Below are 57,671 nucleotides of genomic sequence, written 5' to 3' on the forward strand. Positions count from 1 at the left end.
CTCGATGTCGGACTGGTCGCACTGCCTCAGCCCCCGGTGGCGGGACTCGTGATCAAGCCCTGGCGCCGCGACCCCGTGATGGCCTTTGTGCCGGCGCATTGGCGCTGTCCGGCGCGCGTCACGCCTGAATGGCTCGCCGCGCAACCGCTCATTCTCAATGACGCGACCACGCGGCTCTCGCGTTTGACCGCGGAGTGGTTCGCGGCCGCGGGGCACCATCCCGTGCCGCGCATTCAGCTCAACTACAACGACGCGATCAAGAGTCTGGTGGCGGCCGGCTACGGCGCGGCGCTGTTGCCCCATGAGGCCACCACGCCGTTGCCCGACAAACGCATTGTCATGCGCCCGCTGCGGCCGGCGTTGTGGCGTCGGCTCGGCATTGCACATCGCGCGGGGTACGTCGAGCGTTCCACGCAACACGTGCTGGATGTGTTGTGGGGGCTGCGTTTGGCGTAGGGGTGCGGGTTACCGATAAGTCTTCTCGACCCGTTTCAGCCACGGTTCTATCGGCAAACGTCGATGTCTGAAACTGGCCGGTTCCATCGGCAGCGTTCAGCGTTGCCCTCGTGCCGCGCCGCTCACATCGTATAGCCGCAGCAATTCGTCAAGGCCGCGCACTTCCCAGTCCGGCGCCTGGCCCATCTCTTCGAAGACATTGCCTGCACGATTGATCCAGCACGTCGGAAATCCGAAGTAGCGGGCGCCTGTAGCATCCCACGCATTCGACGACACGAACAGGATCGACGATCGAGTCACGCCAAAAGCCTGCTCCGCAAGCCTGTAGGCGCGATCGTCGGGCTTGTAGACCCGTACCGGATCGACACTGAGCAGGTGGTCGAATTCGCCAACAAGCCCCGCATGCCCCACCACGGCGCCAATTGAATGCGGCGAACCGTTCGACAGCACCGCGAGCTTCAGTCCGCGTCGCCTGAGTTCCGGCAGTGTTTCGGGCACTTCGGGGAAGGGCAGCAGGCGCAGGTACGCATCGCAGAGCGCTTTGCACACGTCGTCATCCAGATCGAGCCCAAGGTGCTTGCAGGTGTAGCGCAATGCATCTTCTGTCGCGTGCTCGAACGTCACGTAACGGTTCATCAGGCTGCGCAGCCACGTGTATTCGAGCTGCTTCTGTCTCCACAGGTTGCTGATTTCACGCCCGCGTCCCGGGAAATGCTCGTCGCACCGGGCGACAACCGAATGCACGTCGAACAGCGTGCCGTAGAGATCGAACGCAATCGCCTTGATGTGATCCATATAGGCCTCCTGAATGAATGTCAGCGGAGCAGCGGGTTGGCTGCCACTGCCGCCATCGTGTCAGCCGTGCTCCGGTTCCTCGATCTGCTACCGGTGAGCAGCCACCTTGGTAAGCATGTCCTCATGGTAACCACTAAAAGCGTACTTGACAGGTTACATAAACCATAAGTAACCTTTAAAGCAAATCCAGAGCGGTTACATATTGGGCTCCGCCAGATCTGCCCGGCATTGGCGTGCCAGACAGGCCAACTCCGGATTCCGCGCTGGAAACACACGGCGCGTTGTCAGCATTGTCAGCAGTGCCATCAATCATCAGGAGAATCGTCATGCGTGCAATCGTGCTCGAAAAGTTCGGCGGCCTCGATAGCCTCGTCTATACGGAGTTGCCGGAACCCGAGCCACTGGAAGGTCATGTGGTCATCGAAATCAAGGCGTTTGGCCTCAACCATGCCGAGCTGCACATGCGGCGCGGCGAGTGGGCCGAAGCGGCCAAGGTCAGCGGCATCGAATGCGTGGGCGTGGTGAAGGCCTGTCCTGGCGGCGAATTTCCGGTGGGCGCGAAAGTCGCCGCGTTGATGGGCGGCCTCGGGCGGACCATCAACGGCAGCTATGCGCAATACACGCGTGCGCCGGTGGCGAACGTGGCGCTGATCGAGTCGGACTTGCCGTGGGCCGATCTGGCGGCGATTCCGGAAACGTATGCGACCGCGTGGACGTGCCTGTTCCGCAATCTCGCGATCGAAAAAGGGCAAACGGTGGTGATTCGCGGTGCGACGTCGTCGTTCGGGCAGGCGTCGGTCAACCTCGCTGTGAATGCCGGCGCAAAGGTCATCGCGACAACCCGCAGCCCGGCGCGCTTTGCGATGCTTGAAGGTCTCGGCGCCTCGCGCGCCGAGATCGAAGGCCCCGATCTGTCGAAGCGCATCGCCGAAGCAAAGCACATCGACGCGGTGCTGGACCTCGTCGGCAACAGCACGATTCTCGACTCGCTTGGCATGTTGCGGCGCGGAGGCCGGGCTTGTCTTGCGGGCTGGCTCGGCGGCCTCGCGCCGATAGCCGATTTCAACCCGCTGGCGCAAATGCCGAGCGGCGTCGACCTGACGTTCTTTGCCAGCTTCGTGTTCGGCACGCCCGGTTTTCCGCTTTCCGATGTACCGCTTCAAAAGATCGCCGAAGACGTTGCCGCCGGCCGTCTCAAGGCAAAGCCGTCCCGTGTGTTCCGCTTCGATGGGATTCGCGAAGCGCATCGCGTGATGGAAGCCAACGAAGCTGGCGGAAAGATGGTCGTCGTACTCTGACCGATCAAGTGCTTACCGGTCGACGAGAATCAACCCAGCCCAAGCGGATTCGAGATGCGCAGCCGCCACGCACCGTCACGGCCCTTTTCCATGACCTGCGTGGCGGTCCCGGATTGTTCGTGCTGCTGGCCGTCAGGTAGCGTCACGGTCAGGGTCCAGTCGAGCAGGACCAGCGCGAGGTTGCCGCTCGGCAGCACACGACGCACGGTATTGCGGATTTGCGGGCGCAGCGTCAGCAGTTGCGCAAGGGCGCTGCGCAATTCCGCCGGCCGCTGCTGCACCACCTGGCCGTCGGTCATCCGCATCGTGGCCTGATTGCTGAATAGACCTAGCACTGCGTCGAGATCGCCGGCGTTCAGCGCGGTGTCGAAAGCCACCGGAACCTGCTCGGGCGCGCTGCACACGCCGGACTTGTCCTCTAGCGCGGCGGCGAATCTCCCAATGATTCGCGCCACCTCCGCCGGCGCTTCGAGCGGCGACAGGTGTCCAACGCCGGGCAGGATATGCATGGCCGCGTGCGGAATGCGGGGCAGCAACTCGGCCTCCAGCGTGGCGACGCGATCCACCTGGTCAAGCTCGCCGGAGATGACGATGGTGGGCGCAGCGATTGACGCTGCCGCCGCGGTGATGTCTTCGCGCATGGCCACGTTTGGCCACGCCGCCTTGGCCTGGGGCGCTGCTCTCAGGCTGTCTTCGATGATCTGCTCGCGGCAGGCGGCGTCAAGCGGTTTTGCGGTGAGGACATGGTCGATGACGAATTCGACGGCCTCTCGCGATTGATACGCGCCGCTCAAGGTCGCGCGTTGCTCGTCGGAGAGCAGCATCGGTGACGGGGGGGACGGCGCGATCAGCACGAGGCCTTCGAGCCCGCTCGGCCGGCGCGAGGCGATCAGTTGCGCGACCTTGCCGCCCATCGAATGACCGACGAGCACATAGCGTTGAAGACCGAGCGCCGCGATGACGCCCTCGGCGTCGGCAGCAAGGTCGGCGATACCGTAGCCGTCGGCGGGCGCATCGGATTCGCCCCAGCCACGATGATCGGTGGCGACGATCCGATAACGTTCGGACAACTGATTGGCTACTGTATCCCACGTGCGCGACGAGCCGCCGTAGTAGTGCAAGAACACCAGCGCCAATTCCCCGCTGCCGCGCTGCGTTACGTGGATCCGCGTGCCATTCGTTTCGATGTCCATCGGGTTGCTCCGGTTAATTGTGAAGTCAGGCCATGGTAGATCCGGATACCGTGTTTGATAATTGCCTGACTGGTGGCGACAGTCGATAATGTGGTTATCGAATCGGAGGGGGCATGGACCGACTGACCAGTCTCGGCGTGTTCGTCGCCGCGGTGGAGGAGGGCAGCTTCGCCGCGGCGGCGCGGCGCTTCGGGCTATCAGCCGCGATGGCCGGCAAGCACGTGAGTGCGATCGAGTCCGAACTGAACGCGCGGCTGCTCCAGAGAACCACGCGGCGCCTGAGTTTGACCGATGCGGGCCAGATGTACTACGCGCGCTGCAAGCAGATTCTCGAGGCGTACGACGAAGCAAACCGGGAAGCGGGCGATACCCAGGTGACGGCGCGTGGCGTGCTGCGCGTGGCGGCGCCTGTCACGTTCGGTGCAATGCACCTGGGCGCGGTCGTTGCACGCTATCTCGCGGACCACCCGCACGTGAACGTGGAGGTGCTCCTCGAGGACCGCTATGTCGACCTGCTCGAAGCGGGGGTGGACGTGGCCATTCGGATTGGACGGCTGGAAGATCCCGTGCTCGTTACGCGCAGGCTCGCCCCGTGCCGAATGGTGGTGTGTGCGTCGCCCGCGTATCTCGAGCGGCATGGAACCCCGCGCAAACCTGGCGACTTGCAGCGCGCGCCGCGCCTTGCCTTCAGCGAGGCTGTCTCGACCGGCGACTGGACCTTGTTCGATGCCAGAAAGCGCGCGCACGTCATCGACGGACCTTGCCGGATGGCGGCCAACAATACGCAGATGCTGCTTGCCGCCGCGCTTGCGGGAGCCGGCATTGCGTATGGCCCGACCTTCGTATTTGGCGAGCATCTGCGGCGCGGCGCGCTTGTGGCGCTGTTGCCGGGCTACAGCGCCACCGAGTTGGTGATTCAGGCGGTCTATCCGAGCGCGCGGCGCATACCGCTCAAAGTGCGCCGGTTCGTCGATTACCTGACCGAAGCGTTTGGCGATGATCCGCCGTGGGAACGGAAAACCCGGCGTTAGAAGGGCTGCGACCGATCAGGCATTGACCACCGATTGGTGGCATGCCCATGAAACATGGCCGGGGCGTGCCCGGCCTGTCGTCACAAACGGCCAATCCGAAGCCATGCGATGGCGGGATGCGCTCCGGGAACCGCTTCCGGCGCCACTGCGTGCACCAGTCTCAGTCCTCGCGCCGAATTCGCGAACCAGACGACCGCGTCCTGCGTCACGCGATTCGCCAGCACGAGCGCCCGGAATCCCGGACTATTTCCCCAATGGAAGAAACAACCCTGGGCGGGCTCGAGTCCCCAGCCCAATCCCCACGCGATATTGGGATCGGGCGGATTCCGGCCGTGGAGGTCTTCGGCGTCGTCGCCTTGCCGGGTGTTGACGCGCGGCGCAAACCAGTGACGATAGCTCTCCGCCGCGAGGCCTCGGCTAGCCAGGACGTGCTGAACGAAACCCATATAGTCGGACGCCGTCGTCAAAAGCGACCAGGACGCCAGTGCCGTTGCTACGCGGCGCTTGGGCACCGGTTGACCTTCCCATTCGTGCCCCTGGGCATGGTTGCCTGCGAAGCGCTCCTGCCATTCGAGGCTCGAGCGCAGCATGCCCAGGGGCTCGAATACGCGTGCTCGCGCCAACGATTCCAGCGAGCGTGCGCCAACGGTTTCCATGGCGCGCTGAAGCCACGCAAACGCGCTGCTGCCGTAGCTGAATCGCTCGCCGGGGTTGAAGTACGTACGTAGCGGTGCCTCCACGCGGACGATGTTCGGAAGGCCGCTCGTGTGTGTCAGAACATGAAAGGCCGTTATCCGGCGCGAGGCCGCGTCGCCCGGCACATAGTCGCCACAGATGTCGAACAGGGGGCGTTGCAGGTCGAGCAGCCCTTCTTCGGCGAGCTGAAGCGCGATAAAGGCCACGACCGGCTTGGTGAGAGACGCGGCCTCAAACACAGTTGCGGCGTCGACAACGGCGCGGTCGTGCGCGCCACGGATGCCGGAGTAATGTTCCATGCCTTTCGTCCCAGCGCGCAGCGTGGCCAACGCCACGCCGGGAATTTTGCCGCTGGCTGTCGTTGCTGCGAGAAATCGGCTCAGGTCGGTCATTGGGTTACGCATCCGCAGTATTTGGGCGCTAGCTACCGTTGGGGTGTCCATCGGCCGACGTCTTTGCTACGGCTAAAGGATCTCCATCAGGAGCCTGCTAAAAGCCAACTGGCTAGGGAGATAGCCACTGTACTTGGGCAGTGTGTCCGTTGCGTCGGCGCATCTGCGGTCATAGAACATGTGCAATGCCACAGATGGGAGCAATTCCGTTTGAGCAAAGTTTGGCGTCGGAATGAACGCGATCCTCAACGGTCCGAAACCGCCCAGTTCGATGGCCGGCTTGCCACAACGTTTGCAAAGCCCTCGACGGATGTTCGGAGGAAGCCGATACTTTTTGAACGCAATGTTTTCGTCGCTCTTCGTCGAGACGCTTTTGGCGCGCACGATGGTCACGTCGGAGAACGGTCTGCCGGTGAAGACCTGGCATATTTTGCAATGGCAGATGAAGCGAGCGGCAGGCGCTGCACCAACCTCGAACCGGCAAGCGCCGCACTCGCACGCGGCATGCTGGGGTGATGACAAGGTCCTGCTCATTGGTTGATATTCTCCGCAGATATTAGCCGCACCGTACCTGGCGGCGCTATTCGCGTCCAGACGTCTTCGAACATCCGTGTGCGGGTGAGGCTCAATCTGGCGATTGATAGCAAACTCTGCGCACCAGCGGTAGGATCGCACAATTTTGACGCGCTACGCTCGTGGGTGAATGATTGGTGTTGGACTTAACTTGTATTCGCGGCGGGCCGCAGGCGTTGCCCCTGTGCGGGGCGGCACCTACTTTTCTTTGCCGCGGCAAAGAAAAGTAGGCAAAAGAAAGCCGCTCAAACCGCCAGTATGACGCAGTCCCCCACTGCCCTGTATATCGGAGCGGCTCCGGGGCGTCTGCCATCACGGAGCGTATAGCGGAGTGACTAAGGGCTCATCCATCCGGCGGCGCTGCGCGCGCCGTGGGGTATATCCAAAACCAGTGGGAACGCATGCGTTTTCGTAGGACTCCAGCGTATTCGATCGGAGGCTCGCTCACGCATTCGCCAACCAGCACGCCTGTGCATTCACCGATCAGCACTCCGGCGCATTTACCGGTCCGCACTTTCGCGCATTTACCGGGTGGCATCCCCAGCGCATTCGCCGGCCAGTCCACCCGGTTTTCCTTGCAAACCCTTCCGCCCGCGCGTAGCGCGTGGCGGGAAGAATGAGCCCTTTGTCACTAAGTCGGAGTGTGCGGGGAGACGGATGCCCCGGAGCCGATCCGGTGAGAAGGGCAGTGGTGGACTGCGTCACACTAGCGGTGTGAGCCGCTTTCTTTTGCCTACTTTTCTTTGCGGCTGCAAAGAAAAGTAGGTGCCGCCCCGCACAGGGGCAACACCTGCGGCCCGCCGCGAAAACAAGTTAAGGCCAATGCCAGCAAGAAGCCCCACCAAACCTGCTGAATCACGCTAAAAAGTGATTCCCCCAACCGCGAGCATAACCAGGAAGACGCCGAGCGGAGCAAGGTGAGAAAGATCACGGTGACGCATAACCGTAAAAATCGCCGCAGCGATGATGACGACACCAAGGATCAGGCCCACCCCACGGGTAGCGGGAAATGCGATCAAGGCCGCACACGTCATCTCCAGGACGCCGGTGGCGCGATGCCACCAGTGGGGATAGCCCCATCGGGCAAAGTTGTCCCGATTGGCACGCGTGCCGATCGCGTTAAACAGCCCCGCAGCGGAGAAAGCGACAACGAGAAGCCAGATAGAAACCGTATGTAACATTTAAACGACTCTCAAGACTTAGGCGAGCCCGCGAGCTCGCACGTTGCGATATAAATGCAGGAATACTGATGATGATTCATTCACTACGCGCGAATCGACGACCCTTGGGGTCGGGCAGTTGAACCGCTACCGGCAGCTCAAGCGGCCGCCGACACGCTGGAACGCAACTCCTCGACGATAGAGCGCCGCGACGGACGCCATCCAAGCTCGCGTTGTGCCTTTTCCCCGGAAACGACCTGATCGCAGGCGATCGCGTCGGCGAATACCCAGAGCGACTGGCGCGCCTCGTCGAGTGGCCATGCCGCTACGCGGCCCTCGGCGCCGGCGGCCTCGCTCGCCGCGCGCGCGATGTCGATCAGGGGCGTCGCCGCTCCGTGAACGCCGTTGAAGACCGAGCTAACCGGCGCCCGTTCAAGCATGAGCGCATAGAGGTCGGCGAGGTCGTCAGCGTGAACCGTCGACCAGCGGTTTCGCCCGTCGCCCACGAAGCGCGCCACGCCATACTCCCTGGCCGCGCCGTACATCATCATCGCGGCGCCACCCCCGTTGCCGTAAACCCAGCCTGGCCGAATTACGCTCGGGTGAACGCCCGTGGCCGCAGCCGCGAGGATCTCGTCTTCGAGCTCCTCGCGCCAGCGCACAAGCTCGAGTGGCTTGCGCGGGCTGTCTTCGGTTGCGGGGGTGTCGCCGGTCGAGCCGTAGATCAGACAACCGCTCGTATAGATAAAACGCTTGCCCGTCCCGCGCAGGGCTTCGATGATCGAGCGCGTCGCAGCTTTGTCATAAGTGGCCGTATTCTGGTCGCCCGGCGAGGCGGCATGAATAACCGCGTCGACGCCACGAGCGGCAGAAGCGACGCTCGCCGAATCGGCAAGATCGCCGTGCATCACCGCAAATCCCTCGCCGGCGAGCTTGCTCGCACTCGTTTCCGAACGCGCGAGTCCCACGACCTCATGGTCACCCGCCATCAAGCGACGCGCCACAGCGCCGCCGATCAACCCGGTTGCTCCCGTCACCAATACACGCATGTCCGTCACCTCTTCCAATGTCGATGCGGGCAATGATAGGAGGCCGCGATTTCAAAGGGAAATCGCAAGTTCTGATGGTCCGATATCGCCCGCGCCGATGACGTCAAACCGAGGCGGCGACCTCGGCGATGACGTTTTGCAGCCAGCAGGTGGCGGGGTGGGCATCCGCGCGTCGATGCCACATCATCGCAAGCGTCCAGGTCGGCAATTCGATTGGCGGTTGATGGACGCAGATGCCGACCCCGGACGCTGCGAACCGCCGGGCGACACGGGAGGCGAGCGTCGCGACGAGATCGGTCTCGGCGATCACGAAGGGCGCGACCAGGAATTGCGGCAAGCTCAGTACCACGCGCCGCCCGAGCCCCAGCTTGGCCAGCTCGCGATCGACCACACTCGAGCGGTCGCCCTCGGGAGAGACCAGCAGATGAGGCGCGGCCGCGAAGGCGTCGAGGCTGGCGCCCTGCGCGAATGCGGGGTGGTCGGGACGCGCGATGCAGGAAAAGTCCTCCTGGAGCACGGGGCGCTTGAGGATGCGTGGCGAGGCTTCGACCGGGAAGCCGATCGCGAGGCTGACTTCGCCGCTGTCGAGGAGTTCGATTGCTTCGTCCCGGCCGAACGTTCCGTGCACATGCACATCGACGTTGGGCGCCTCGGTGCCAAGGCGTGCCAGCAGCGGCGGCAGGAGCACGAAAGCGGCATAGTCGTTCATCGCGATCGTGAACGCGTCACCGGCAGTTGCCGGCTCGAAACTGTCGGCGCCTAACGCGCCCCTTACAAGCCGCAGCGCATTGGATATGGGGCCAGCAAGATCGTGAGCCCGCGGGGTCGGCTGCATGCCCGATGGCGTGCGCAAGAACAGCTCATCTTCGAAGATCTCACGCAGGCGGGTCAGGGCGCCGCTCATCGCCGACTGGCTGAGGCCGATACGCAGCCCGGCGCGCGTGACGTGACGCTCTGCATAAAGCGCGTCGAATGCCTTCAGGAGATTGAGATCGAAGCCGCCGATATCCATGGTGTCGAGCATACCTCACTGTGATCGTCGAAGACGGCGATGCTGGGGAGATTTGTGGACCCCGCGTGACATTCGTGCGACTGGCTCACGCCATCAACGGTCGCCGGCAGCATCACGCAGGGCGCATTGTGTCGCCCGTCCCAACGCCTTCGTGTCACCCCGCCACATCGTCCAATTGGATGATGCCGCTTCTGCAATTGTATGAAAAATTTTCGGCAGCTTTGCGAACGGCAAATGTTGTCAGCGAAACGTTCCAGATAAATATTTCGGAGACTAAATCGCACGCCTTCGCGTCAACCGGAAAGCGATGTCCAATGACACTGGAATGATCGAAGAGAGAACAACATTCACGCCATGCAAACCAACACAACAGGTATGTCACCCGAACGCCTGAAACGCCTCTCGGCCCGGTTGAGCGAATACGTCGAGCGCCAGGAAGTCGCTGGCGTGGTCGCAATGGTCTATCGCAAGGGCGCGCTGGCGCATTGTGACGTGCTTGGCTACCAGGACGTCGAAACACGCGAGCCGATGCGGCGCGATTCGCTATTCCGGATCGCGTCGATGACCAAGCCGATCACCAGTGTCGCGGCAATGATGTTGATCGAGGAGGGCCGCCTTCTGCTGGACGACCCCATTGCGCGCTGGATGCCGGAATTCGACAATCCACGGGTGCTGCGCGATCCGAATGGGCCGCTCGACGACGTGTATCCCGCGCCACGCGGCATCACGGTGCGGGATTTGTTGCTGCATCGCTCTGGCCTTGCGTATCCGGTCACGGCGCAAGGCGCGCTGGCCGAAGCGCTTTTCGGCTTCAATGCCGAAGTCTTGCCGAACGGCGACCCGGACGCATGGCTGAAGCAACTCGGTGCTTTGCCGTTGATGTTCGAACCGGGCGCACGCTGGCATTACGGCTTTTCCACTGATGTGCTGGGGCTCCTGGTCGGACGGGTCGCCGGCTGCTCATTCGAGGCTTTTCTCAGGGAGCGGATCTTCGAACCGCTGGGCATGCGCGATACGCGTTTCGGCGTGCGAGCGCAGGACTCCGATCGGCTGACCGTGGGGTATGTGGCTGGCGAGACACGTGGCCAGTTGATCGCTCATGATCATCCCGAACGCCGCGTCTGGAATCCGGGCGCATTCCCGTCGGGCGGCGCGGGGCTTGTATCGACCGCGGACGACTATATGAAGTTCGCATGTCTAATGATCGGGAGCGGTCGCTCAGGCGATACACGCCTTCTGTCGCGTCATTCAGTCGAGCTGATGACGACGAATTTCCTCACCCCTGAGGAGCGCGCCACGCCGTTCATGGGGATGCCTGGCTTCTGGGCGGCGCAGGGATTCGGTCTCGGCGTGTCCGTGACCGACAACGTCGCTTTTCAGGCGACGCTGGGCTCTGCCGGACGATACGGCTGGCCTGGCGCCTACGGCACGATGTGGCTGGCGGATCCGCGTGAAGACATGGCGTGCGTTCTGATGGTTCAGCTCTATTGGGCAACGCAGTGCAGGATTGCACAGCACTTTCAGTCGTTGGTCTATCAGGCGATTGATGATTGAAACCGGGGTGCCGCTGAGCGAAGGCTAGCGAGGTTGGAGTTGCGTATGCAAAGGTCATGAGCCGGCACCAGGCCAATTACTGCCAGCTCGCTGGTCGCAAAGAGCCATCATTGGAAGGGGTGGTCCGAGCCGAGAGCTGGCCGACGTCTAATGAGAGCTTTTCGGCCAAAGCCGACGGTCGCCGATCAGCCGCTGTGTAGCGGCTGAAGGGTGCTTCGCTGACAATCGCAAACCCGTGCCGACGAATGTCTCCTCTCTTTATCGACGAATGAGTCTTTCCGACCCTTAGCCGCCATTTGACCCAGTGAAGCTTCGATGGCAGATACCTGGATACAACGGCCATTCAAGTGGACATATCCACTGGAGACTGCTCAGTCTAATTGCTAACGATTCCGCGGCGCTGCACTGTAAATTAGCCAACCGGTAGCGGTCACGATGGCGAGGTTATCGCCGCAGGCTACAGGGGGGGGCATCGTTGCGGGAGAGTCGCTTGGCGCTCGCAGCGGTCGGCAGCTGACGTGGTGACTACGGCATGTCGTCGGTAGCATCGCGACTCTCCTGTCGTCAACGACCTACACCACGGTGCTGGTCGAGTGCTTACTTTCCTGGCGCATCTCGCAAGTTGCAAACGCACCTCCGAAGGCGGGGCTCCACTCCGTTTTCAGTTGGCTTGACTGTATCGCTCCGAGGTAATTCAAAGCTTTCAGTCGGCAGCGGCTTGCAACGCCCTGTCTAAGTCCTGGAGAAGGTCGCCGAGAGGCTCAATGCCGACTGAGAGTCGAATCAGACGCTCGGAAATGTCCATCTCACAGCGGCGAGTTGCGCTCAACTCATAGAATATCGTGGTGGCTACGGGTATCAATAGCGAGCGCGTGTCGCCGAGATTGCTGGAACATGCGAAACATGTAAGTCCGTCAATAAAGCGATTGACATCGACGGCCGGCGCAATCTCGAAGCTCATCAGCCCGCTGCATGCAGAGAACAGCGTGGTGGCTAGCCCGTGCTGTGGGTGATTGATTGATCCGGGGTAGTACACCTTCTCAACCAGCTTATGCCCTTCGAGAAACGCTGCTAGCTGCAAGGCGTTTGACGAGATGCGTTCCATGCGCATCTCCAGGGACTCTAATCCGAGCGCGATGAGGTTCGCTGAATCGGGGGAGAGCGTTGCCCCCATGTCGCGCAGGCCCTTTTTACGGATCTGCAGCATGCCCCACTCGCCCGGACTGACTGAACGGTAGGTTTCAAGAATATTCGAAAACCTCGACCAGTCAAACAGCCCCGTATCGGTCACGCTACCTCCGAGACATACACCATGACCCGCGATGTATTTCGACAACGAGTTCACGACCAATGAGGCCCCCACGCGTCCAGGCTTGAACAACGCAGGTGAGGTCATTGTGTTGTCCACCACGTACAGTGTGCCGAGTTTTGCGCAGAGTTCACCGATGCGGGCAAGGTCGGAAACTTGCGTACGTGGATTCGCAATCGTCTCTACGAAGACCATTCGCGTCTGCGGCGTCAGCAGGCGCTCAACATTCGAGACGTCCGTCGTGTCCGTGAATTCGACCTTTACGCCGAAGCGCTCGAAGGATTCAAAAAGGCTGCGTGTATTGCCGAAAAGATAACTTGACGCTACCACGTGATCGCCTGAACGTAGCAACGCAAACAACATGGCACTGATCGCCCCCATGCCAGTCGCGAACGCAGCGGTGTCCACGCCCTGCTCGAGCAGCGTGATCTTCTTTTCTAACGCTGCGGTGGTCGGGTTACCTTGACGCCCGTAGCTGTAGCCTTTGCGTTTGCCTTGAAACACCTGTTCAATATCGGCGCTCTTCTCATAGTGATAGGCAATGTTGCGATACACCGGGGCATGCAATTCGCCGTGAGGTCCAGCTGATTTTTGATCGAAGTGGAGAAGTTTTGTCAGATCGTTCATTGTTCGCCTTTGACTGAGTCTATCGCTAATGGTCCCACAGCCTCAGATATTCCCGCGATGTGTCTACACGGGAGTCAGAGCAAGGACCGCTTGACTTATGTTTGGTGAAGTGCGCCACTTCAATCTGCAAATTCCGCTGCACTGGCCGTCAAGGCTTCAAGTCCCTGGACAAGCAGGTTCTCTGGAATGTTCAGTGCGGGCATGATCTTCAGCACCTCATCGCGAGGACCACAGGTTTCTGCCAGAACGCCGCGCCGAAGCATCCCGAGCCGGATCCGCTCAGCGGCTTGCGGTACTTCAAACCTCAAACCGGTGAATAAGCTTTTGCCGACCACACGCGCGCGACCTTCCAAATGCTGTATACACACTTCTCGCAATACGGTTTCGATCATCGTCGCGCGCTTCGCAATTCCCAGCTCAAATTCACCCTGTGCCCAATAGTCGATCGCGGCGCTTGCACCGACGAACGCCAGGTTATTCCCACGAAAGGTGCCGTTGTGCTCGCCCGGTTCCCAGACATCGAGGTGTGGACGAATCAGCGTCAGTGCCATTGGCAATCCCGATCCACTGATCGACTTCGAAAGGCAGACCAGATCCGGAGTCACCCCCAGCTCCTCGAAGCTGAAAAACCTCCCCGCCCGGCCACAACCGGCCTGAATGTCATCAACAATCAAGAGAGCCCCCAGGTCTTTCGCCAGCCTCGCGATCGATTGGAGCCATCCGGCAGAAGCAACGTTGAGCCCACCTTCTCCCTGTACCGTCTCCACGATGAAGGCGGCAGGCGCGTCAAAGCCGCTGCTCGGGTCGTTGAACAACGTGCGTGCTAGCTCCGCTGTATCGACCGATGCGCCGAGATAGCCGTCATATGGAAGGCGGATGACGTCCCCTAGCGACACGCCCGCAGCCTTCCGTTTGGATTGATTCCCCGTCAACGCGAGCGCGCCGAGCGACACTCCGTGATAGGCGTTCGTAAACGCCACGACGGGACGGCGTGCTGTATGCTTGCGCGCCAGTTTGACTGCGGCTTCTACAGCGTTCGTGCCGGTCGGCCCCGTGAACTGCACCCGGTACTGCAACTGGCGCGGGGCAAGGATGATGTCGCGGAATTTGCGCAAAAACTCCGCCTTGGCACCGGTGGCGAAGTCCAGCGTCTGCAGAACGCCATTGCTGGTCATGTAGTCGACCAGTGACTTCTTGATGTGTGGGTCGTTGTGGCCATAGTTGACTGAGCCCGCTGCGCACAGAAAGTCGATGTAGCAGTTGCCTGATTCGTCGAACAGGCAACTGCCATTCGCCTTCTCGAACACGATGGGCGTGCCGCGGCAGTAGCTGCGCACGGCTGATTCCTGCGAGTTGATCAGCGACAGCGAGCTCTCGAGCGGGACGGCCACACTTGGGCTTTCGTGGTCCTCAGCAAAAGCGATGTTCATTCGATTCCTCGTTCATGTTGTGAGACGCGCAGTTCGTCCAGGTGATCTCTCGCCCTGTAGTAGGCCGATATGGCGGGCAGGAAGAAGGTGGCAGCCCTGGGATGCAGCGAAGGCGCCAGATGGTTGCGGAAGAATTCCGGCACCTGCGCCTGGGGATCAATGAGCAGACGCGACAGATCGTTCGCGCAGGCGATGGATGTCGGAACGCCATGACCGCAATACCCGCCCAGGAAGTAGACGTTTTCGCCCAGTTGTCCAGCGAGCGGCATCCGGTCGACCGTGAAGGACAGTTGCCCGCCCCAGCAACGATCAAACTCATAATCGAGCCCGGGTAGCACGCGTTGGAGATCGGCGAGCAACTCTGCTGCGATTCGGTCGGGTGAAGCCTGGAGAGCCAGCGAGCGGCGTCCACCAAAGAGCAGCCGACCGTCCTCGGACAGCCGAAAGTAGTTTGGGAACCGACTGCTGGTCGAAAACACGGTGCTCGCAGGTGCCAGCCTGGCGCGCTCTTCTGCTCCTAGAGGAAGCGTCGCGGCGATGAAACTGCCCACGGGGATGGCCAATCTCCTTTGACCCATGCCCAGAGCGCTCACGTCGCCTTGAGTCGCGAAAATGATCTGATTGGCTTCCACGATGCCGTCGTTATGTTGAAGCGAATAGAAGCCCTTGGTGCTCCGTGTGTAGCTGACCACCGGCGCACGCTCGAAGATGCGCGCGCCCGCAGACAGGCAGCCGCGCATCAGGGCGGCCAGCAGCCTCGCCGGGTTCACGCACGCACTGTCTTCGTCGCGGAGCGCCCCTTCGAATCGGCCGAAGCCAATGTGTTTCGGTACCTCTGGGGCAGGGACGTAGCGGACATCCCGGCCAAGTACCTGGCGCAACGTTTGGGCTTCATGGTGCAACCGATGACTGTCCGCAGGTGTTCGAGCCAACACGAGACGCGTGCTCGGCGTCCATCCGGCATCTTCATCAAGCTCCAACAAAAGATTGCGCACGGCCGAAGGCGCGTCGTAGAACCACCGCAGAATCGAAAGCCCGGCCCGGGTTCCCCATCGGCGGAGGATCGTGCTGGCATCCAACGGAGCCGACGCCGTGCAAAATCCCGCATTTCGAAGCGATGCCCCGCTTCCAACCCGGTCCGCCTCAAGAACGATGACGCTTCTCCCCGCCACGGCGAGCCGATAGGCGAGCGCCAGGCCGGTCAGGCCTGCCCCCACCACGGCAATGTCAGCACTGGCGTGGGCAGGTAGGTCAGCGTTCGAGATGGCTGTCGTAGAGTGAATTGCGTTCCATTCAGCCATCCATATCGATGGATTCGCTCCCTTTGGCATGACTCGCTCACACATGCTCAAGTTCGCACGGCGACTGGACCTGCGTGATTTCCCGCAACGCAGTTGCAATCTCGCGGGCACGCAGCGCGAGAAGACTGAAAGAGCCTGCGTCCCCGAAGCCATGACTCGACTCGCAAAGCCCGTTCAAGAACAAGGGGGGCAGTCTGGCGCCATCTCGCAGCTGGGCCGAATAGTTCCGATTGACTCCGACGCCGAGTGCGGGATCGATGGCCAAGTGCTCGGCCACCTGCAGCAGCAGCGGATGGACCAATTCCTCCTTGCCGCCACGTCCAAAGTTCTTGAACCCTGTGGCCAGCACTACCGCTTCGACCTCGATCTTGCTGGCATGCCCGCTGATGTGGTTCGTGACGTCGATCGCGAGCCGCTCGTCGTCCGGCGTCACCGCCGTGATATCGGCGTTTTGGTGCATATACAGCCGATCCCGGCCGTCAAGCCGCTGTTGGTACCGCGCCATGTACAGCTGGTGCAAAACGTCACCGTCCACGGACGAGTAGTTCGTGCTTCGCAGTTCAGCGTTCAGACGCGCCTTGCCGGACGGCGACGCGTTGAAGTAGTAGTCAACGAATTCTGGAAAGTAGATCTCGTCGCTGAATGGGCTGGTGTCCTTTAGGCGGAAACCATACGACCTGATAATCGAGTGGACTTCCGCGCGAGGAAAGCGCCGTGCCAGATCGAGAACGATTTCCACACCGCTCTGGCTCGCTCCAACCACGGCGATGGCGCCGCCCTCAGCCAGTTGCGGCCCAAGCGCTTCGATCCGGGCATTGTATTCGGTAAGGTGGAATGCGCGCGGACCGAGCAGGTGTTGGAAGGGCCGTGGGATGTTCGGGCTGCGACCAGGCGCAACAACCACGCTGCGCGCCTTGTACACGCCTGATGGCGTAGAGATGGAGAAAACTGGACCGTCGGAGCCACTCTCATCGTCCACCGACAGACTGTCTACCCGGGTGTCGTAGCGAACCCACTTCGAGAACGATTGTGCGACCCAGCGCACGTACTGGGCATACTCCTGCCGCAGGGGAAAAGTGATGCCCAGATTCAGGAACTCGAACAGCCTGTTGTTTTCGTGGAGGAAGTTGGTGAAGGAATAACGACTACGCGGATTGGCGGGGGTCACCAAATCACGCAGCGGATGGTTCTGGATGTCGGAACCTGGCAGCAGCATGTTTTCCTGCCACCCCGCACTCTGTTTGCGTTCCAGGAAAAGCCGTGTTCCACTGAAGCCACTTTCTTCAAGCGCCACTGCCAGCGCGATGTTGGCCGGGCCAAACCCTATACCGATGACGTCATAGATCATTTGGTGGTCTCTCTGTGAAGCATGCAAAACATGCATAGGGAATCGCGGTGCGTACCATCTTGCGGTACGCACCAAGTACACCCGGATTTCGATACTCGCGAATTCTTCCGGAAGTTCAGATCCGGCCGAGCAATCAGATGGCCGACTACCTATGCTTTGCGCGGAATCATTTGTTTAGAAGTCGAGCAAAGTACCAAGCGAGACCAGGCCGATTGCGTCGATCCGATCCGAGGTACTGGTTTCGCTCCAGTGCTCCACAGGCTTCAAGCCCACGCGACGCCTGATTTCGGCAGAAAAGTCAGGCATTAGCGGGGCGCTGACCACAGGGAGAATCCAGACCACCATATACACCAGCGCATGCAATTCAGCCGTCGCAGCACCAGGCGTTTGAGCGCTCAACGATTCGGCCCGAGACGCGCACCATCCCACAAGCTGGCTCAGGTGTTCGGCCACACGTTGCAGGCTGAACGCTTCAACGCTGTAGAAGCGCTGGAACCGGGATTGAGCTTCCCGATAGATGGGACTCAGATCGAAGTTCGACGGATTCAGCGCGATCTGCTGCAGGCCCTGGGTCTGCAGCAAGCCTGAGAGCGTCGAGATCAGGCTGCGCCAAGGAGCTTGCAGACGCTTGTGGGTGAGATTCTTGAAGCCGTTGAGCGTGAAGTTCATCTTCTGCCCCTCGGGATTGCTGAGGCTCAGATAAAAGCGAAGCGGGTCCGCGGGCACATCTTTCAAGATATCGCGTCCCCAGATCACGTGTCGCTTGCTCGTGGAGAACTTGAAGTTGTCGAGTTCATAGAACTCGTTCGTCACGATGTAAGCCGGCGGTGCATACTTCCCCTCGCTGGCAAAGGCCAGCGCCAAATGCACAAATGCGAAAAAGAACGAGTTGTCGTAGCCCAAAAACTGGATGACCTGCGACTGATCGTTCCATCCGGATGAGGTGTCCGAACTATTTCCGTCACGCTCGGCAACGAGGTTGGCTGCATTGATCAAGCCCGGGAACATCTCAGCCCAGACGTTCAGTACCTGCCCCTGGCAATCCGGGAACGGTGCTGCGATGCCCCACTCCGAGCGGTAGGTCACGGGATAGTCGGCCAACGGCTTGGCAAGTAGTTCGTCGACGAGTTCGAGGATATGAGGACGCCATTGCCCCTTCTTGGCCGCATAGAAATTGCGAATCTGTTCCCGATAGGACTCCAGCTCGAGGTACACCAGTTCCATCGGCTTCTGCGCCAAGGCAGTCTCCGGCGACAACCCAATGCGTGGCGAATCGATGTTCGACGGATCGTTGGGGTGTCCGCAAGCTTCGCATATGGCGCCAGCGGTCTCCGAGAAGCAGATCTGGCAGTTGCCCTTGAGGTAGGCCTCGAAGACATGCTCGCCGGTGTCGGCGTTCACGAGCGTCTGCCGGGTCTTCTTTTTGAGCTTGCCATTTCTGAACAACTCCGAGAAGAAACCGCGTACGAACTCGTTGTGCCTTGCATCCGGGTTGTGGAAGGTGTCAGTCTGAATGTTTGCCAACTGCAGCGTTTCTCGAATGCTATCGGCATAGCGATCCGCCAGCGCTTGCGGTGCCTCCCCGGTCTTGGCAGCGGTCGTCACAACATACGTCTGGTTGTGGTCGGAGAACGAGACGTAGAGCGGCTTGACACCCGTCAGTCGTACGTAGCGTGAAAATACATCGGCATTCAGGTACGGGCCAGATAGGTGGCCGATATGCAGATCGCCATTGGGCGTGGGGGGTGTGGCGGTAATGATGACCGTTTTCATGTTTTTTCTATTTGTGGCTTGATCGTCAGGCTGCCTCAGGTGCGCCCCACCAAATGGTTAAAAATTCAAGTGCGGTGGTGAGCGACGTGTTCTGCAGGTGGTGGTGACTGAATCGCGGCAGATAGATCACATCGCCGCGCTTCACCTCTTGCGCCTCGTCATCGACATTCATAACGCCTTCCCCGGCGAGGATGATGAACGTCTCCTCCTCGTCATGGTTGTGCCGGCTTGATGATGCCCCCGGGGCGATGGTCATCAGCGCTGAACCCCAAGGTGGGGTGGCAACGCCAGCCCAAGGATAGATACGACGGAAGTCGCCCCCATACTCGGCCGTCACAATGTCGGTGCTGGCTCTTCGAATCTGCATAGTGATTTCCCAGGTCTAAAAGGTTTCTAATGGATGGGTTCGGATTGAACTGCTCTATCTCGAAGAGTTCAGAGTTGCCGTGCCAATTCCGCGAGCGTGGAAAAGCCAAACAGCAAGAGGATCGCGCCGGTACCACGACCGATCCAGACCTTCGCTTTGACATAGCCCTGCCGGACATGCCTTAACGAAAACATGCACGCCAGCGACAAATGCCAGGATGCGGACAGTGCAAAGATCAGGAAGACGCAGGCGGCGCGGGTCAGTGGCGAAACCTCCGGCGTCAGTAACGCAGAGAACATGGATGTGTTGAAAACCAGCGCCTTAGGATTCGTGAGATTGGTCGTCAGCCCGAACTTGAACGATTCGTAGAGGTTCGGGCGGTCGCTAAAATCCATTGCTGCAGGCATCGGCACCTTGGCCTGGCGCCAAATGGTTAGCCCGAGGTTAATCAGGTAAAGGCTGCCGAAGATCTGCAACCCGGTCTTCAACCATCCCATCGACTCGACCAGAAAGGCCAGTCCGGTGGTCGTCACGATAGCCCAAGTCGCACTGCCGCAGGCCACGCCCAACGCGGCGGATATGCCGCTCAGCCGCGACTCATTCATCGCACAGTGGCTGACAGCAAGGAAGTTCTGGCCCGGACTCAGGATAACCGGCAGATAGACTACGGCGAGGATCGCCAGCAAGGTCGATTCATGCATGGGGTAATAACGTGAGATGAAGGACACCCGAGTAGGAGCGGCGCGCAGGCAAGTCAGAACGTGTGGTCAAGCGCTGGCTGCGCAAGCGCGTCCCAGATGTCGATGAGCCCTGAAGTCGAAAGCAGCGGCGAGGGTGAGATGCCGTAGGCACGCTTCAGCCAGCGACGCCCTTGAACAGATCCACGCCCATGGATGCAACGGTGGTTATTGAAAATCACGGCCTGCCCCGGCTGTAGCACCACGCGTTCGCAGAGATCTTCGTAGATGCTTTTTACCCAATTCAGGGCAGCATCGCCGTCGGGAGTCGACTGCAGATGATTCACAGCCGCCGCCCAGCGGAATTCATCGAAGCCGTCGCGTTGCCTCAAGATCACCATGTTCTTGCGCTGGATGGCATAGCCGTTCATTTCGAACGACTCGTTCTGGCGGAACGTGAAGATCGGCGACTCAAGTGCGGCTCGCACGTCTGCTGGCATCCGCGCCGTAAGGCGAGAAATCGGCAGGATCATGGTTTCGGTGCCTGACTCGTTGTTGATTCCGCAGAGCGCCAGTACCTCTGGGCGGACCGCGCGGGGCAACACCGGGTTCTCGGTGTGCAACGCAAATGGAACCCGGCCAGCGTTGGTATTGGTCGTCTCGGCTCCCTCTATCGGATACACATCGTGGAATAGCGCGCCAGACTTTTCCTGCGGGTATCCGAATACTTCCAGCCCGACGGATGTGATCAGGGTACGGAGCGTGAAGTCCGCAACGGGTGCCGCATCCTTGCCGGGCTGCCGACCGAATGACTCGGCAGGCAGGTTGTCGACCACGACCGCTGGCTGCGTGGAGTTGAAGAGCGCCTCACGCAGTTCCGCACCTGGAAAGCCTTGCTCGACCAAGGAGGCGCGCAATTGGCCAGACGTCAATGCCTGCCCCGAAAGCGCTTTCTCGGCTAGATAGTTTCTAAGCGCCGTGCTGATGCTGATGGTATCAAGTGCCATTTGGATCTTCCCCGGTGTGCGACGTCAGGTGGTCGCGCATCCGCTCTTGTGCATCCGCGCCACCCCACCAGGTGGCCAGATATTCCAGGCTTACTGTCGGGTCTTCATTCCTGATCGAATGCATTGCGAAAGGCGAGATATACAGGACATCACCTGCCGACATGCGGGTTTCTTCTCCATCAATACAGGCAATCCCCTGCCCGGAGAGGATCAGGTAGGACTCGTGCTCGTCATGCGCATGAGGCGTCTTTTCGCTCTTCGGCGCCACGCTGGCGATGGAGCAGCCCCACCAGATCGGGTCGACCTGCCGGTTCGGATACAGTCGCCTTAGCGTGACACCGTGCTGGAAGACGGTTTCATGGGTGCCGATAAAGGGGCGCAGACTCTGAGTTGTCATATACAGGCTGCCTCGTCCTTCCAGAACGCTGTCGCGAGGTCTGACATCACGATCGAGCGCTTGGACAGGTAGTCGCGGAAGACCTTCTTCGTCTGCGAGCGATCGATAGTCAGGCCGGTCACGGCGGCATACCCTTCAAGTGCGTCCACGGCGTGGAAGAAGTGCGTGCTCTCAGTGCCACCGGTATGTACGTTGACCCAGGCCATCGCTACGCTGACCTTCTCCGGTGGCAACTCGAGATACAGGGTGAACCAATCCTGGAACAGCGGCTGGATGAATTCGACCTCGGCGTGAGTGAAGATCTCGTGTGCCAACGTGAGCAGCATGGCATTCAGCAGGTTCTCGCCGAGTCGCTGCGAATCACGCCATGCCTTGAATTCCCGTGCCGAAGGCGTTGAGTATTCCTTGAGCATCCACTGCTCATCCGAGCACACAGTGGTGGCCATAGTGTGGAAGAGATCGGAATGCAGACGACCACCGAAGACTCCAAGGTCCTCGTCGGATATGCGCTGCAGGCTGTAGCAGACATCGAACAACTGCTGCGCGGCACCCGGCGTGTCTTGTCTTCGCGCCTCGAGTGTGACCCGGTTCGCAAGTCCCGACACGCTTGCGATGGAGGCGTTAGCCGCCGTCCAACCATTGAAGAAGGACCGCAGCGCATCCTTGCTGTGCGCCTGCGAGGTGAGCTCGACAAACACCTGTTCGATGTTCTTCAGCGACTCGATGTTCTCGCTGAAGACTTCGATGAGGGTGGCGCGCAGTTCCTGATTCTCCAGGCTGTCAAACACCGGCATAGCCAAGTCGTAGAGCTTGCTTCCGGTCATGGAACTGCTGGTCATATAGATTCCTTAAAGTAGATGTGTAACGCGCGACCACGCCAGGGTGCACCGATCCCATCGCGCCAATAAAAGGGCGATCCGCCGGTTGGTTTTGGCAATGCGCTGGGGCACCGGGTCTGAATCAACGCATGGCTTTTCTTCTCCATGCCTCAACAAACCTGGATTCATTTACTTGCTGCTGAAGCAGACGATTCATTGGTCGCCTTCCTGGAGATAATTCTCCAACCGCGCCCTCCGGTGCACAACCGACTGAGACGATAGTTGCGCGGTGACACATGAAGCCATTCGATAGATGGCGAGCAATGGGATGGACGTCCCCATTTATACGGAATCGATGTGCGCTAACAACTCCGCAAATAGGTAGAGGCGGCCACGTGGTTTTAGAACAGGCGAATAAGTGGAATGGAATAAGTAGAATACTCGGAGCCTGATAATGCGGAAAAATGAACCGATGAAAGTAACGAAAGGAACTGGCCGCACTCATTTACAGACTGTTACAAAACGCCCCCGAAGGCCCATACGAGGTTCAGACAATTGACACCGATCGGGGCAGCCTGTTCGCGGCGCGCACGGTCTCTGATGCAGTGCTGAGTCGAGACGCACCACTTTCGATGGCCGGCAACGCGCGCGGCCAGGCAACGCTTTCGTCGAGCAAGGACGGCGCAGCATCAAATATTAAGAGGTCTACCTGACAGCGTATAAGTCGGTCAGTCAGCCACACCCGGGCCTACATCGGCGAATTTTTCGAACTATAGAACTGGAAATAACCTCATGCGAGCTGGGAGGATCACACGCCAAATGAGGCATACTTAGGGATGCTGCCTTCGATTTAACTTTCAGCGTGTGAAAAATGCAGGAAGTCGGTCGCGCAGGTGCCCAGAATTTGCTGCGACGGTCTTCATGTCTTAAAAATCGCGAGTCGTATGCGCCGTATGCGCCGTATGCGCCGGATCACCGGTGGCAGGCTCATTGATCAGCGTATCCTTAGAATTCTTAAAAACCATCCGAACGAGCGAAGCTACCTTTCCTGAAAGCTGTTGAAAGGAACAAGGAACTCCGTCGTGACGAGTGAAGCAATTTTCAGAAGGCTTGCACATCCGATTTTCCGCTGAATTGCCGGTTTGCGGCGGTATTTGCATGAGGTAGGCATTCCACGCATCACATCTGCTGCCAAAGATCATGAAAACGATGTCAATAACACCCATCAATCTCTCGCTAAACGCGATCCAGGCTCAACAGCCTGCGAAGGCCATCAACGGGCTACTCGAATCATGCAAATTGCATTAAGAAATCCCGCGTGGGACTGGGAGAATGCGAATGAGTAAAGTCACAATGAGTCAGCTCGAAATTCTGATTGCGGTTGTGCAGGCGGGTAGCTTCAGTGGCGCTAGCTTCGAGCTGAACTGCACGCAATCGCGGATCAGCCACTCCATCTCCGAGCTGGAGCGACATGTCGGCGGTCGCTTGTTGATCCGTTCCCGAACAGGGTGCTCGCCAACGTTGCTGGGGCACCAAGTCATTGCCAAAGCGAAGCAGATCTTGTCTTTGGCCGATGAAATCAGCCAGATGAGCCGCACTGACAATGAGATCAGGGGGACAGTCCGGGTGGCCTGCATACGAAGCGTGGCGACCCATGTTTTGCCACACGTCGTCGAAGCCCTGGCCGAGCGTCATCCCGGCATTCACCTGGAGATCCTCGACAACTGCCACAGCTATGGCCAGGTCGTCGACGTGATTAGACAAGAAGGAGCCGACATCGGCATCACACGAGTGGACGCTGGCGATCTTGAAGGCGGTCGGCCATTCATTTCGGACCCGTACGTTGTCGTTGCACCGGCATCGTTAGAGTTGCAGTCGCCAGCCTGCCCGGATCAATTGGCAGACGTACCGTTCATCAGCATGCAGCAGCCTGGCTCCGAGTGGATAGTGGAACAGTGCCGCTCGGCCGGCTTTGCCAGGAGGATAGTGCGGCAGCTCTCCAGCGAGAGTGGTGTCGTGGCCATGGTGTGCCGCGGCCTGGGCTACACAGTGATACCTTGGCTCACGGCTTACCCTGACTCGATCGCCGCCCAGATACTCCCTTTGCCGTTTCCCGTGCGGCGCCAATTGACACTGCTGACCTGCAAGTCGTCTGAGAACAGCCGACAGGTGAGGATCGCCACCAAATTCATTATGGATAGGCAGTTGCTGGAAAGCACTGGCGTCTGGCGATCCAGCATTATCAAAATAGACTTCTGATAGCGGGTGGGGACGGGAACCCATCGGGCGGTTAGATGGCGAACGTCTGCAAGCGCCTCACGAAGCTTGCAATTACCCGCTTCTGTTTAGTGCGAACTCATAGATGTGACGCGTGGCCCGTATGTGGTGACGCACGGAGCTCAACCTGTTAATTCGGTTCTACCTGGCGGCATCAAAGATCAATCCTTAACAGAAACGGCATTGCGCTTTCGCGGGGCACGCCTCGAAACCTGGTTCTTCCGCTCAACAGAAAAGGCCTCCGCACGAGCGGCGCGTTCGGCCGCCCACGATGGATTGACCTGCGTTTCAACCTGGCTAAAGCTGAAAGGCAGGTCGGCTTCTTCGGGTTGCCAGTCTGCGTCGATGGTCGCGCCGGTCCGACGATGCGTCATCGTCACTGCGCTTTCAGCCTCCGGATCGAGCCCGCAGTGCCGCATTCCCCACAGGCGTAGGGTCAGCATCATCCCATCGAGCTCGCGCGTCTTCTCTGTGATGCAGTAGGCGTACCGCTTGGGGCGCTCCTGATAGAGCCGCCGCTCGATAAGTTCGTTGTCCTCCATGGTTTTGAGGCGCTGGGCGAGCAGGTTGGGCGACATTCCGGTCTGTGCCTGAATGCCGTCGAAGCGATCGTTGCCCATTCTCAGTTCGCGCAGAATCAAGATGGTCCAGCGATCCGCAATGACGGCAGCCGCACGAGCAAGGGGACAGATCGTCTCGGCGGTATCCTGTTGTTTCATCTCGATCCCTCATTAAACCCCACATTTTGAACCTGTCCGCGCAGCGAACCAAGATCGCTAACGTTCATCGGTCCAATCTTGGCCCTTTACAAGCTGTGTGACTTCAAATATTGTAGCAACACATCCAACGTACCGGAGGGATCCTCAACATGGCCAATCAATCTGCGTCCGGGCTGACGTATGAGCCCGATTTGACGGGACTGCTGATCGTCGATCCCTATAACGACTTCCTCTCGGAGGGCGGCAAGCTCTATGAACTCTGCCGCGCTACCCTGGAGGCGAACAACGTCGTCGAGCATATGCGCCAGATCCTCGCTGCGGCTCGAGCGGCGGGTGTGCAAGTCTTCATCGCCCCGCACCATCGTTGGCGCGAAAGCGATCTGCACAATCACTGGAAGACTATTCCGCCCATCGGGGCCGCCACCGACAAGGGGCGTGTCTTTGCTGACGGGACCTGGGGCGGAAGTTTTCACCCTGATTTCGAACCGCGCCCCGGTGAGATCGTCGCGCAGGAACATTGGCTCTCGAGCGGGTTCGCCAACACGGATCTAGACTTTCAGCTCAAGAAGCATGGCCTGCGCAAGGTCATCGTGATTGGCATGCGCGCGAACACCTGCATTGAATCCACCGTTCGTTTTGCGGCCGAGCTGGGCTACGAAGTCACGCTCGTGAAGGATGCCATCGGCAGCTTCGGACAAGCCGAGATGGACGCCTCGCTACAGTTCAACATGCCGGCTTATGCATGCGCCATTGTCTCGACTGACGAAATCATCGGCAAGCTCTCAGTTTGAGGATCCGCTGGTGCAGCACGATGTCGAGGACGTCGCCGGGCGCAGCCAACGCTCGCATCTGCGGTTACGCTGTCTCCCGTACCCATCGCGGAGTTCGACGTGCACCCCAATGCTCTCTCCCCGAATGACGGCATCGCGTTTGGCCCGTTCTTGCTGCTTCCGGCACGGCGCGAGCTATTGAAGGACGGCGAATCGGTCGCGATAGGCAGTCGCGCGCTCGAAGTCCTGATCGCGCTTGTCGAGCGCCACGGTGAAACGGTGGAGAAGCGCGATCTGATTGGCAGGATCTGGCCGCGGACTGTCGTTGAAGACTGCAATCTGAAAACCCACGTGGCGGCGCTGCGCAAAGCCCTGCAGGACGATGGGCACGAGCATCGCTACGTGGTGAACGTACCGGGCCGGGGCTATTGCTTCGTTGCCGCCATCGAGTACATCGGGCGCGCGCCCCCGTCCGCGCCGCTCACCAACGAACTCCAGCCGGCGTTGCGCATCCCGTCCCGGCTCAGGCGCCTCGTCGGGCGCGAAAGCGCGATCGAGACGATTGGCTCGAAGCTTCTCGACGCGCGTATCGTGACGATCGTCGGACCCGGTGGAATCGGCAAGACGACCGTCGCGCTGGCCATCGCGCACCAACGTCGGGCCGAGGCGGGCGGGCTGGTGAGCTTTGTCGATCTCGCACCGCTAAGCGGAGCGGCGCTGGTGCCAAGCGCGCTCGCCACGGCGCTCGGCAGCGGCGTCCGCTCGGACAACCCGATTCCAAGCCTCGTTGCGTGGCTCGCCGGCAAGCGCATGCTGATCGTCCTCGACAGTTGCGAGCACGTGATCGACGCGGTTGCGTCGATGGCCGCCGAACTGCTCGAGGGCGTGCCCGATCTGCAGATCCTTGCCACGAGCCGCGAGCCGATCAAGGTGACGGGCGAGGTCCTGCATCGTCTGCCCCCGTTGAGCACCCCCACGGTGTCGGATGCACTGACCGCGTCGAGTGCCATGGGCTACGCGTCGATCGAACTCTTCGTGGAGCGCACCTCCGAGCGTCTCAGCACGTTCCAGCTTGGCGACCCGGTTGCGCCCGTTGTCGCGGATATCTGCCGAAGGCTCGACGGCAATCCTCTCGCCATCGAGCTTGCCGCGGGACGTGTTGATGCTTTCGGCGTGCAAGGGGTGTCGTCTTTGCTGACTGACCGCTTTGCGCTGTTGACAGGGGGACGGCGCGACGCGCCAGCGCGTCAGCAGACCTTGATGGTCACGCTCGACTGGAGTTACGACCTGCTCCCGGAAGTCGAGCGCATTGTCTTCCGGAGGCTGGGCATCTTCGCAGGCTACTTCGATAGGGAGGCGGCCGCCCGGGTAGCCGCGTACGATGCCGTCACTGCCGCGGACATGCTTGGCATCGTGGCGAATCTCGTCGACAAGTCACTGGTCTCTGCCGATATCAACAGCGGCATGACCCGCTACCGACTGCTTGATACGACGGTTGCGTACGCACGCAAACGCCTTCTCGATCTCGGCGAATTCGACGAGCTGGCGAAGCGGCACGCGACCTGGTATCTGCAACTTCTGCAGCAGACGGAGGAAGCCGATCAACAACCCCTGGACGGTATTCAACGCGGTGCGCGAGGCAACGTGGCAGACAATGTCCGCGCTGCGCTCGACTGGGCCTTGACCGGGGGAGGGGATCTGAATCTCGGTATCCAGCTATCGATCGCGTCGGTTCCGCTTTGGCTGAGGCTCTCGCTGATGAACGAGTGCCGGATCCGCATTTATCGCGCGATCGAGGCCATGGCCGCTGCGAAGATCGACGATGAGTGGATCGACATGCAACTCCAGACCGCACTCGGCGTGGCCTTGTATTCGATCGGACCCGGTCCTGAAGCGAGATCGGTCTGGACCAGGGTCCTGCAGATTGCCGGGCGGCTCGACAACACGGACTATCGCCTGCGTGCGCTTTGGGGGCTTTGGGTCGACACGGTCACGGGCGATAACCACGCAACCGGGCTGACCCTTGCGAAGCAGTTTGCGCAGCTTGCCTCGAAGGTGGACGATTCGCTCGCATGGTTCGTTGGCGACCGGCTGGTGGGGACCTCGCTCTATTTCCTGGGTGAGCAGGGCGAGGCGCGGACGCACTTCGAGCGGATGCTGAGCCGGCCGCCCGCTGCGAGCCATCAATCGCAGATCCGTCGCTTTCAGTTCGATCAGATCGTGGCCGGCCGAGGCTTTTTTTCGCGGATTCTCTGGGTGCAAGGCTACCCCGATCAGGCGTTTCGCGAAGCCCAGGCCAGCGTCGATGAGGCATTGGCCCACCGGCATTCTTTGTCGCTGTGCTACGCGCTTGGACAGTCCGCGTGCGCTGTCGCGCTGCTCGTCGGCGACTTCGAGGCCGCCCGGCGCAACGTCCAGTTGTTGATCGAGCACGCCGCGAGGCACGAATTGCGGCTATGGCAGAGCATGGGCCGTTGCTTCAGTGGCATTCTTCAAATCAAGCTTGGCCACAAAAGCGCGGGAATCGAACTCCTTTCGCAAGCGATCAATGAGCTTCGCAACGCCGGGTTCGCGCTGTATCACACGACTGCGCTCTGCGAGTTCAGTGCCGCGCTCGGAAGCATCGGTGAACTGCACGCGGCGCAGCGTGCAGTTGATGAGGCGCTCGAGCAATCGTCGCGAAACGATGAGCGGTGGTGTCTGCCGGAGTTGCTGCGCACCAAAGGCGAGCTATTGCTTGCGCAGTTGGGTACGAGCGCGGCGCCGGCCGCCGAAGCTCTTTTTCAACGATCACTTCAACTCGCCCTGCGCCAGGGCGCGCGCGCCTGGCAGCTTCGCACGGCTTCGAGCCTCGCGAAGTTGCACCGCGAAACGCCCGATCACGCATCCCACGCGTTGCTCGCGCGCACGCTCGAGTGGTTCACGGAAGGATTGAAAACGCCTGACCTCATGGAGGCGAAAGCGCTGATGGACAGATAGTCGAGCCGGCGCCGATCCCGGCGTGCCTCGACCGCTCCAGCGGCGCGATGGATCGCCATTCACCACGATTCACCGCGATTCACTGACGCCCGCATCCGCCAGCGGCTAGCCTAGGTCGTGCGATCCGCAAGCGCATCCTCGGACCGTATGGCGTGTCGTGCGTCCGCAGGACGGTCGCCGCGCGCGTGCAAAGGGAGGTGGCCATGGCGTCGAGCGTCGAAGTCCTTGTGCCCGACGGGACCTTTTACGCCTATCTGGCCGAACCCGTTTCGGTGCCGGCGCCTGCCGTGGTGGTCGTGCAGGAAGCGTTCGGCGTCAATGCCGACCTTCGCATGACCTGCGACGAGCTCGCATCGAAAGGGTTCATCGCCGTGAGTCCCGATCTGTACTGGCGTCAACAGCCGCGCGTCGAGCTGTCCGACAAGACCGACTGGCCGCAGGCGCTCGCGTTATACGCGGCGCTCGACCTCGACAAGGCCGTTTCCGACCTGCAAGCGACGATCGAGCAGGCGCGCGCGATGACCTGGTGCACCGGGCGCGTTGGCGTGGTCGGGTTCTGCCTCGGCGGGCTGCTGGCCTATCTGGTCGCTGCGCGCGTTGGCGTCGATGCAGGCGTCGGCTATTACGGCGCAAGAACGGATGAATTCCTCGGCGAGGCGAGGGCGGTGCGTGGGCCGCTGCTGATGCACTTCGGCGATCAGGACGAGTCCATCGGCCCCGCCGCGCAGAAGGCGATCCGCGATCGCCTCACGCCGCTCGGTGTCGAGATTCGGACTTATGTTGGCTGCTCGCACGCGTTCGCGCGCCATGACGGTGCGCATTTCGACGCCGGGGCGGCCGCGAAGGCCAGCGTGAGAACCGTTGAATTCCTCAACCAGCATCTTTTTGAGTGAGGGGCGCGCAAGCACTCACCTTAGGAGAGCACGATGAAGCCAAGTATCGTATTCGCGCACGGCATCTGGGCCGATGGGTCCTGCTTTCAGAAGCTGATCCCGACGCTGAAGGCGGAGGGGCACGACGTGATGGCGGCGCAATATGGCCTCGATACGCTCAAAGGCGATGTCGACGCGACCGTCCGCACGATCGCACGCGTAGAAGGCCCGGTGGTGCTGGTCGGCCACTCCTACGGCGGAACGGTCATCACCCATGCCGGCATGGATCCCAGGGTCGCTGCGCTGGTGTATATCGCCGCCCTGGGCCCGGATGAGACCGAGACGTCGCAGGGGCAGCAGGACAAATTCCCGAAGACCGAAGTCTTCAACCACATCGAGGTGGCCAACGGCCGCGTCTGGCTGAAGCATTCCGGGCCGGCCGCGTTCGCTCAGGATCTGTCGCCGGAAGAGCAGGAGATCGTCTATGCGACCCACTTCGCGCCGGCGCTCGACCTCTTCAACCAGAAGCACGAGGGGATCGCCTGGCGCACGAAGCCGAGTTGGTCGATCGTCGCCACGGAGGACCGAACCGTCCATCCGGACCTGGAACGTTTCGCAGCGAAGCGCATGGGTGCTACGACCGTCGAGCTCAAGGCCAGCCATGTGCCGATGCTCTCACAGCCGCAGGCTGTGCTCGACGTCATCCGCAAGGCCTGTGCGGCGGTCGCCGCCGCGCAGGGATAGGCGCTCCGGGGCAGCGCTTCAGCCCGGCTGGCCACCGCCTGGCGAGCGCGCCGAAGCGCTGCGTGTGACGTTCCGGCGAGCTCGGCGGGACGCCGGGAAGTTTCGTCGTTAAAGGAGAAAGCGATGGAAAGCCGTATCGTCATCGAGGGCCGGGAGGGTGCCTTTGGAGCCTATATTGCGCGGCCGGCCGATCTACCCGCGCCGGCTGTCGTGGTGCTGCAGGAAGTGTTCGGGGTCAACGCCGATATCCGCAAGCATTGCGATGAACTGGCCGGCCTGGGCTTCATCGCAGTGGCGCCCGATCTGTACTGGCGACAAGAGGCCGGCGTCGACCTCGACGTCAGGTCAGAACCTGACTGGCAGCATGGACTGCGTCTCTATCAAGCCTTCGACCGGGACGCCGGCGTGAGGGACATCGAGGATACCGTCACGACCACGGCGGGGCTACCCGAGTGCACCGGGAAGGTCGCCGTGCTGGGCTATTGCCTGGGAGCCCTGATGGCCTTTCTCACCGCGGTCCGCTCCGAGGTTGATGCCGCCGTGGCCTACCACGGCGGCGACACCGAACGATACCTTGATGAGGTGGGCGGCCTTCATGCGCCACTGCTGATGCACCTGGGGGAGGAGGACGAGTTCATCTCCAGGCCTGCTCAGGAGGCGATCAAGGCGGCGCTCGCGGGCAAACCGGATGTCGCGGTCTACAGCTACCCCGGCCAGCGCCACGCGTTCTCCCGCAACAACGGCGCCCACTACGATGCCGCCGCTGCCGCCCTGGCCAACGGTCGAACCCGCGACTTCCTGAACCGCGAGCTTCGGTGATCCTTGTCGATCCAGGCTGCTCGCCCTGTCGGCGAGCGGCAGGATTCGACTTGCACCCTGAGGACCGGACGGCTTCCGCCATATCGTTGGCATCTCTAGGCGGATGGGCTAGATTCCGCCGCCGCTCGCAACCGTGCAATATCCAGGATCGTGATCTCGCCGAGCCTCAGACTGACGATCTCTTGGCGTTCGAGTTCCTTCAAGACCTGATTGGTCGTTTGTCGCGACAGCGACACCATCGAAGCGAGGCTGCTCTGCGAAAGCCTGATCGTACTCTTCGTCTCGACGAGGCCGTCATACCCACCGGCGATCATCAGCAAGCGGCCTGCGACGCGCTGCGCCGCGGATAGCACCGTCAGCGCCTGGGTGGTCTTGTACACCACCCTCAGGCGATGTGCCATCAACTGGGCAAAATCGCACCAGTACCGGGGCGTGGCATCCAGCAGACTGCGCAATGCGCCCTCCGGCACTTGCAGCACCAGTGCCCGGCTGACGGCGATCGCGTCGTACGCGCGCGGAAGCCCATCGAACAGGGATACCTCCCCGAACCAGGCGGTTGGACCGAGCACGGCGAGCAACGCTTGCTGGCCGTCCACACCGACCATCCCCATTGCAAGCGCACCGTCGAGCACCGCGTACAAGCAACGAGAGGCGTCGCCACACCGGAAAAGCGCTTGCCCTTTGTTCAGGCGGACCAGGCTGGCATTTTTCATCAGATGGTCCTGTAACTCGACGGGCAAGCCGCGGAACCACGTAGTTGATTCGAGTTGTCGGCGATATCGGTTCGGCATGGGTTCCATTTGTGTGTCCACTTGTCGGCTTCTTGACAGCTTCCGGGCGCGATTCCATGCATGATCTGTGCACGCCTCCAGCGATGCAACCGGCCAGCCCCGGGATATCAAGTTACGCCATCCTGGGCCCATCTCCTTCAACATGTGCAGGCTTGCCATGAATCAATTCGGTGACTACCAGAACGAAATCTACTTCAACGGCCTGCGGGGCATTAAACCGAGCCTCCCGGTAAACTTTAAGCTGCTTGAAGAACGCGCAAGCGCGGCGCTGCCGCAGTCAGTCCTCTCTTATGTGCAAGGCGGCTGCGGCGACGAGTCCACTCAGCGCCGCAACGTCGAAGCTTTCGCGGAGTGGGGGCTCGTACCGCGGATGCTGGTCGATACGCGTGTCCGCGATCTGTCTGTCGACGTCTTCGGAAAGCGGTACAAGTCGCCGCTGATGTTGTCCCCGATCGGCGTGATCGGAGCTTGTGCGCAGGACGGCCATGGCGATATCGCCACGGCGAAGGCAGCCGCAGCGACGGGCGTGCCGATGATCGCCTCCACGCTCATGAATGACCCGCTCGAAACGGTCGCGCAAGCCCTGGCTGGCGGCGATGCCTTCTTTCAGCTCTACACGCCCAAAGATCGTGATCTTGCAGCGAGCTTCGTTCGCCGGGCCGAGGCGGCCGGCTACAAAGGGATCGTCGTGACCCTGGACACCTGGCTCACAGGTTGGCGTCCGCGGGACCTCAACGACAGCAACTTTCCCCAACTGCGCGGTGTCGCGCTCGCGAACTACTTCTCGGACCCTCATTTCCGCACCAGGCTCGCGGTGCCGCCAGAAGAGGATATCGCCGCTGCTGTACAGTATTGGGCGTCCGTCTTCGGGCAGACCGTCACGCTGGAAGAGCTGGCCTGGCTGCGCTCGCTCACGAGCTTGCCGTTGATCGTCAAGGGCATCCAGCATCCGGACGACGCGAAGCGGGCGATCGATGTCGGCGTCGACGCCATCTACTGCTCGAATCACGGCGGCCGCCAGGCCAATGGAGGGATTGCGTCGATCGATCTGCTTCCGGCGCTCGTTGCCGCGTGCGGGGACGTTCCGGTCTGGTTCGATTCCGGCATCCGTTCGGGCACCGACGTGGTCAAGGCGCTTGCCATGGGAGCCAGTATGGTCGGCATCGGCAGACCCTATGCTTACGGCCTGGCGCTGGGCGGCACGCCTGGCATCGTCCACGTCGTCCGCTCGATCCTGGCTGAGGCAGATCTGCTAATGGCGGTCGACGGACTTCCCGACATCGCGGCAGTGCGAGCTGCTGGCGTGCGCCGCACGCGCCCGTAGTTCGGCGAACGTTGCTGGCTCATTCACCAATGCCTTCGCTATTGCCGAACTGTTCGCTCGTGACCGCGAGCGACCGGTTCGGCGCAAAAGAAGCGGCCGCGGGTTTCGCGTGGCTCAACTGCAAAGCCTCCCGGCCGGCATGATCAAACGTTCAGCCGGGTTTCGCTCCGCCCATCCACGCAGCAGACATCTCGCTAATGGATCGACGCGTAATCTCAATCTCTTGAGCGAGCCAATCGAGAAATATCCGGACACAGGGCGTTCGCTCATGTCCGGCCCGGCAGAGCGCCACATACCGCGTGCCTGCTAGCCGAACGGATAGCTGCATCGGAACCAATGCGCCCGACGCGACGTGCTCGGCAACCAGCACAGAGCTGGCGAGCGCGGCACCCTGGCCGTGCAGCACCGCCTGTAGCGCATAATGCTCATCGTCGTAGTGCCGAAACACGGCGCGCCGCAGCCAGTCCCCCCGACCCGCTGCCGCACACCACGACGGCCAGTCGACTCCAGCCGGCGCGGGTGTGTCCCATTGCATCGCGATCAGATTGAGCACACCGTCGCATGAGTGTGGGTCGAAGTCCTTCGCGGCATATGCACTGAAATACTCGTCAAGCAGTACGGTTTGGAATAGTCCAGGATAGTCACGCGAACTGCACCGGATCGCGAGATCGATCGTCGCGTCACGGTCGAGATCGACCAACGTATTGCTAGTCTCGATCTTGATGTGCAGTTGCGGTGCAACGCGCTGGAATCGCCCGAGGCGCGGAATCAGCCACATCGACGCGAAGGCCGGCGTGGTCGCCACAACGAGCGTCTGCTCTGCGGCGACGGGGCGTAGCGCGTCGAGACTGCGGCCGAGCGCGACGAACGCGTCGTGACATGAGCGAAATAGCTGCTCGCCTTCGCCAGTGAGACGCACGCCACTCGCGTCGCGCGTGAACAACATCACGCCTATCCGGCTCTCCAGCGACTTGATCTGATGGGAGATGGCCGCAGGCGTCACGGCCAGCTCGTCCGCCGCGGCTTTGAAGGTGCCGAGCCGCGCCGACGACTCGAACACCCGTAATGCAGTTAGGGGAATCTTCGAGAACACAACGCTCCGCAGTTGAATTCGTTTGAACCTGGCTGAGATTATTTCATTTGCGTTGCATGTGCAACCGCTCTAACCTTGCCCTGGCCCGATATCCCACGTCGGCGCATATTCGATATCTATTCCACGAGTCACGATATGCAAGGCATTTCCAGAAAGATCGCGCAGGCCATCCTCTACGAAGCGATTGCGGCGTGCTGCGTTGCGCCGACGCTGTCGATCGCCTACCACAGGGATCTCGCGTATTCGGGTGCACTGTCGCTCGCGATAGCGCTCATCGCAATGCTCTGGAATATGGCCTTCAATGCGACGTTCGAGTGGTGGGAATCAACGCGCGCCGATCGCACACGCACGGTCTGGCGACGCATCCTCCATTCGACCGGCTTCGAAGGTGGACTCACGTTGATCCTCGTGCCGCTCGTGTCGTGGTGGTTGAACATCACGTGGTTCGATGCGCTGGTGGTTGACGTGGGGCTGTTCGTCTTCTTTTTTCTCTATTCGTTCGCGTTCCAGTGGGCATTTGATAGCCTCTTTGACGTGCCGAATTCGGCGAATGAAGCATGAGTACGCCTGACGGTCGGCCGCCCGGTCATGCGACTCGCCCGTCACTGGAAAGTCGGCTAGACCGCCAATAACGGTCATTTCATTGACAGCGGTTCAAAGGGGAGGAATGGGTCGACTACGGCTAACCGTGTCGGGCGGTAGCCGGACAGGAGTGGACCTTTGACCTTGCTACCTGGATCGCTGACAAGCACTGCGTAGTCAAGCCGTTGTGACTTTCTGTGCGGCCAGCGAATCGCTTCTCCTCTGCAGCACAGAACGTCTTCTACTCAGGGTTATGCGTGTCTGTCAGGTACTGACGAAAAAACACGAGCACCTCGGGGTTGAATACTTTGTGAAAAGAGATACGGTCGAAGTCCGCTCTATCAGCACAGATTTCTCGTGCGGACTGCATGAATTCAACCGAACAGGGTGTCATGAAGGAAAAGTGCTGGGAATGGGGCACGAAGTGAACATCCGGTTTCGTCGGCATTTCGCCGACGATGTTCGCAACGCTCTCTGGCGTCACACCGCCCCCGCCAAGCTCAGATCTCCAAAGTTGTACGGGTATCTTCACATTGGAAAAACTATCTTTCGTGAAAAAGATGCTAACTGGATCGGCAATCACAGCCGCCTTGATACGCGGATCATGAACGAGTTCAGGGAGTTCTCCTTTGTGAACCTGATCGCAGAGCGGCGTGTCCACCCCATCACATAGACGCAAACTCTTTCCGAAATACGGGTTAGCGCCGGCAGCGACCAGCCCAGTGTATCCACCGCGCGAGAAACCGAAAATGCCGATGTCGTTCGCGTTGATTCTGGCTGCGGCGGGCCACGAGCCAAGCATGAAGTCGATCAAACGCTTGATATCGGCTGGCCGCTCGACGAATACCGAGAAATCATTGGTCCGGGTGTTGTCCATCGCATTGTCACCGGGATGGTTTATCGCAGCGACCACGAAACCCGCATCTGCTAACGCTTCGGCCGTGTCATTATGGTCGAGGAAAGTGCCGCCCCTACCGTGCGATATGACGACAAGCGGTAGTTTCTCGCCCGTGACTGGACAATCCTTGGCAACAGACAGCACGAACGGGCCCACTTTCTCGTCGCCTGGCGTTTGATTACACGGATACCAGACGGCTCCGTTGAGGGGCTGAAGCGATCCGCTACCCGGAATCTCAATGAGTCGAAAACCGGCTGCGTGCGCCAGTGAGGCTGCAAGACATAAGGCAGCGAAGAGAAAGCTGAAACGGAACATTTTTTTCTTCCCGGTTTGTCAATCCAGTACGCTCCGATTTCAGCCTCGATGTTACATGAGTCATTGCGGACGCAACCTTGACTCTCCCGAGCGGAGCACGTCAAGCGGGGAAAAACTATCGCTTGTGGCGGGTCGGCTGCAGATTCAGGATCGTCGACGATCGGGGAGCTAGCGCGCATGCGACTACAAACGACAAGGGCATAGTCGATGACGAAAAGAAACATTCCGAATGCCGCGGCAGAAGATGCACCCGGCATTACGCAGCCGAAAAACGATGTGGTCGTCACACGCGAATCGCAGTCTTCCAACCACTACTCAATCACACGACACGCCCTGGTTGACGTTGCCGAGTTGCCGGTCCGACGCTAGTGCCGGCCCTGACACGAACTCCCTGCTGCCCGTGACCGAACGGCGGCGCTTACGAATGATCTCCACGAGGTTGCCGCCTCAAGAGGTCAGAGAACCTGAAAGCCGTATTCGACGCTCCGTGTGGACGCAGGACGCGGACACACGACTTGCTTCAAGTCCAACTCCTCGGTTTGTATTGCGCCCAGAGATTCTTGATCTCCTGAGACTGCTCCCATGGGGGAACGCATGGCTTGCCGTTCAGCCAGAACTGAACATGCTCTTGCACGCCTGCCTTGTCTTTGTTGCGGTAGATCCAGCGCAACTCTGCATTAGTAATGGCGCGTTGCTTCTTTATCCAGTCCGGCTTTCCGGACTCGAAGTTTGGTCCCTTAAACTGAGACTCGTCTTCGTAGTCTTTCAGGGGAATTGTGAAGTGCGTTTCGCCCATCATCTCATCGAGGCAGAAGTGCACATCGATACCCTTTACCAACGTCGCCCACTGCAATCCACCTTTCGATTTAACACGCCAGTGCGGCCAGAGGTACTTGCCTGCGTCGACACCGACCTTGTATTTGTCATGTTGACCGAGCCAGTTCTTGAATTCAGCACTCATCGGCGGAAGCTGGTTGCCGCTTGGCACATCGCCTACGTCGTAATGGTTAATCTTGTGACCGTGTTGAGACTCGGGGGGAGCGCCGAGCATCTGCATCAAAGCGTCACGCGGCTTTGCCAGGCCATAGAACAAATCGGTATCACCAGCCGTGTCCTTGAACTTCTGCGGGTCAAATGGCATGTCTACATTCTCCCATCGTCAGCGGAACGGTAGTCAATGCTCCGGTCAATTGTCGTTGTAGTCAAGGGATTTTCGGCGTTTCATCTGGACTGGCCAGCCTTTCGTAGACGTCTTCAAACCATCATTTACGGCAACCGGGGAGGTCGGTATGAGCGGCAAGCGGTACACGGATTGAATACCGGCCGTCACCCAAGGCCGAACGGCTGTCCACGAAAAGCCGGTTTGAATGTCCGATCCGGTTCGTTGCATGTCGCCTAAAATACTGTCAAGGCGTTGCACAACCCGGGGCACGCCGCCAACACGAACTTTTGGAGACCGCTCGAACTGACGGGTGGCATATGGTGCGATCGCTTCACTATTGGGAAATCTTGGGAATCTGCGCGTTGCTCGCCGCTTGCGGGCAGCTTCCGCCCTCGCATACCGTGTGCAGTACTAATTCATGCCGCCCTCGGCACGAGCACGAGCGGTTGCAATCCGGCGAGGCGTCATGGTATTCGGCGACCTTCCAGGGCCATCTGACCGCTAACGGAGAGCGCTACGATAGCGGCGCCTTGACGGCCGCCCATCGAACATTGCCGCTCGGCAGCTATGTGCGCGTCAGATCGTTGGCTACCGGAAAAACGGTTGTGGTTCGCATCAACGATCGCGGACCTTACGTCAACGGCCGGATCATCGATCTCTCTTACGCCGCTGCACAAGCCTTGGGTTTGCCTGACGCGCGGTCGATGCGCGTGCAGATTGAACGTGTGGACAAGGCACAGGCGGGGTCGGATGAGGACGGAACCTTGACGACAGAGCGCTGAGGTCCGCGAGGGCGCTCTGAGCCAGTCGCTTCGACTGGACCGATACCGCGCTCGCGCCCCCCCACGACGATGCGTGCTGCGCCGCGCGAGTGCGCGAAACGGGCCCGTCGCACTGCTGCGGTGCAAAAATTCTCCAGCCAGAATGGTGCATGGCCGTGAAATCGCTTGATGGATAAGGGTTTCACAACTTCTGGCACGCACGTTGCTTAGTGATTCTCGTGCCCGGCAACGAAGCCGGGTTCGCGAATCGCAGGGAATCGCGCGACCCATCAAGGACGCGCAATCGCATACCCGGACAACGGCGTCCTCTCGTGCTCAGGCACGGGCGGACGCCGTTTTTATTTGGTCGAGCAATGGCGCTGCGACGTTGGCCACCCCGTTTGACGATGAAGACGGTGCGGCCTGACGACGGAACTCCCAACATGGATCGCAGCTTCTGGCGCAGTGGTCACACCCCGACGCTCTTCTCGGCCTTCTTCTATTTCGACCTCAGTTTCATGGTCTGGTATCTGCTTGGCCCGCTGCAGATCCAGATCGCCAAGGCACTCGAGTTGAGCACGCAGCAACGCGCGATGATGGTCGCCGTGCCGATCCTGGCTGGCGCGTTGTTGCGCCTGCCGATGGGCATGCTGGCCGACCGCATCGGCGCGAAGCGCACTGGCCTGCTCGGCCAGACCGTCGTGATCGCGACACTGCTGGCGGCCTGGCAACTCGGCATCCACAGCCTGCATCAGGCGCTCGTGCTGGGTGTGTGCCTCGGCGTGGCCGGTTCGTCGTTCGCGGTTGCGCTGCCGCTTGCCTCGCGCTGGTATCCGCCGCAGCACCAGGGCACGGCGATGGGGATCGCCGGCGCGGGCAATTCGGGCACGGTGCTGGCCGCGCTGTTCGCGCCGGCACTGGCGATTGCCTACGGCTGGACGAACGTGTTCGCTTTCGCCTGCCTCCCGCTCGTCTGCGTGTTCGTGTTCTACGCGGCCTGCGCGAAGGATGCGCCGGGCGCCGCGCAGCACAAGCGCATTGGCGACTACGCGCGCATGCTGCGCAATCCCGACGCCTGGTGGTTCATGTTCTTCTACGCGCTCACGTTCGGCGGCTTCTCGGGCTTCGCCAGCTCGCTGCCGGGCTACTTCCACGACCAGTTCGGCTTCGACCCGAAGATGGCCGGCTGGGCCACGGCCGCCTGCGTGTTCGCGGGCTCGGCGATGCGTCCAGTCGGCGGCGTGCTGGCCGACCGCATCGGCGGCACGCGCTCGCTGCTGGGCGTGTATGGCGCGGTCGCGGTGCTGATCGGCATCGCGGGCTATGGCGCCGCCACGCCGGGCGCGTCGCTCGCGCTGTTCCTCGTCGCGATGCTGTGTCTCGGTGCCGGCAACGGCGCGGTGTTCCAGCTCGTGCCGCAATGCTTCGGCAAGGACATCGGCGTGATGACGGGGCTGATCGGCATGGCGGGCGGCGTGGGCGGCTTCGCGCTCGCATCGAGCCTCGGTGCGGTCAAGCAGGCCACTGGTTCGTATGCCGAAGGATTGTGGTTGTTCGCCGGTCTCGCGCTGGCCGGCTGGATCGGGCTTTCGTATGTCAAGCGCCGCTGGCGCGAGGCCTGGACCGGCGCAGTCGCGCGCGTGTGAGCCACGGTTACCGTTCATCTGATTCGCAATTCGAGGACATCCCATCATGAACAAGCCCCGTCTCGTCGTGATCGGCAACGGCATGGCCGGTATTCGCACGATCGAAGAACTGCTCACGCTGGCGCCCGATCACTACGACATCACGGTGTTCGGCTCGGAGCCGCATCCGAACTACAACCGGATCCTGCTCTCGCCGGTGCTGGCCGGCGAGCAGAATTTCAAGGACATCGTTCTGAATCCGCTGTCGTGGTACGAGGAGAGCGGGATTCACCTGCACCTGGGCAAGACGATCGAACGGATCGAGCGCAACAACCGCATGGTGGTCGCCTCCGATGGCACCCAGGTGCGCTACGACCGCCTGCTGATCGCGACCGGCTCTTCCCCGTTCATCCTGCCCGTGCCGGGCAAGGACCTGAAGGGCGTGATCACGTACCGCGATATCTACGACACCGAGGCGATGATCGAGGCGGCCAAGGTGAAGCGGCACGCGATCGTGATCGGCGGCGGCCTGCTCGGGCTCGAAGCGGCCAATGGCCTGAAGCTGCGCGGCATGGACGTGACGGTCGTGCATCTGGCCGAGACGCTGCTCGAGCGCCAGCTCGACACGACTGCGGGGACGCTGCTGCAGAAGTCGCTCGAAGAACGTGGCCTGAAGTTCCTGCTCTCGACTTCGACGAGCGAGATTCTCGGCAACGAGGCCGGTGAGGTCGCCGGCGTGCGCTTCAAGGACGGCAGCGAGATTCCGGCCGACCTCGTCGTGATGGCGGCTGGCATCCGCCCGAATACGACGCTGGCGGAAAGCGCGGGCCTGCATTGCAACCGCGGCATCATCGTCAACGACACGCTGCAGACGTTCGACCCGCGCATCTACGCGGTGGGCGAATGCGTGAGCCATCGCGGCGTTGCCTACGGGCTTGTTGCGCCGCTGTTCGAGCAGGCCAAGGTCTGCGCGAACCACCTCGCGCTGATGGGGATCGGCACGTACAAGGGCTCGGTGCTCTCGACCAAGCTCAAGGTGACGGGGATCGACCTGTTCTCGGCCGGCGACTTCCTCGGCGGCGAGGGCACCGAGGAGATCGTGCTCTCGGATCCGGCGGGCGGCGTGTACAAGAAGCTCGTGATCAAGGACGACCAGCTCGTGGGCGCCTGCCTCTACGGCGATACGGCCGATGGCGCGTGGTACTTCAAGCTGTTGCGCGAGGGCCGCAAGCTCGGCGACCTGCGCGATCACATCATGTTTGGCGAGACCAGCGTGGGCGACGTTGGCGTGGCCGGCCACAACCGCGCGGCGACGATGGCCGACACCGACGAGGTGTGCGGCTGCAACGGCGTGAGCAAGGGCGCGATCGTCAAGGCGATCACGGAGAAGGGCCTGTTCACGCTCGACGAGGTGAAGAAGCACACCAAGGCCGCGAGTTCGTGCGGCTCGTGCGCGGGCCTGTGCGAGCAGATCCTGATGAGCACGGTGGGCACCGACTTCCAGGCCACGCCGAAGACCAAGGCCGTGTGCGGCTGCACCGACTTCAGCCACGACGACGTGCGCCGCGCGATCCGCGAGCACAAGCTGCTCACGCACAACGCGGTCTTCGACTTTCTCGAATGGCGCACGCCGAACGGCTGCGCGACCTGCCGCCCGGCCATCAACTATTACATGCTCTCCACGTGGCCGCGCGAGGCCGTGGACGATCCGCAAAGCCGCTTCGTCAACGAGCGTGTGCACGCGAACATCCAGAAGGACAACACCTTCTCGGTGGTGCCGCAGATGAAGGGCGGCGTGACGACGCCCGACGAGCTGCGCCGCATCGCGGACGTGGCCGACAAGTACCACATCCCGATGGTCAAGGTCACGGGCGGCCAGCGCATTGACTTGCTCGGCGTGAAGAAGGAGGACCTCGTCAACGTGTGGAAGGACCTCGGCATGAAGTCGGGCCACGCGTACGGCAAGTCGATCCGCACCGTGAAGACCTGCGTGGGCGCTGAATTCTGCCGCTTTGGCACGCAGAACAGCACGCAGATGGGCATTGACCTCGAGACCATGCTGGCCAACATGTGGTCGCCGCACAAGGTCAAGCTGGCCGTATCGGGCTGCCCGCGCAATTGCGCCGAAGCCGGTATCAAGGACGTCGGCGTGATCGCGGTCGACAGCGGCTGGGAGCTCTACGTTGGCGGCAACGGCGGGATCAAGACCGAGGTCGCGCAGTTCCTCGTCAAGGTCAGGACGTCCGAGGAGGTCAAGGAATACACGGCCGCTTTCCTGCAGCTCTATCGCGAGGAAGCGCATTACCTCGACCGTACGGTGCACTACCTGGAGCGCGTGGGCATGGAGTACGTGAAGAAGCGCGTGGTCGACGACGAAGCGGGCCGCCGCGCGCTGTACGAACGTCTGCTGTATTCGCTCGAAGGCCTGGCCGACCCGTGGGAGGCGCGCATTGGCGGCGTGCAGCAGCGCGAGTACATCCCCATCAAAGCCATTGCCTGAGCCGAGGATCGAACATGAACATGCCTCTCACCGAGATCGAGAACTGGACGCGCGCGTGCGAAGTCGAGGACATCCCGCGCCTGGGTAGCCGCGTGCTCGAGCGCGCGGCTGGCAACATCGCGGTCTTCCGCAACTCGCAGGACCAGGTCTTCGCGCTGCTCGACCGCTGCCCGCACAAGGCCGGTGCCCTGTCGCAAGGCATCGTCCACGGTAACACCGTGACCTGCCCGCTGCATGCATGGAACATCGCGCTCGACACCGGGCACGCCTGCGCGCCCGACGAGGGCTGCACGCAGCGCTTTCCCGTCAAGGTGGAAGGCGGCGAAGTCTTCATTTCGCTCGATTGAGCGTGCCGCAATGCCGTAATCGATTCAAGAGACCCGCGCCATGAAAACCGTTACCCGTTCCACCTGTTGCTATTGCGGCGTCGGCTGCGGCGTGCTGATCGAAAGCGAGGACGGCCGCATCACCGGCGTCGAGGGCGACCCCGATCATCCGGCCAACTTCGGACGACTCTGCACCAAGGGCCGCACGCTGGCGCAGACGGTGCGCAGCACGAGCGGACGCGCGCTGCGTCCGGAAATCCGCACGACGCGCACGGCCGCGCGTGAGAGCGCCGACTGGGACAGCGCGCTCGATCTGGTCGCGCAACGCTTCGCCGACGTGATCGAGCGGCACGGCCCCGACGCAGTGGCGTTTTATGTTTCCGGCCAACTGCTTACCGAGGACTACTACGTTTTCAACAAGCTGGCCAAGGGCCTCGTGCGGACCAACAACATCGACACGAACTCGCGGCTCTGCATGTCGAGCGCCGTGACGGGCTACAAGATGGCGTTCGGCGCGGACGGCCCGCCAACCTGCTACGACGATCTCGAACACGCGCGCACGGTGCTGTTCGCGGGCAGCAACATGGCCTATGCGCATCCGGTGCTGTTCCGCCGGCTGGAAGAGGCGAAGGCGCGCGATCCTTCGGTGCGCTGGATCGTTGTCGATCCGCGCCGCACCGACATGGCCGCGATGGCCGACCTCCATCTCGCGATCGAGCCGGGCACCGACGTGGCGCTCTTCAACGGCATGCTCCATCACCTGATCTGGGAAGGTCTGGTCGACCGCGACTATGTGAATGCGCATACCAGCGGCTTCGATGCGCTCAAGGCGCTGGTGCGTGAATACACGCCGCGCCTCGCGGCGGAGATCTGCGGCGTGGACGAGCGCGACGTGATCCGCGCGGCGGAGTGGTTTGGCCAAAGCCCTGCCGCGCTCTCGCTCTATTGCATGGGCCTGAACCAGTCGAGCCACGGCACGCAGAAGAATCTCGCGCTGATCAACCTGCATCTGGCCGCGCGCCAGATCGGCCGGCCCGGCGCGGGGCCGTTCTCGCTGACCGGGCAGCCGAACGCGATGGGCGGGCGCGAGGTGGGCGGCATGGCGACGATGCTGGCCGCGCACCGCGATATCGACAACCCGGCGCACCGGGCCGAGCTGGAGGCGCTGTGGGGCGTGAGCGGGCTGTCCGCGCGCCCCGGGCTGCCGGCGGTGGAGATGTTCGACGCCGTGCGGCGCGGCGAGATCAAGGCGCTCTGGATCGCCTGCACGAACCCGGTCCATTCGCTGCCCGATATCGCCGGTGTGCGCGAGGCGCTGGAGAAGGCGGAGTTCGTTGTCGTGCAGGAGGCCTTCACGCAGACCGACACGGTTCCTTATGCCGATGTCCTGCTGCCCGCGTCGAGCTGGGGCGAAAAGGCCGGCACGGCGACGAATTCGGAGCGGCGCATCTCGCGCGTGCGCGCGGCGGTGGACGCGCCCGGCGAGGCGAAGGCCGACTGGTGGATCGCGAACGAGGTCGCGCGCCGGCTCGCGCGGCACCTGCACGCCGACGAGGACCTGTTCGGCTTCGCCACGCCGCAGGCTGTCTTCGACGAGCATCGCCTGCTGACGGTGGGCCGCGACCTCGACATTGGCGGACTCTCTTACGAGCGTCTCGAAAGCGATGGGCCGCAGCAATGGCCCTTCGTGGCGGGCGCGAGCACAGGCGCGGCACGCCGCTACGAGAACGGTGTGTTCGCAACCGGCGACGGACGCGCACGCTTCAATCTCACACCGTACCGGCCCGTCGCCGAGCCCGTCGATGCGCGCTATCCGTTCCGGCTCGTGACCGGTCGTCTGCGCGACCAGTGGCACGGCATGAGCCGCACGGGCCGTGTAGGCGCGTTGTTTGCGCATGCACCCGAACCCGCGCTCTCGATGAACCGCGCCGACGCCGCGCGGCGCGGGATCCGCGAAGGCATGCTGGTCAGCGTGGCCAGCCGGCGCGGCGCGCTGGTGCTGCCGGTGCAACTCACCGACGACGTTGCCTCCGGTACCGTGTTTGCGCCGATGCACTGGAATGGGCAGTTCCTGAACAGCGGCGGCATCAACGAGACGACGATCCCGGCAGTCGATCCCTACTCCAAGCAGCCCGAACTAAAACACGCTGCGGTTTCGGTTCAGGCCATCGATCTGCCGTGGCGGCTCTCCGCCGCGCGCCGCTGCGACGACGCGCTGGCCCTGCAGGCCGCCGTCCAGCCGCTGATGGCCGAGCGCCGCTACGCGTCGCTGCGCATCGAGACCGCCGACGACGGCTGCGAAGTGCTCGTCGTCACGGCCGCCGACGCCGTGCCCGACGCGGCCTGGATCGAGCGCCTGCACGACGCGCTCGGCCTGGCACGCGACCTGAACCTGCTCGAGTACCGCGACGCGCGGCGCGGGCATCAGAAGCGCGTCGTCTGGCGCGACGCGCTGGTGCACGGCTACCTGCTCTCGGGCGACGCGAACGGCGCGGCCGGCCTGCTTGCGCGGCTGCGCGCCGGTGAGCCGTGGCAGGGTCCGCGCCATGCGGTGTTCGTCGACGGCCCGCGCGTCCAGCGCGAGCGCATCGTCTGCAACTGCAAGCAGGTGACGGAGACCCAGATCGTCGAGGCGATCGCGTCGGGCGCGGATCTCGCCGCGCTCAAGTCGGTGCTCGGTTGCGGCAGTGTGTGCGGGTCGTGCGTGCCCGAGATCCGCCGCCTTTACGACAAGGCCCCGAGCGCGGCCTTGTGAGCGGGCGGCACAGCGCGCTCAACTGGCATTGACGACTCCGGGCAAGCCTTCCCCGAGCTCCTCGAACAGCCAGTCCTGAAAGCTCTTCAGCTTCGGTAGATCCGCGCGCGATTTCAGCAGGTTGAGGGTGTAGCCATTCACCCTCAACCCCTCCAGCCCCAACGGCGCGACCAGCGTGCCGGCCTCCAGCTCGCGCTGCACGAGCAGCAGGCTCTCCAGACACACGCCCATGCCGTCGGCGGCGGCGCTGATCGCCATGAACGAGCGGTCGAAGCGCGGCCCGCGCGTGATGTCGAGCACGACCTTGCGATGCAGGCGCATCCAGTCGCGCCAGCCGACGAGACAGCCCTCGCTATGAATGAGAGTGTGATGGCGCAGGTCCGCGACCGTGCGGATCGGATGCTCGCCGTTCGCGAGGCGCGGCGAGCAGAGCGGCACGATGGTTTCGAGCGGCAGGTCCAGCACCATCGTGCCCGCCGGCTGCAAGCGCCGCGCGCCGTAGCGGATGTCGATATCGACCGATTCCTTGATGAGGTCCACGGCCGCCGACGACGCATTGAGCCGCACGTCGATATCCGGATGCAGCGCGCTGAAGCGCGCGAGCCGCGGCATCAGCCATTGCGTCGCGATGCTCGGCGTGGCGTGCACCGTGAGGATGTCGCTCTTCTCCACGCGGCCGATGTCGCGCGTGGCCTTGTCGATGCGCGCGAACGCCGCGCCGATTTCCTCAGCATATTGACGGCCCGTGTCCGTGAGGACCACCGCGCGATGCACGCGGTGAAACAGACGCACCCCCAACTGGTCCTCCAGCAGCTTGATCTGATGGCTGATCGCCGAGGGCGTGACGAACAGTTCTTCTGCTGCGAATGCGAACGACGAGAGCCGCGCGGCGGCCTCGAAAGCCTGTATGGACTTGAGTGTGATGCGATTGTGCATGGCAGCATTCACATGAATTGACTTCAACAATAGCCCACTTTAATTCGTTTGAGCGAACGTATTCAAGCCGATACGCTTGTTTCATTCGCGGCACCACGGAATCAAGGGATTACCCGGAGCCGCGAACGAGACGATTCATCCCGCCACGACATTCCGGCGCCCGGCGCATCCACGGGCCGGGCGCCGCAAGAAGGAGACAAGCGTGAATACGAGCGAAGCAGGGCGCACCGCCCAACTCGCGCAACACGCCTGGCGCATCCGCCGCAATGCGGTGCTGATGGGCGAGGTACAGGGGCAGGGCTATATCGGCCAGGCGCTCGACATTGCCGACGTACTGGCCGTCGCCTACTTCGGCGCGATGCGCTACCGCCCCGAAGACCCCGAGTGGGAAGGGCGCGACCGCTTCCTGCTGTCCAACGGCCACTACGCCATCGCGCTCTACGCCGCGCTGTTCGAAGCCGGCATCCTGCCCGCCGACGAGCTCGAGACCTATGGCAGCGACGACAGCCGCCTGCCGATGTCGGGCATGGCGAGCTATACGCCGGGCATGGAGATGTCGGGCGGCTCGCTCGGCCAGGGCCTCACCATCGCCGTGGGGCGGTGCCTGGGCCTCAAGCGCAAGGGCTCGGACGCCTTCGTCTACACGCTCTTTTCCGATGGCGAGCTCGACGAAGGCGCGGTGTGGGAAGGCCTCATGTCCGCCGCGCACTGGAAGCTCGACAACCTGATCGCCATGGTCGACGTGAACAACCAGCAGGCCGATGGCCCCTCCACGCAGATCATGGCGTTCGAGCCGCTCGTCGAGAAGCTCGAAGCGTTCGGCTGGTACACGCAGCGCGTGAACGGCAACGACATCGAGGCCGTGAAGCAGGCCTTCGACAATGCGCGCGAGCACAAGGGCGCGCAGCCCCGCATCATCGTCTGCGATACGAAGATGGGCTGCGGCGTGCCGTTCCTCGAAGCGCGCGAGAAAAACCATTTCATCCGCGTCGATGCGCACGAGTGGCAGCTCGCGCTCGAAGCACTCGATGCCGGGAGGCCCGCATGAGCACCGTCCTCAAGAAACCGCGCCTGAAGACCTCCGCGATGATCGCCTCGATCGCGGGCGAAGGCCAGGCTACACGGTCCGCGCCGTTCGGCCATGCGCTGGCCGAGCTGGCGCGCAAGAAGAGCCAGATCGTCGGCATGACCGCCGATCTCGGCAAGTACACCGACCTGCATATCTTCGCGAAGGAATTTCCCGAGCGCTACTACCAGATGGGCATGGCCGAGCAGCTGCTGATGGGCGCGGCGTCCGGCTTCGCGCATGAAGGCGCGCAGCCGTTCGTCACGACCTATGCGGTGTTCGCGACGCGCCGCGCGTACGACTTCATTCACCAGACGATCGCCGAGGACAACCTCGACGTGAAGATCGTCGCCGCGCTGCCGGGGCTCACGACCGGCTACGGCCCGAGCCACCAGGCGGCGGAGGACCTCGCGCTGATGCGCGCGATGCCGAACATGACCGTGATCGATCCGTGCGACGCGCTCGATATCGAGCAGATGGTGCCGGCGATCTCGGCGCACAAGGGCCCGGTCTATGCGCGCCTGCTGCGCGGCAACGTGCCTGCCGTGCTCGATGAGTACGACTACCGCTTCGAGCTCGGCAAGGCCAAGCTGCTGCGCGACGGCAACGAAGTACTCCTGATCTCTTCCGGGATCATGACGATGCGCTCGCTCGAGGTGGCCAAGGCGCTGGCGGCCGACAACATCGGCGTGGGCGTGCTGCACGTGCCCACCATCAAGCCGCTCGACACGGCCACGATCCTGCGCGAAGCGAAGCGCACGGGCCGCATGGTGATCGTCGCGGAGAACCATACGGTGATCGGCGGCCTCGGCGAAGCCGTGGCGCGCACGCTGCTGGGCGCAGGCGTCACGCCGCCGTTCCGCCAGATCGCGCTGCCCGATGCGTTCCTCGACGCGGGCGCGCTGCCCACGCTGCACGACCGCTACGGCATCTCGACCGACACCATGTGCGACACCATCAAGGGCTGGCTCGGCTGAGGCCACCCGACGACAACCCCACGACAACCCCAGTCAAATCCATAATCAGGAAGGAGAGCAGCATCATGTCTGAATCACGTCTTCTCGACGGCAAGGTCGCCGTGATTTCCGGCGCCGCCTCGCCGCGAGGCATCGGCATGGCCACTGCGCGCATGTTCGCGAAGCACGGCGCCAGGATCGCCATTCTCGATCTCGACCTCTCGGCGGCGCGCGACGCGGCCGCGTCGATCGGCCCCGAGCATCGCGGCTATGTCTGCGACGTCACGAGCCGCGAGGCTTGCGAGGCCGCCGCGCAACAGGTCGTGGCCGACTTCGGCGCCATCGACGTGCTCATCAACAACGCGGGCATCACGCAGGCGGCCAGGCTGCTCGATATCGATGCCGCAAGCTGGGACCGCGTTCTCGACGTGAACCTGCGTGGCGTGCTCAATCTCTCGCAGGCCGTCGTGCCGCAAATGAAGAAGCAGCAGAGCGGGGCGATCGCCTGCATGTCGTCGGTCTCGGCGCAGCGCGGCGGCGGCATTCTCGGCGGCCCGCATTATTCGGCCGCGAAAGCGGGCGTGCTGGGCCTCGCCAAGGCCATGGCGCGCGAGCTCGGCAACGACGGCATCCGCGTGAACTGCGTGACGCCGGGCCTGATCCAGACCGATATCAATGCGGGCAAGATCAGCGACGACAAGCGCGGCGAGATTCTTGCGGGCATTCCGCTGAACCGGCTCGGCGTGCCCGACGACGTTGCCGGCGCGTTTCTGTTTTTGTCGGCGCCGATCTCGTCTTACATTACCGGCGCCGTAATCGACGTCAACGGCGGGATGCTGATTCACGGTTGATCCACGACTGATTCAGCGCAGGTGCACAAGGGCGCGCGGCGGAGTCCGGCCCGCCGCGCGCATCACCGCACTCGAAGCGGTAGCCGGACACAGGCCAACGCGCCCCAGAGCGTGCTGTACGGGAAAACAACTAACGCGATACCTGCGTATCCATATTGGAGGAGCACATCATGAGCAAAAGCTCGACCTTCGGCCGGGGCATCGACCGGCGGACCTTTCTGAAAGTGGGTGCGAGTGTCGCCGCTGCGGCGCCGCTCTGGGGTCTGCCGATTCGCCGTGCGTCGGCTGCCGACTTCTCGTACAAGCTCGCAACGGGGCAGGACCCCAAGCACCCGGTCAATGTCCGCGCGCAGCAGGCCTGCGACAAGATTCGTGCCGCCACGGGCGGCAAGCTCGACATCAAGGTCTTTCCCGCGAACCAGCTGGGCTCCGACACGGACCTGCTCTCGCAGGTGCGAAGCGGCGGCGTGGAGTTCTTCAACCAGGCTTCATCGGTGCTCGCGACGCTCGCGCCCGCGGCCGGCATCGTCAACACAGGCTTCGCGTTCCCCGACTACGACACGGTCTGGAAGGCGATGGACGGCGACCTGGGCGCCTACGTGCGCGCCCAGATCGAGAAGACCGGCATCGTCACCGTCTCGCGCGTCTGGGACAACGGTTTCCGGCAGATCAGCTCCTCCACGCGCGTGATCAAGCAGCCCGGCGACCTCAAGGGCTTCAAGATCCGCGTGCCGCAGGCGCCCATGCTCACGTCGCTGTTCACGGCGCTCGGCGCCGGCCCCTCGCCGATCAATTTCAACGAGCTCTATTCGGCGCTGCAAACGGGCGTGGTGGAAGGGCAGGAGAATCCGCTGCCCATCATCGCGACCACCCGGCTCTACGAAGTGCAGAAGTCGATCAGCCTCACCTCGCACGTGTGGGACGGCTACTGGATCCTCGGCAACCGCCGCGCATGGGAGCGGCTGCCCGCCGACATGCGCGCCATCGTGACGCGCGAATTCGAAGCGGCGGGCCTGCTCCAGCGCGCCGACATTGCGAAGCTCAATGGCTCGTTGCGCAACGACCTGAAGGCGAAGGGCATCAATATCGTCGAGGTGGATCGCCAGCCGTTTCGCGACGCATTGCGCAAGACGAGCTTCTACAGCGACTGGAAAGGCAAGTATGGCGAGCAGGGCTGGAATCTGCTCGAAAAGTACTCCGGAAAACTGGTATGAACACCATGCACACCGTCACTTTCCCTCAGCCTTCGCCGCGCCGTGCCGTTGTCTTCATCGACAACCTGCTCGCGCGCTGCGTGGAAATTCCCGCCGCGCTGCTGGTGCTTGCCGAAATCGTCGTGCTGCTGGCCGGCGTCACGAGCCGCTACGTGCTGCACACGCCGCTCGTCTGGTCCGATGAACTGGCCTCGATGCTGTTCGTGTGGCTCGCGATGCTCGGCGCCGTGATCGCGTTGCGGCGCGGCGAGCACATGCGCATGACCGCGCTCGTGGGCAAGACCTCGCCCCAGGTGCGCGCGTTTCTCGATGTCGTGGCGATTGCCGCGCCGCTCGCGTTCCTGCTGCTGATCGTCGGGCCCGCCGTGGACTTCGCCCAGGACCAGGGCATCATCACGACGCCCGCGCTCGGCATCTCGGACACGTGGCGCGCCGCGGCGCTGCCGGTCGGCAGCGCGCTGATGCTCGCCGTCGCCTGCCTGCGCCTCATTCGCACTGCCAACTGGCAGTTGGTGATTGGGGCGCTCGCGTTCGTCTGCGCCATCGCGGGCGCTTTCGTCGCGGCGGGTCCGCTGCTGCAGAATCTCGGCAACGCGAATCTGCTGATCTTCTTCGTCGGGCTCGTCGCGCTGTGCGTGCTCTCGGGTGTGCCGATCGCCTTTTCGTTCGGCCTCGCGACGTTCGGCTATCTCGCGCTCACCACGAGCACGCCGCTCAGCGTGGTCGTCGGGCGCATGGACGAAGGCATGTCGCACCTGATCCTGCTCTCGGTGCCGCTCTTCGTGTTCCTCGGCCAGCTGATCGAGATGACCGGCATGGCGAACGCGATGATCTCGTTCCTCGCGAGCCTGCTCGGCCACGTGCGCGGCGGCCTCTCGTATGTGCTCGTGGGGGCGATGTATCTGGTGTCGGGCATCTCGGGCTCGAAGGCCGCCGACATGGCCGCCATCGCGCCCGTGCTGTTCCCCGAGATGAAGGCGCGCGGCGCGAAGCCCGGCGACCTCGTCGCGCTGCTCGCGGCCACCGGCGCGCAGACGGAGACCATTCCGCCGAGCCTCGTGCTGATCACGCTCGGCTCGGTCACGGGCGTGTCGATCTCGGCGCTGTTCACGGGTGGCATGCTGCCCGGCATCGTGCTCGCGATCACGCTGTGCGCCGTGGTCTGGTGGCGCTATCGCGGCGACGATCTCTCGGAAGTGCGCCGCGCGACGCGCCGCGAGATCTTGCGCAAGCTCGTTGTCGCACTGCCGGCGCTCGCACTGCCGTTCGTGATTCGCTTCGCGGTCGTGGAAGGCGTCGCGACAGCGACCGAAGTGTCGACCATCGGCATCGTCTATGCGGTGCTCACGGGCCTGCTTATTTACCGCCGTTTCGAGTGGGCGCGCATCAAGCCCATGCTGGTCGACACGGCCTCGCTGTCGGGCGCGATCCTGCTGATCATCGGCGCGGCGACCGGCATGGCGTGGGCGCTCACGCAGTCGGGCTTCTCGGGCCAGCTCGCGCAGTCGATGGCGGCGCTGCCCGGCGGCGGCGCAACCTTCATGGCCGCCTCGATCTGCGTGTTCGTGGTGCTCGGCAGCGTGCTCGAAGGCATCCCGGCGATCGTGCTGTTCGGCCCGCTGATGTTCCCGATCGCGCACGAGATGGGCATCAACGAAGTCCACTATGCGATGGTCGTGATCCTCTCGATGGGCGTGGGCCTGTTCGCGCCGCCGTTCGGCGTGGGCTACTACTCGGCCTGCGCGGTGAGCCGCATCCATCCCGACGAAGGCATGAAGCCGATCGTCGGCTATATGGTCGCGCTAGTGGTGGGCTTGATCATCGTGGCCGTCGTGCCCTGGATCTCCACGGGCTTCCTGCACTGACGCCCTGGCGCCGCGTCCTTGCACGGACGCGGCGCTTCAATTTGAACGATAGCCGCCGCCTGAAGGGCGCCGCGGCAAGGAGAAGTCATGTCCGCACTCACGCCGTTGCACGCCACGCGGCCGCTCGCCAATGCGATCCGCTTTCTTGCGATCGATGCCATCGTGCGCGCCGGCGAGGGCCATCAGGGCGTCCCGCTTGGCATGGCGGAGATCGCCACCGCGCTCTTCACGCAGCATCTGAAGTTCAATCCCGCCGACCCGCAATGGCCCGACCGCGACCGCTTCGTGCTCTCGAACGGCCACGGCTCGATGCTGCTCTACGCGCTGCTGCATCTGAGCGGGTATGCGCAGTTCGGCATCGACCAGATCAAGTCCTTCCGGGCGATGGGCTCGCGCTGCGAGGGCCACCCCGAATTCGACCCCGCGGCGGGCATCGAAGTGACGACCGGCCCGCTCGGCCAGGGGATCGCGAACGCGTTCGGCATGGCCGTGGCGGAGGCGTATCTGAACGCGAAATTTGGCGACGGCATCGTGAACCACTACACGTATGCGTTCGTGGGCGACGGCTGTCTGCAGGAGGGTGTGGGCCAGGAGATGATTTCGCTGGCGGGCCATTTGCAGCTCGGCAAGCTGATCCTCTGCTGGGACGACAACCGCATCACCGACGACGGCAGCACGACGCTCTCGATCAGCGAAGACGTGAGCGCGCGGTTTCGCGTCGCCGGCTGGCATGTGATCGAAGTCGACGGACACGATCTCGACGCGGTGTCGGTGGCGCTCGCCGAAGCGAGGCGCGATCCGCGCCCTTCTATGCTCGCGTGCCGCACCGAGATTGCGCGCGGCATTGCGCGCCTGCAAGGACAGCGCGGCGGCCACAGCGGCAAGCTGTTCGAAGCCGATGCCGATGCGGCGCGCACGGAGCTGGGCTGGCCGCACGCGCCGTTCGAGATCCCGCACGAGGTGCTCGAAGCCTGGCGCGCCTCGGGACGGCGCAGCGAAGGCGAGTATCTTGCGTGGCGCGAGCGCCTGGCCGCATTGCCCGATGATGCGCGCGCCGAATTCGAGCGCATCCAGGCGGGCCGCTTGCCCGAGGGCTGGCAACGCGTGCTCGAAGACTACAAGCGGCAAAGCATCGAACGCGGCGAGGGCGAGCCGGGCATCATGATTTCCGCCGAGATCAACGACCGGCTCGCGCAATTGCCCGAGCGCATGGTCGCCTGCGCCGACCTCGAAGCGCCAACGAGCCACAAGCGCAGCCTGCGCGCGTTCACCGCTGAAGATCGCAGCGGCGCCTATGTGCATTGCGGCGTGCGCGAGCACCTGATGGGCGCGATGGCGAACGGCATGGCCGCGCACGGCGGGGTGATCCCGCTTGCGGTCACCTACCTCGCATTTTCGGACTACGAACGGCCTGCGATGCGCATGGCCGCGCTCATGGGGCTGCCCGTGAAGTTCGTGTTCAGCCACGATTCGATCGGCGTGGGCAGGAACGGGCCGACGCATCAGCCCGTCGAGATACTCGCCTCGCTGCGCGCGATGCCGAACATGCGGGTGTTCCGGCCCGCCGATGCCGTGGAGGCCGCCGAATGCTGGGCGCTCGCCTACGAGCACCGCAGCGGCCCGAGCACGATGGTGTTCGCGCGGCAGAACCTGCCGCTCGTGCGCACGAGCTATAGCGCGGAGAATCGCTGCGCGCGCGGCGGCTACGTGCTTGCGCAGGCCGAAGGCGGCAAGCGCCTCGTCACGCTGCTGGCAACGGGCTCGGAGGTCGCGCTGGCGGTTGCGGCGCGCGAGCGCTTGCAGCGCGAAGGGATTCCCACGGCCGTTGTCTCGCTGCCGTGCTGGGAGCTGTTCGACGAACAGGACTCTGCATATCGCCAGGAGGTGCTCGGCACGGACACGGTGCGCGTGGGCGTGGAGGCCGCCGTGCGCTTTGGCTGGGACCGCTACCTGGGCGACCGCGGCGGTTTCGTGGGCATGGCGGGGTTCGGCGCATCGGGCCCGGCCGAAGTGCTGTACGAACACTTCGGCATCACGCCCGAGCATATCGTCGCTGAAGCCACGCGCCGCCTTTAAGCCATTTCAATTTGAATACGCTCAACCCCTTCAACAGGAATCAGCATGGAGAAGATCGTCTTTCTCGACCGCGCGACGCTCGCGCCGCAAATCCGGCTTTCGCGCCCGCTCTTCGAACATGAATTCATCGAGTACGACCATACTTCGGCCGACCAGGTCGCCGCGCGCCTTGCCGGCGCTTCCATCGCGATCACCAACAAGGTGCCGCTCACGGCGGAGGTGCTCGCACAGCTGCCTGCGCTGAAGTTCGTCGCCGTGGCGGCGACCGGCACCGACTGCATCGACAAGGCAGCCTGCGAGCGCCATGGGATTCGCGTGTCGAATATCCGGGGCTACGCGGTCAACACGGTGCCGGAGCATACCTTCGCCTTGATGCTGGCGCTGCGGCGCAATCTGATTGCCTACCGCGACGACGTGCTCAACGGTGAATGGCAGAAGTCCGGCCAGTTCTGTTTTTTCAATCACCCGATCCACGATCTGGGCGGCATGACGCTGGGCATCATTGGCGAAGGCGTGCTGGGGCAGCGCGTGGCCGAGATCGCGAAGGCCTTCGGCATGCGTGTGCTGTTTGCGGCGCACAAGGGCCGCGAAGGGCTCGGGCCGCTCTATACGCCGTGGGAGGAGATGCTGGCGACGAGCGACGTGATCACGATACACAGCCCGCTGACGCCGCAAACTCGCGGCATGCTCTCGACGACCGAGTTTCGCGCGATGAAGCGCAAGCCGCTGATCATCAATACGGCACGGGGTGGGCTCGTCGACGAGGACGCGCTCGTGCGCGCGCTCGACGAAGGGCTCATTAGCGGCATCGGGTTCGACGTGCTGTCGAGCGAGCCGCCCGACGACGACAATCCGTTGATGAAGATTGCGAAGCGGCCGAACGTGATCGTGACGCCGCACGTGGCATGGGCTTCCGACGAGGCGCAGCAAAGCCTCGCCGATCAGTTGATGGACAACATTCACCGCTTCGTCTGCGCGGAGCCCGTAAACCTCGTGGTGTGAGTGGCGGCAGCGGTAGTGGGATTGGCGGGCGGCGGGGCGCTTTGGTGCGCCTCGCCCGCCTGCGCCCTTCGGGGCTAGACGGAAGAGACCGCGCCTTGTCGCACAGTGGGCGCCTCGTCGATGCGGCGGAAAATCAGCGCGGACGCGAGCGTGATGAGGCCCACGCAAACGAAGCTCATCCGGAACCCGAGGGTGGCGGATCCCCAATGAAGCGCGAATACGCTGACCAGCGCGCCGCCGATCGACACGCCCAGGCCCATCGCCAGCATCTGCACCATCGAAAAGAGACTGTTGCCGCTGCCAGCGTCCTCGTGCGAGAGGCCTTTGAGCGTGACGCTGTTCATGGCCGCGAACTGCATCGAGTTGGCCGCGCCGAAGATGGCCAGCACCGCGATCTCGACGACGACGGGCGTGCCGCGCGAGATCAGTGCGAACGCAACGATCGAGCCGCCCACGATCAACGTGTTTACGAGCAGGAACGTGTCGTAGCCGTAGCGACGGATCAACGGCGCGATCCAGCGCTTGGCGAGCGCGCCGGCGAGCGCCGCGGGCATCATCATCAGGCCCGAGCGCAGCGGCGAATAGCCGAGCTCGAGTTGCAGCAGCAGCGGCACGAGAAACGGCACCGCGCTCGAACCGACTCGGCAAACGAGATTGCCGATCAACCCCACGCTGAAATTGGGCTCGTTGAACAGCGCCAGCCTGAAGAGCGGATCGGGGCGGCGGCGCGCATACGGAACATAGAGGAGTGCGGCGCAGAGCCCGAGCACGAACAGCGCGCTCGCCCATGCGGCGCGGTGCGACTGCGCCGGCACGTCGACCGCGAGCGAAAACGCGATCATGGACAAGGACACCAGCGCGCAACCCGGCAGGTCGAAGCGTGGCGCAGCGGCGCTCGCGTCGCCGGGCAGATAGCGGTGGACGGCAAACATCCCCGCGAGTCCGATTGGCACATTGATGAGGAAGATCCAGTGCCAGGAGACCGCTTCGACGAACCAGCCCCCGAGCGTCGGGCCGACGATCGGCCCGGCTTGCCCAGCGACTGAGATCATGGCGAGCGCGGCGACGTACTGCTCCGCGCTCACGGCACGCAGCACGGCGAGGCGGCCGATCGGCATCAGCATCGAGCCGCCGATGCCCTGAAGCACCCGCGCGACGATCAGTTGGCCGAGCGTGTGTGCGCCTGCGCAGCACAGCGAGCCCAGCACGAAGATGAGGATCGCGATGAAGTAGACGCGGCGCGTGCCAAAGCGGTCCGCGAGCCAGCCGGACGCGGGCGTCAGCGTGGCCATCGTCAGCGTATAGGCGACGATGACCGGCTGCATGACGAGGGGCTTGACCCCGAGGCTGTGGGCCATGGACGGCAGCGCGGTGTTGACGATCGTCGTATCCAGCGCCTGCATGAAGAAGCCGGCTGCGGCGATCCACAGCAGCGCGGTGTGACTCGAATTCTGTTTCATCGTGGATTAGTGCGTCCCGCGCCCTTGCGGCGCAACCTGCACCGAAGAACGCCGATACTGCCCGACACGGTTACCATGACGCCATGATATCGATACCATTCCTGATCGGGAATCACACTGCCGGCGTTGACTGTTATCGGCATTGCCGATAACAATGCATCATGCTCAATCCAGTCTGGCTCAAAAGCTTCGCGACGGTCGCGGCCTGCCACAGTTTCACTGAGGCGGCGCGCCAGCTCGGCCTCACGCAATCGAGCGTGAGCGAGCATATCCGGCGCCTCGAACAGGAGGTCGGCCGGCGGCTGTTCGTACGCGATACGCATTCGCTTGCGATTACGCCTGACGGCGAGGCCATGCTCGCGCATGCGGGGGCGATTTTGCAGGCCATTAACCGTGCCGAGTCGCAGTTCCGCGCGCCGCGGCTTAAGGGGCGCGTGAGGCTCGGGTCGTCCGATGACGTTGCGCTTGGCCCGTTGCCGGGTGTGCTTACGGCGTTCCGCGATGCGCATCCCGATGTGGAGCTTGAAATTACGATCGGGATGACCGGGCATCTCTATGAACTGCTGGATGAGGGTGCCATCGATTTGATGATTGGCAAGCGGAGGCTTGGTGACAGGCGCGGTGTGGCGCTTTTCACGGGGCGGCTGGAGTGGCTTGCGCGCACGGGCAC

Annotated in this window: 50 protein-coding genes (2 of these 50 running past the window's edge); 25 read left to right on the top strand and 25 right to left on the bottom strand. The window is 62.5% G+C overall.

Going from position 1 to position 57,671, the window contains the following annotated elements; translation table 11 throughout:
• On the top strand, window positions 1-456 hold the 3' portion of the coding sequence (locus E1956_RS33950; RefSeq protein WP_134757432.1) for a LysR family transcriptional regulator. It extends 429 nt beyond the left edge of the window; only the last 456 of its 885 coding nucleotides appear in the window; its start codon lies beyond the left edge, outside the window; it ends in the stop codon at window positions 454-456.
• A gap of 96 nt (window positions 457-552) precedes the next feature.
• Here the strand turns inward: E1956_RS33950 and E1956_RS33955 are convergent, their stop codons facing one another.
• Window positions 553-1,251, bottom strand: coding sequence for a haloacid dehalogenase type II (locus E1956_RS33955; protein ID WP_134757434.1), 699 nt, complete (start codon window positions 1,249-1,251; stop codon window positions 553-555).
• 326 nt (window positions 1,252-1,577) lie between these two features.
• On the opposite strand from E1956_RS33955, the gene E1956_RS33960 reads away from it, so the two are divergent.
• Window positions 1,578-2,549 carry a zinc-binding alcohol dehydrogenase family protein gene (locus tag E1956_RS33960; RefSeq protein ID WP_134757436.1) on the top strand — a complete coding sequence of 324 codons (972 nt, stop codon included), beginning with the start codon at window positions 1,578-1,580 and terminating at the stop codon, window positions 2,547-2,549.
• Window positions 2,550-2,578: 29 nt separating this feature from the next.
• Here E1956_RS33960 and E1956_RS33965 read toward each other — a convergent pair whose 3' ends face one another.
• Entirely contained in the window at window positions 2,579-3,742 is a 1,164-nt protein-coding gene (locus E1956_RS33965) for an alpha/beta fold hydrolase (protein ID WP_134757438.1), read from the bottom strand.
• Between the two features lie 113 nt (window positions 3,743-3,855).
• Here E1956_RS33965 and E1956_RS33970 point away from each other — a divergent pair, with 113 nt between their 5' ends.
• Window positions 3,856-4,773: a LysR family transcriptional regulator gene (locus E1956_RS33970; RefSeq protein ID WP_134757440.1), complete on the top strand. Its 918-nt coding sequence runs from the start codon at window positions 3,856-3,858 to the stop codon at window positions 4,771-4,773.
• Between the two features lie 80 nt (window positions 4,774-4,853).
• Here the strand turns inward: E1956_RS33970 and E1956_RS33975 are convergent, their stop codons facing one another.
• The 5 genes from E1956_RS33975 to E1956_RS33995 form a co-directional block, all read right to left on the bottom strand.
• Window positions 4,854-5,912: a serine hydrolase domain-containing protein gene (locus tag E1956_RS33975; RefSeq protein WP_134757442.1), complete on the bottom strand. Its 1,059-nt coding sequence runs from the start codon at window positions 5,910-5,912 to the stop codon at window positions 4,854-4,856.
• Window positions 5,913-5,933: 21 nt separating this feature from the next.
• Window positions 5,934-6,395, bottom strand: a complete 462-nt coding sequence (locus E1956_RS33980) for a GFA family protein (RefSeq protein ID WP_134757444.1) — start codon at window positions 6,393-6,395, stop codon at window positions 5,934-5,936.
• An 899-nt stretch (window positions 6,396-7,294) separates the two neighbouring features.
• Window positions 7,295-7,615 (bottom strand): DoxX family protein, encoded by a 321-nt coding sequence (locus E1956_RS33985; RefSeq protein WP_134757446.1) that lies wholly within the window; start codon window positions 7,613-7,615, stop codon window positions 7,295-7,297.
• Window positions 7,616-7,752: 137 nt separating this feature from the next.
• Entirely contained in the window at window positions 7,753-8,643 is an 891-nt protein-coding gene (locus E1956_RS33990) for an NAD-dependent epimerase/dehydratase family protein (protein WP_134757448.1), read from the bottom strand.
• 103 nt (window positions 8,644-8,746) lie between these two features.
• Window positions 8,747-9,667, bottom strand: coding sequence for a LysR family transcriptional regulator (locus tag E1956_RS33995; RefSeq protein WP_197732939.1), 921 nt, complete (start codon window positions 9,665-9,667; stop codon window positions 8,747-8,749).
• Window positions 9,668-10,009: 342 nt separating this feature from the next.
• Here E1956_RS33995 and E1956_RS34000 point away from each other — a divergent pair, with 342 nt between their 5' ends.
• Entirely contained in the window at window positions 10,010-11,209 is a 1,200-nt protein-coding gene (locus E1956_RS34000) for a serine hydrolase domain-containing protein (protein WP_134757450.1), read from the top strand.
• Window positions 11,210-11,912: 703 nt separating this feature from the next.
• Here E1956_RS34000 and E1956_RS34005 read toward each other — a convergent pair.
• The 11 genes from E1956_RS34005 to E1956_RS34055 form a co-directional block, all read right to left on the bottom strand.
• On the bottom strand, window positions 11,913-13,145 hold the full coding sequence (locus E1956_RS34005) for a cystathionine gamma-synthase family protein (protein WP_134757452.1): 1,233 nt from the start codon (window positions 13,143-13,145) through the stop codon (window positions 11,913-11,915).
• A 119-nt stretch (window positions 13,146-13,264) separates the two neighbouring features.
• Window positions 13,265-14,575: a diaminobutyrate--2-oxoglutarate transaminase gene (ectB, locus tag E1956_RS34010; protein ID WP_134757454.1), complete on the bottom strand. Its 1,311-nt coding sequence runs from the start codon at window positions 14,573-14,575 to the stop codon at window positions 13,265-13,267.
• Window positions 14,572-15,876, bottom strand: a complete 1,305-nt coding sequence (locus tag E1956_RS34015) for an NAD(P)/FAD-dependent oxidoreductase (protein ID WP_167760202.1) — start codon at window positions 15,874-15,876, stop codon at window positions 14,572-14,574. Before E1956_RS34015 ends, ectB begins: the two co-directional genes overlap by 4 nt.
• A gap of 37 nt (window positions 15,877-15,913) precedes the next feature.
• Entirely contained in the window at window positions 15,914-17,224 is a 1,311-nt protein-coding gene (locus tag E1956_RS34020; RefSeq protein WP_197732940.1) for a lysine N(6)-hydroxylase/L-ornithine N(5)-oxygenase family protein, read from the bottom strand.
• Between the two features lie 174 nt (window positions 17,225-17,398).
• Window positions 17,399-18,997 (bottom strand): class I tRNA ligase family protein, encoded by a 1,599-nt coding sequence (locus tag E1956_RS34025; protein WP_134757460.1) that lies wholly within the window; start codon window positions 18,995-18,997, stop codon window positions 17,399-17,401.
• A gap of 25 nt (window positions 18,998-19,022) precedes the next feature.
• Window positions 19,023-19,364, bottom strand: coding sequence for a cupin domain-containing protein (locus E1956_RS34030; protein WP_134757462.1), 342 nt, complete (start codon window positions 19,362-19,364; stop codon window positions 19,023-19,025).
• 68 nt (window positions 19,365-19,432) lie between these two features.
• On the bottom strand, window positions 19,433-20,065 hold the full coding sequence (locus E1956_RS34035) for a LysE family transporter (RefSeq protein WP_134757464.1): 633 nt from the start codon (window positions 20,063-20,065) through the stop codon (window positions 19,433-19,435).
• Window positions 20,066-20,118: 53 nt separating this feature from the next.
• Window positions 20,119-21,048 (bottom strand): TauD/TfdA family dioxygenase, encoded by a 930-nt coding sequence (locus tag E1956_RS34040; RefSeq protein WP_134757466.1) that lies wholly within the window; start codon window positions 21,046-21,048, stop codon window positions 20,119-20,121.
• On the bottom strand, window positions 21,038-21,445 hold the full coding sequence (locus tag E1956_RS34045) for a cupin domain-containing protein (RefSeq protein WP_134757468.1): 408 nt from the start codon (window positions 21,443-21,445) through the stop codon (window positions 21,038-21,040). Before E1956_RS34045 ends, E1956_RS34040 begins: the two co-directional genes overlap by 11 nt.
• Window positions 21,442-22,284: a hypothetical protein gene (locus E1956_RS34050; protein ID WP_134757470.1), complete on the bottom strand. Its 843-nt coding sequence runs from the start codon at window positions 22,282-22,284 to the stop codon at window positions 21,442-21,444. Before E1956_RS34050 ends, E1956_RS34045 begins: the two co-directional genes overlap by 4 nt.
• Before the next feature lie 905 nt (window positions 22,285-23,189).
• A complete protein-coding gene (locus tag E1956_RS34055; protein WP_134757472.1) occupies window positions 23,190-23,489 on the bottom strand; it encodes a hypothetical protein in 300 nt (99 codons plus the stop codon).
• Window positions 23,490-23,601: 112 nt separating this feature from the next.
• On the opposite strand from E1956_RS34055, the gene E1956_RS34060 reads away from it, so the two are divergent.
• Window positions 23,602-24,522: a LysR family transcriptional regulator gene (locus tag E1956_RS34060; protein ID WP_167760203.1), complete on the top strand. Its 921-nt coding sequence runs from the start codon at window positions 23,602-23,604 to the stop codon at window positions 24,520-24,522.
• Window positions 24,523-24,701: 179 nt separating this feature from the next.
• On the opposite strand, the gene E1956_RS34065 is transcribed toward E1956_RS34060, so the two are convergent.
• Window positions 24,702-25,259, bottom strand: a complete 558-nt coding sequence (locus E1956_RS34065; protein WP_134757476.1) for a winged helix-turn-helix transcriptional regulator — start codon at window positions 25,257-25,259, stop codon at window positions 24,702-24,704.
• Window positions 25,260-25,450: 191 nt separating this feature from the next.
• On the opposite strand from E1956_RS34065, the gene E1956_RS34070 reads away from it, so the two are divergent.
• The 5 genes from E1956_RS34070 to E1956_RS34090 all read left to right on the top strand — a co-directional run bounded on the left by E1956_RS34070 (window position 25,451) and on the right by E1956_RS34090 (window position 31,443).
• Entirely contained in the window at window positions 25,451-26,050 is a 600-nt protein-coding gene (locus E1956_RS34070; RefSeq protein ID WP_232071984.1) for a cysteine hydrolase family protein, read from the top strand.
• Window positions 26,051-26,149: 99 nt separating this feature from the next.
• A complete protein-coding gene (locus tag E1956_RS34075; RefSeq protein WP_167760204.1) occupies window positions 26,150-29,008 on the top strand; it encodes an ATP-binding protein in 2,859 nt (952 codons plus the stop codon).
• A gap of 203 nt (window positions 29,009-29,211) precedes the next feature.
• On the top strand, window positions 29,212-29,901 hold the full coding sequence (locus E1956_RS34080; protein ID WP_134757483.1) for a dienelactone hydrolase family protein: 690 nt from the start codon (window positions 29,212-29,214) through the stop codon (window positions 29,899-29,901).
• A 33-nt stretch (window positions 29,902-29,934) separates the two neighbouring features.
• Window positions 29,935-30,624: an alpha/beta fold hydrolase gene (locus E1956_RS34085; protein WP_134757485.1), complete on the top strand. Its 690-nt coding sequence runs from the start codon at window positions 29,935-29,937 to the stop codon at window positions 30,622-30,624.
• A 123-nt stretch (window positions 30,625-30,747) separates the two neighbouring features.
• A complete protein-coding gene (locus tag E1956_RS34090) occupies window positions 30,748-31,443 on the top strand; it encodes a dienelactone hydrolase family protein (RefSeq protein ID WP_134757487.1) in 696 nt (231 codons plus the stop codon).
• A gap of 95 nt (window positions 31,444-31,538) precedes the next feature.
• Here E1956_RS34090 and E1956_RS34095 read toward each other — a convergent pair whose 3' ends face one another.
• Window positions 31,539-32,243: a Crp/Fnr family transcriptional regulator gene (locus E1956_RS34095; RefSeq protein WP_134757489.1), complete on the bottom strand. Its 705-nt coding sequence runs from the start codon at window positions 32,241-32,243 to the stop codon at window positions 31,539-31,541.
• A gap of 148 nt (window positions 32,244-32,391) precedes the next feature.
• Between E1956_RS34095 and E1956_RS34100 the strand changes: the two genes are divergently transcribed.
• Complete coding sequence (locus E1956_RS34100; protein WP_134757491.1) at window positions 32,392-33,558, top strand: alpha-hydroxy-acid oxidizing protein; 1,167 nt, start codon at window positions 32,392-32,394, stop codon at window positions 33,556-33,558.
• A 151-nt stretch (window positions 33,559-33,709) separates the two neighbouring features.
• Here the strand turns inward: E1956_RS34100 and E1956_RS34105 are convergent, their stop codons facing one another.
• Window positions 33,710-34,651, bottom strand: a complete 942-nt coding sequence (locus E1956_RS34105; RefSeq protein WP_134757493.1) for a LysR substrate-binding domain-containing protein — start codon at window positions 34,649-34,651, stop codon at window positions 33,710-33,712.
• Between the two features lie 135 nt (window positions 34,652-34,786).
• Between E1956_RS34105 and E1956_RS34110 the strand changes: the two genes are divergently transcribed.
• The gene (locus tag E1956_RS34110) at window positions 34,787-35,212 is read left to right on the top strand and encodes a PACE efflux transporter (protein ID WP_134757495.1); all 426 of its coding nucleotides are present in this window, start codon (window positions 34,787-34,789) and stop codon (window positions 35,210-35,212) included.
• A 262-nt stretch (window positions 35,213-35,474) separates the two neighbouring features.
• Here the strand turns inward: E1956_RS34110 and E1956_RS34115 are convergent, their stop codons facing one another.
• Both E1956_RS34115 and E1956_RS34120 read right to left on the bottom strand, forming a co-directional pair.
• Window positions 35,475-36,446, bottom strand: coding sequence for an alpha/beta hydrolase family protein (locus tag E1956_RS34115; RefSeq protein WP_134757497.1), 972 nt, complete (start codon window positions 36,444-36,446; stop codon window positions 35,475-35,477).
• A gap of 520 nt (window positions 36,447-36,966) precedes the next feature.
• Window positions 36,967-37,587: a hypothetical protein gene (locus tag E1956_RS34120; RefSeq protein ID WP_134757499.1), complete on the bottom strand. Its 621-nt coding sequence runs from the start codon at window positions 37,585-37,587 to the stop codon at window positions 36,967-36,969.
• Between the two features lie 467 nt (window positions 37,588-38,054).
• Here E1956_RS34120 and E1956_RS34125 point away from each other — a divergent pair, with 467 nt between their 5' ends.
• The 5 genes from E1956_RS34125 (at window position 38,055) to E1956_RS34145 (ending at window position 45,575) form a co-directional block, all read left to right on the top strand.
• Window positions 38,055-38,390: a septal ring lytic transglycosylase RlpA family protein gene (locus tag E1956_RS34125; protein WP_134757502.1), complete on the top strand. Its 336-nt coding sequence runs from the start codon at window positions 38,055-38,057 to the stop codon at window positions 38,388-38,390.
• Window positions 38,391-38,812: 422 nt separating this feature from the next.
• On the top strand, window positions 38,813-40,015 hold the full coding sequence (locus E1956_RS34130; protein WP_134757504.1) for a nitrate/nitrite transporter: 1,203 nt from the start codon (window positions 38,813-38,815) through the stop codon (window positions 40,013-40,015).
• Window positions 40,016-40,061: 46 nt separating this feature from the next.
• A complete protein-coding gene (nirB, locus tag E1956_RS34135; RefSeq protein WP_134757506.1) occupies window positions 40,062-42,494 on the top strand; it encodes a nitrite reductase large subunit NirB in 2,433 nt (810 codons plus the stop codon).
• A 20-nt stretch (window positions 42,495-42,514) separates the two neighbouring features.
• Entirely contained in the window at window positions 42,515-42,841 is a 327-nt protein-coding gene (nirD, locus tag E1956_RS34140) for a nitrite reductase small subunit NirD (protein ID WP_134757967.1), read from the top strand.
• A gap of 40 nt (window positions 42,842-42,881) precedes the next feature.
• Window positions 42,882-45,575, top strand: coding sequence for a nitrate reductase (locus E1956_RS34145; RefSeq protein ID WP_134757508.1), 2,694 nt, complete (start codon window positions 42,882-42,884; stop codon window positions 45,573-45,575).
• Window positions 45,576-45,593: 18 nt separating this feature from the next.
• Here E1956_RS34145 and gcvA read toward each other — a convergent pair whose 3' ends face one another.
• Window positions 45,594-46,511, bottom strand: a complete 918-nt coding sequence (gcvA, locus tag E1956_RS34150; RefSeq protein ID WP_197732941.1) for a transcriptional regulator GcvA — start codon at window positions 46,509-46,511, stop codon at window positions 45,594-45,596.
• Window positions 46,512-46,713: 202 nt separating this feature from the next.
• On the opposite strand from gcvA, the gene E1956_RS34155 reads away from it, so the two are divergent.
• The 7 genes from E1956_RS34155 (at window position 46,714) to E1956_RS34185 (ending at window position 55,541) form a co-directional block, all read left to right on the top strand.
• Complete coding sequence (locus E1956_RS34155) at window positions 46,714-47,559, top strand: transketolase (protein WP_028222732.1); 846 nt, start codon at window positions 46,714-46,716, stop codon at window positions 47,557-47,559.
• Entirely contained in the window at window positions 47,556-48,554 is a 999-nt protein-coding gene (locus tag E1956_RS34160) for a transketolase family protein (protein WP_134757512.1), read from the top strand. Before E1956_RS34155 ends, E1956_RS34160 begins: the two co-directional genes overlap by 4 nt.
• A 65-nt stretch (window positions 48,555-48,619) precedes the next feature.
• Window positions 48,620-49,384: an SDR family NAD(P)-dependent oxidoreductase gene (locus E1956_RS34165; RefSeq protein WP_134757515.1), complete on the top strand. Its 765-nt coding sequence runs from the start codon at window positions 48,620-48,622 to the stop codon at window positions 49,382-49,384.
• A gap of 170 nt (window positions 49,385-49,554) precedes the next feature.
• Window positions 49,555-50,598: a TRAP transporter substrate-binding protein gene (locus tag E1956_RS34170; RefSeq protein ID WP_028222735.1), complete on the top strand. Its 1,044-nt coding sequence runs from the start codon at window positions 49,555-49,557 to the stop codon at window positions 50,596-50,598.
• 5 nt (window positions 50,599-50,603) lie between these two features.
• Window positions 50,604-52,463, top strand: coding sequence for a TRAP transporter large permease (locus tag E1956_RS34175; protein ID WP_134757968.1), 1,860 nt, complete (start codon window positions 50,604-50,606; stop codon window positions 52,461-52,463).
• Between the two features lie 87 nt (window positions 52,464-52,550).
• Window positions 52,551-54,539, top strand: a complete 1,989-nt coding sequence (gene tkt, locus E1956_RS34180) for a transketolase (protein WP_134757517.1) — start codon at window positions 52,551-52,553, stop codon at window positions 54,537-54,539.
• Between the two features lie 45 nt (window positions 54,540-54,584).
• Window positions 54,585-55,541, top strand: coding sequence for a D-2-hydroxyacid dehydrogenase (locus E1956_RS34185; protein ID WP_134757519.1), 957 nt, complete (start codon window positions 54,585-54,587; stop codon window positions 55,539-55,541).
• A gap of 74 nt (window positions 55,542-55,615) precedes the next feature.
• On the opposite strand, the gene E1956_RS34190 is transcribed toward E1956_RS34185, so the two are convergent.
• The gene (locus E1956_RS34190; RefSeq protein ID WP_134757521.1) at window positions 55,616-57,001 is read right to left on the bottom strand and encodes a DHA2 family efflux MFS transporter permease subunit; all 1,386 of its coding nucleotides are present in this window, start codon (window positions 56,999-57,001) and stop codon (window positions 55,616-55,618) included.
• A 161-nt stretch (window positions 57,002-57,162) separates the two neighbouring features.
• Between E1956_RS34190 and E1956_RS34195 the strand changes: the two genes are divergently transcribed.
• On the top strand, window positions 57,163-57,671 hold the 5' portion of the coding sequence (locus E1956_RS34195) for a LysR family transcriptional regulator (RefSeq protein WP_028222740.1). 352 nt of this gene lie beyond the right edge of the window; 509 of the gene's 861 nt are visible here — the first part of the coding sequence; its start codon is at window positions 57,163-57,165; its stop codon lies beyond the right edge, outside the window.

Source organism: Paraburkholderia pallida (assembly GCF_004524855.1).
Lineage (GTDB): Bacteria > Pseudomonadota > Gammaproteobacteria > Burkholderiales > Burkholderiaceae > Paraburkholderia > Paraburkholderia oxyphila.

Bases quoted from the DNA above. Each gene is read 5' to 3' on its own strand.
- E1956_RS34005 (WP_134757452.1), bottom strand. From the start codon at position 13,145: ATGAACGATCTGACAAAACTTCTCCACTTCGATCAAAAATCAGCTGGA.
- E1956_RS34130 (WP_134757504.1), top strand. From the start codon at position 38,813: ATGGATCGCAGCTTCTGGCGCAGTGGTCACACCCCGACGCTCTTCTCG.
- ectB (WP_134757454.1), bottom strand. From the start codon at position 14,575: ATGAACATCGCTTTTGCTGAGGACCACGAAAGCCCAAGTGTGGCCGTC.
- E1956_RS34065 (WP_134757476.1), bottom strand. From the start codon at position 25,259: ATGAAACAACAGGATACCGCCGAGACGATCTGTCCCCTTGCTCGTGCG.
- E1956_RS33980 (WP_134757444.1), bottom strand. From the start codon at position 6,395: ATGAGCAGGACCTTGTCATCACCCCAGCATGCCGCGTGCGAGTGCGGC.
- E1956_RS34055 (WP_134757472.1), bottom strand. From the start codon at position 23,489: ATGGGTGTTATTGACATCGTTTTCATGATCTTTGGCAGCAGATGTGAT.
- E1956_RS34115 (WP_134757497.1), bottom strand. From the start codon at position 36,446: ATGTTCCGTTTCAGCTTTCTCTTCGCTGCCTTATGTCTTGCAGCCTCA.
- E1956_RS34095 (WP_134757489.1), bottom strand. From the start codon at position 32,243: ATGGAACCCATGCCGAACCGATATCGCCGACAACTCGAATCAACTACG.
- E1956_RS33960 (WP_134757436.1), top strand. From the start codon at position 1,578: ATGCGTGCAATCGTGCTCGAAAAGTTCGGCGGCCTCGATAGCCTCGTC.
- E1956_RS33995 (WP_197732939.1), bottom strand. From the start codon at position 9,667: ATGCTCGACACCATGGATATCGGCGGCTTCGATCTCAATCTCCTGAAG.
- E1956_RS33985 (WP_134757446.1), bottom strand. From the start codon at position 7,615: ATGTTACATACGGTTTCTATCTGGCTTCTCGTTGTCGCTTTCTCCGCT.
- nirD (WP_134757967.1), top strand. From the start codon at position 42,515: ATGCCTCTCACCGAGATCGAGAACTGGACGCGCGCGTGCGAAGTCGAG.
- E1956_RS34045 (WP_134757468.1), bottom strand. From the start codon at position 21,445: ATGACAACTCAGAGTCTGCGCCCCTTTATCGGCACCCATGAAACCGTC.
- E1956_RS33965 (WP_134757438.1), bottom strand. From the start codon at position 3,742: ATGGACATCGAAACGAATGGCACGCGGATCCACGTAACGCAGCGCGGC.
- E1956_RS34050 (WP_134757470.1), bottom strand. From the start codon at position 22,284: ATGACCAGCAGTTCCATGACCGGAAGCAAGCTCTACGACTTGGCTATG.
- E1956_RS33975 (WP_134757442.1), bottom strand. From the start codon at position 5,912: ATGGACACCCCAACGGTAGCTAGCGCCCAAATACTGCGGATGCGTAAC.
- E1956_RS34060 (WP_167760203.1), top strand. From the start codon at position 23,602: ATGAGTAAAGTCACAATGAGTCAGCTCGAAATTCTGATTGCGGTTGTG.
- E1956_RS34165 (WP_134757515.1), top strand. From the start codon at position 48,620: ATGTCTGAATCACGTCTTCTCGACGGCAAGGTCGCCGTGATTTCCGGC.
- E1956_RS33990 (WP_134757448.1), bottom strand. From the start codon at position 8,643: ATGCGTGTATTGGTGACGGGAGCAACCGGGTTGATCGGCGGCGCTGTG.
- nirB (WP_134757506.1), top strand. From the start codon at position 40,062: ATGAACAAGCCCCGTCTCGTCGTGATCGGCAACGGCATGGCCGGTATT.
- E1956_RS33970 (WP_134757440.1), top strand. From the start codon at position 3,856: ATGGACCGACTGACCAGTCTCGGCGTGTTCGTCGCCGCGGTGGAGGAG.
- E1956_RS34090 (WP_134757487.1), top strand. From the start codon at position 30,748: ATGGAAAGCCGTATCGTCATCGAGGGCCGGGAGGGTGCCTTTGGAGCC.
- E1956_RS34145 (WP_134757508.1), top strand. From the start codon at position 42,882: ATGAAAACCGTTACCCGTTCCACCTGTTGCTATTGCGGCGTCGGCTGC.
- E1956_RS34015 (WP_167760202.1), bottom strand. From the start codon at position 15,876: ATGGCTGAATGGAACGCAATTCACTCTACGACAGCCATCTCGAACGCT.
- E1956_RS34025 (WP_134757460.1), bottom strand. From the start codon at position 18,997: ATGAAAACGGTCATCATTACCGCCACACCCCCCACGCCCAATGGCGAT.
- E1956_RS34040 (WP_134757466.1), bottom strand. From the start codon at position 21,048: ATGGCACTTGATACCATCAGCATCAGCACGGCGCTTAGAAACTATCTA.
- E1956_RS34100 (WP_134757491.1), top strand. From the start codon at position 32,392: ATGAATCAATTCGGTGACTACCAGAACGAAATCTACTTCAACGGCCTG.
- E1956_RS34110 (WP_134757495.1), top strand. From the start codon at position 34,787: ATGCAAGGCATTTCCAGAAAGATCGCGCAGGCCATCCTCTACGAAGCG.
- E1956_RS34160 (WP_134757512.1), top strand. From the start codon at position 47,556: ATGAGCACCGTCCTCAAGAAACCGCGCCTGAAGACCTCCGCGATGATC.
- E1956_RS34035 (WP_134757464.1), bottom strand. From the start codon at position 20,065: ATGCATGAATCGACCTTGCTGGCGATCCTCGCCGTAGTCTATCTGCCG.
- E1956_RS34000 (WP_134757450.1), top strand. From the start codon at position 10,010: ATGCAAACCAACACAACAGGTATGTCACCCGAACGCCTGAAACGCCTC.
- E1956_RS34190 (WP_134757521.1), bottom strand. From the start codon at position 57,001: ATGAAACAGAATTCGAGTCACACCGCGCTGCTGTGGATCGCCGCAGCC.
- E1956_RS34080 (WP_134757483.1), top strand. From the start codon at position 29,212: ATGGCGTCGAGCGTCGAAGTCCTTGTGCCCGACGGGACCTTTTACGCC.
- E1956_RS34020 (WP_197732940.1), bottom strand. From the start codon at position 17,224: ATGATCTATGACGTCATCGGTATAGGGTTTGGCCCGGCCAACATCGCG.
- tkt (WP_134757517.1), top strand. From the start codon at position 52,551: ATGTCCGCACTCACGCCGTTGCACGCCACGCGGCCGCTCGCCAATGCG.
- E1956_RS34085 (WP_134757485.1), top strand. From the start codon at position 29,935: ATGAAGCCAAGTATCGTATTCGCGCACGGCATCTGGGCCGATGGGTCC.
- gcvA (WP_197732941.1), bottom strand. From the start codon at position 46,511: ATGCACAATCGCATCACACTCAAGTCCATACAGGCTTTCGAGGCCGCC.
- E1956_RS33955 (WP_134757434.1), bottom strand. From the start codon at position 1,251: ATGGATCACATCAAGGCGATTGCGTTCGATCTCTACGGCACGCTGTTC.
- E1956_RS34170 (WP_028222735.1), top strand. From the start codon at position 49,555: ATGAGCAAAAGCTCGACCTTCGGCCGGGGCATCGACCGGCGGACCTTT.
- E1956_RS34030 (WP_134757462.1), bottom strand. From the start codon at position 19,364: ATGCAGATTCGAAGAGCCAGCACCGACATTGTGACGGCCGAGTATGGG.
- E1956_RS34185 (WP_134757519.1), top strand. From the start codon at position 54,585: ATGGAGAAGATCGTCTTTCTCGACCGCGCGACGCTCGCGCCGCAAATC.
- E1956_RS34175 (WP_134757968.1), top strand. From the start codon at position 50,604: ATGCACACCGTCACTTTCCCTCAGCCTTCGCCGCGCCGTGCCGTTGTC.
- E1956_RS34120 (WP_134757499.1), bottom strand. From the start codon at position 37,587: ATGCCATTTGACCCGCAGAAGTTCAAGGACACGGCTGGTGATACCGAT.